The sequence below is a fragment of the Kitasatospora sp. NPDC089913 genome, from assembly GCF_044748625.1.
Lineage (GTDB): Bacteria > Actinomycetota > Actinomycetes > Streptomycetales > Streptomycetaceae > Kitasatospora.
In genome coordinates this window covers 56,980-113,524 of the sequence record NZ_JBIVGI010000001.1, presented here as the reverse complement: position 1 = coordinate 113,524, position 56,545 = coordinate 56,980, and the positions used below count along the sequence as shown (strand labels likewise).

General features: G+C 72.3%; 50 protein-coding genes and 3 tRNA genes (1 of these 53 cut by a window edge). 8 read left to right on the top strand and 45 right to left on the bottom strand.

From position 1 onward, the window contains the following. From ACIPYS_RS00510 to ACIPYS_RS00480, 7 genes are all read right to left on the bottom strand, one after another. A protein-coding gene (locus ACIPYS_RS00510) for a helix-hairpin-helix domain-containing protein (RefSeq protein WP_400741458.1) crosses the window boundary here: on the bottom strand, nt 1–39 show its 5' portion. Its footprint begins 990 nt before the window's first position; only the first 39 of its 1,029 coding nucleotides appear in the window; it begins with the start codon at nt 37–39; its stop codon lies beyond the left edge, outside the window. 167 nt (nt 40–206) lie between these two features. Beyond that, on the bottom strand, nt 207–1,052 hold the full coding sequence (locus tag ACIPYS_RS00505; protein ID WP_093862085.1) for a DegV family protein: 846 nt from the start codon (nt 1,050–1,052) through the stop codon (nt 207–209). A 50-nt stretch (nt 1,053–1,102) separates the two neighbouring features. Next, nucleotides 1,103–1,951 carry a hypothetical protein gene (locus ACIPYS_RS00500; RefSeq protein ID WP_400741455.1) on the bottom strand — a complete coding sequence of 283 codons (849 nt, stop codon included), beginning with the start codon at nt 1,949–1,951 and terminating at the stop codon, nt 1,103–1,105. A gap of 318 nt (nt 1,952–2,269) precedes the next feature. Next, entirely contained in the window at nt 2,270–5,164 is a 2,895-nt protein-coding gene (leuS, locus tag ACIPYS_RS00495; protein WP_400741452.1) for a leucine--tRNA ligase, read from the bottom strand. 279 nt (nt 5,165–5,443) lie between these two features. Further along, nucleotides 5,444–6,940, bottom strand: coding sequence for a hypothetical protein (locus ACIPYS_RS00490; protein ID WP_400741450.1), 1,497 nt, complete (start codon nt 6,938–6,940; stop codon nt 5,444–5,446). 216 nt (nt 6,941–7,156) lie between these two features. Beyond that, nucleotides 7,157–7,229 (bottom strand) — tRNA-Ala (locus tag ACIPYS_RS00485). Between the two features lie 184 nt (nt 7,230–7,413). Then, nucleotides 7,414–8,970: an MFS transporter gene (locus ACIPYS_RS00480; RefSeq protein WP_400741447.1), complete on the bottom strand. Its 1,557-nt coding sequence runs from the start codon at nt 8,968–8,970 to the stop codon at nt 7,414–7,416. Between the two features lie 102 nt (nt 8,971–9,072). On the opposite strand from ACIPYS_RS00480, the gene ACIPYS_RS00475 reads away from it, so the two are divergent. Next, complete coding sequence (locus ACIPYS_RS00475; protein ID WP_093862080.1) at nt 9,073–10,035, top strand: helix-turn-helix transcriptional regulator; 963 nt, start codon at nt 9,073–9,075, stop codon at nt 10,033–10,035. Between the two features lie 106 nt (nt 10,036–10,141). Here ACIPYS_RS00475 and ACIPYS_RS00470 read toward each other — a convergent pair. The 8 genes from ACIPYS_RS00470 to ACIPYS_RS00435 form a co-directional block, all read right to left on the bottom strand. Next, nucleotides 10,142–10,214 (bottom strand) — tRNA-Ala (locus ACIPYS_RS00470). A 56-nt stretch (nt 10,215–10,270) separates the two neighbouring features. Further along, a tRNA-Ala gene (locus tag ACIPYS_RS00465) sits at nt 10,271–10,343 on the bottom strand. 247 nt (nt 10,344–10,590) lie between these two features. Continuing rightward, nucleotides 10,591–11,238 carry a histidine phosphatase family protein gene (locus ACIPYS_RS00460; RefSeq protein WP_093862079.1) on the bottom strand — a complete coding sequence of 216 codons (648 nt, stop codon included), beginning with the start codon at nt 11,236–11,238 and terminating at the stop codon, nt 10,591–10,593. Next, nucleotides 11,235–11,705: a ribosome silencing factor gene (gene rsfS / locus ACIPYS_RS00455; protein WP_030397436.1), complete on the bottom strand. Its 471-nt coding sequence runs from the start codon at nt 11,703–11,705 to the stop codon at nt 11,235–11,237. The genes ACIPYS_RS00460 and rsfS overlap by 4 nt, the downstream gene beginning before the upstream one ends. A 174-nt stretch (nt 11,706–11,879) precedes the next feature. After that, nucleotides 11,880–13,814, bottom strand: coding sequence for an LCP family protein (locus ACIPYS_RS00450; RefSeq protein WP_400741442.1), 1,935 nt, complete (start codon nt 13,812–13,814; stop codon nt 11,880–11,882). Between the two features lie 18 nt (nt 13,815–13,832). Beyond that, the gene (gene nadD, locus ACIPYS_RS00445) at nt 13,833–14,465 is read right to left on the bottom strand and encodes a nicotinate-nucleotide adenylyltransferase (protein WP_093862077.1); all 633 of its coding nucleotides are present in this window, start codon (nt 14,463–14,465) and stop codon (nt 13,833–13,835) included. 179 nt (nt 14,466–14,644) lie between these two features. Next, a complete protein-coding gene (locus tag ACIPYS_RS00440; RefSeq protein WP_173862125.1) occupies nt 14,645–14,803 on the bottom strand; it encodes a hypothetical protein in 159 nt (52 codons plus the stop codon). 163 nt (nt 14,804–14,966) lie between these two features. Beyond that, a complete protein-coding gene (locus ACIPYS_RS00435) occupies nt 14,967–15,113 on the bottom strand; it encodes a hypothetical protein (RefSeq protein ID WP_173862123.1) in 147 nt (48 codons plus the stop codon). A 358-nt stretch (nt 15,114–15,471) separates the two neighbouring features. On the opposite strand from ACIPYS_RS00435, the gene ACIPYS_RS00430 reads away from it, so the two are divergent. After that, entirely contained in the window at nt 15,472–16,590 is a 1,119-nt protein-coding gene (locus tag ACIPYS_RS00430; protein ID WP_400741437.1) for a M48 family metallopeptidase, read from the top strand. Between the two features lie 111 nt (nt 16,591–16,701). Here ACIPYS_RS00430 and ACIPYS_RS00425 read toward each other — a convergent pair whose 3' ends face one another. The 10 genes from ACIPYS_RS00425 to ACIPYS_RS00380 form a co-directional block, all read right to left on the bottom strand. Then, the gene (locus tag ACIPYS_RS00425; RefSeq protein ID WP_400741434.1) at nt 16,702–17,766 is read right to left on the bottom strand and encodes a hypothetical protein; all 1,065 of its coding nucleotides are present in this window, start codon (nt 17,764–17,766) and stop codon (nt 16,702–16,704) included. 125 nt (nt 17,767–17,891) lie between these two features. Beyond that, the gene (locus tag ACIPYS_RS00420) at nt 17,892–18,479 is read right to left on the bottom strand and encodes a hypothetical protein (protein ID WP_400741431.1); all 588 of its coding nucleotides are present in this window, start codon (nt 18,477–18,479) and stop codon (nt 17,892–17,894) included. Nucleotides 18,480–18,580: 101 nt separating this feature from the next. Further along, nucleotides 18,581–19,903, bottom strand: coding sequence for a glutamate-5-semialdehyde dehydrogenase (locus ACIPYS_RS00415; RefSeq protein WP_400741429.1), 1,323 nt, complete (start codon nt 19,901–19,903; stop codon nt 18,581–18,583). 138 nt (nt 19,904–20,041) lie between these two features. Next, a complete protein-coding gene (locus ACIPYS_RS00410; protein ID WP_400741426.1) occupies nt 20,042–20,563 on the bottom strand; it encodes a hypothetical protein in 522 nt (173 codons plus the stop codon). 142 nt (nt 20,564–20,705) lie between these two features. Then, nucleotides 20,706–21,842, bottom strand: coding sequence for a glutamate 5-kinase (gene proB, locus ACIPYS_RS00405; protein WP_400741424.1), 1,137 nt, complete (start codon nt 21,840–21,842; stop codon nt 20,706–20,708). 231 nt (nt 21,843–22,073) lie between these two features. Then, on the bottom strand, nt 22,074–23,552 hold the full coding sequence (obgE, locus tag ACIPYS_RS00400; RefSeq protein ID WP_093862070.1) for a GTPase ObgE: 1,479 nt from the start codon (nt 23,550–23,552) through the stop codon (nt 22,074–22,076). A gap of 102 nt (nt 23,553–23,654) precedes the next feature. Next, the gene (rpmA, locus tag ACIPYS_RS00395) at nt 23,655–23,912 is read right to left on the bottom strand and encodes a 50S ribosomal protein L27 (RefSeq protein WP_030397425.1); all 258 of its coding nucleotides are present in this window, start codon (nt 23,910–23,912) and stop codon (nt 23,655–23,657) included. A gap of 14 nt (nt 23,913–23,926) precedes the next feature. Then, nucleotides 23,927–24,244 (bottom strand): 50S ribosomal protein L21, encoded by a 318-nt coding sequence (rplU, locus tag ACIPYS_RS00390; protein WP_030397424.1) that lies wholly within the window; start codon nt 24,242–24,244, stop codon nt 23,927–23,929. 235 nt (nt 24,245–24,479) lie between these two features. Beyond that, nucleotides 24,480–28,202: a ribonuclease E/G gene (locus ACIPYS_RS00385; protein ID WP_400741419.1), complete on the bottom strand. Its 3,723-nt coding sequence runs from the start codon at nt 28,200–28,202 to the stop codon at nt 24,480–24,482. Nucleotides 28,203–28,598: 396 nt separating this feature from the next. Next, nucleotides 28,599–29,399 carry a TIGR03936 family radical SAM-associated protein gene (locus ACIPYS_RS00380; RefSeq protein WP_093862068.1) on the bottom strand — a complete coding sequence of 267 codons (801 nt, stop codon included), beginning with the start codon at nt 29,397–29,399 and terminating at the stop codon, nt 28,599–28,601. A 339-nt stretch (nt 29,400–29,738) separates the two neighbouring features. Between ACIPYS_RS00380 and ACIPYS_RS00375 the strand changes: the two genes are divergently transcribed. Further along, the gene (locus ACIPYS_RS00375) at nt 29,739–31,352 is read left to right on the top strand and encodes a recombinase family protein (protein ID WP_400741415.1); all 1,614 of its coding nucleotides are present in this window, start codon (nt 29,739–29,741) and stop codon (nt 31,350–31,352) included. 196 nt (nt 31,353–31,548) lie between these two features. On the opposite strand, the gene ACIPYS_RS00370 is transcribed toward ACIPYS_RS00375, so the two are convergent. The 5 genes from ACIPYS_RS00370 to ACIPYS_RS00350 form a co-directional block, all read right to left on the bottom strand. Continuing rightward, entirely contained in the window at nt 31,549–32,985 is a 1,437-nt protein-coding gene (locus ACIPYS_RS00370; RefSeq protein WP_400741412.1) for a replication initiator, read from the bottom strand. Nucleotides 32,986–33,142: 157 nt separating this feature from the next. Next, nucleotides 33,143–33,334: a hypothetical protein gene (locus ACIPYS_RS00365; RefSeq protein ID WP_400741409.1), complete on the bottom strand. Its 192-nt coding sequence runs from the start codon at nt 33,332–33,334 to the stop codon at nt 33,143–33,145. Beyond that, a complete protein-coding gene (locus ACIPYS_RS00360; RefSeq protein WP_400741406.1) occupies nt 33,334–34,641 on the bottom strand; it encodes an FtsK/SpoIIIE domain-containing protein in 1,308 nt (435 codons plus the stop codon). Before ACIPYS_RS00360 ends, ACIPYS_RS00365 begins: the two co-directional genes overlap by 1 nt. Next, the gene (locus tag ACIPYS_RS00355; protein ID WP_400741403.1) at nt 34,638–34,844 is read right to left on the bottom strand and encodes a hypothetical protein; all 207 of its coding nucleotides are present in this window, start codon (nt 34,842–34,844) and stop codon (nt 34,638–34,640) included. Before ACIPYS_RS00355 ends, ACIPYS_RS00360 begins: the two co-directional genes overlap by 4 nt. Continuing rightward, nucleotides 34,844–35,197, bottom strand: coding sequence for a hypothetical protein (locus ACIPYS_RS00350; protein ID WP_400741400.1), 354 nt, complete (start codon nt 35,195–35,197; stop codon nt 34,844–34,846). Before ACIPYS_RS00350 ends, ACIPYS_RS00355 begins: the two co-directional genes overlap by 1 nt. A 251-nt stretch (nt 35,198–35,448) precedes the next feature. On the opposite strand from ACIPYS_RS00350, the gene ACIPYS_RS00345 reads away from it, so the two are divergent. Then, complete coding sequence (locus ACIPYS_RS00345) at nt 35,449–36,225, top strand: GntR family transcriptional regulator (RefSeq protein WP_400741397.1); 777 nt, start codon at nt 35,449–35,451, stop codon at nt 36,223–36,225. Nucleotides 36,226–36,580: 355 nt separating this feature from the next. Here ACIPYS_RS00345 and ACIPYS_RS00340 read toward each other — a convergent pair whose 3' ends face one another. The 6 genes from ACIPYS_RS00340 to ACIPYS_RS00315 all read right to left on the bottom strand — a co-directional run bounded on the left by ACIPYS_RS00340 (nt 36,581) and on the right by ACIPYS_RS00315 (nt 40,075). After that, nucleotides 36,581–37,165, bottom strand: coding sequence for a hypothetical protein (locus ACIPYS_RS00340; protein ID WP_400741394.1), 585 nt, complete (start codon nt 37,163–37,165; stop codon nt 36,581–36,583). 34 nt (nt 37,166–37,199) lie between these two features. Then, on the bottom strand, nt 37,200–38,051 hold the full coding sequence (locus ACIPYS_RS00335) for a hypothetical protein (protein ID WP_400741392.1): 852 nt from the start codon (nt 38,049–38,051) through the stop codon (nt 37,200–37,202). A gap of 347 nt (nt 38,052–38,398) precedes the next feature. Continuing rightward, the gene (locus ACIPYS_RS00330) at nt 38,399–38,692 is read right to left on the bottom strand and encodes a hypothetical protein (protein ID WP_400741389.1); all 294 of its coding nucleotides are present in this window, start codon (nt 38,690–38,692) and stop codon (nt 38,399–38,401) included. Nucleotides 38,693–38,854: 162 nt separating this feature from the next. Next, nucleotides 38,855–39,142 (bottom strand): hypothetical protein, encoded by a 288-nt coding sequence (locus ACIPYS_RS00325; RefSeq protein ID WP_400741386.1) that lies wholly within the window; start codon nt 39,140–39,142, stop codon nt 38,855–38,857. Then, nucleotides 39,139–39,465: a hypothetical protein gene (locus ACIPYS_RS00320; protein ID WP_400741383.1), complete on the bottom strand. Its 327-nt coding sequence runs from the start codon at nt 39,463–39,465 to the stop codon at nt 39,139–39,141. The genes ACIPYS_RS00325 and ACIPYS_RS00320 overlap by 4 nt, the downstream gene beginning before the upstream one ends. A 145-nt stretch (nt 39,466–39,610) precedes the next feature. Further along, complete coding sequence (locus tag ACIPYS_RS00315) at nt 39,611–40,075, bottom strand: ATP-binding protein (protein ID WP_400741381.1); 465 nt, start codon at nt 40,073–40,075, stop codon at nt 39,611–39,613. A gap of 174 nt (nt 40,076–40,249) precedes the next feature. Here ACIPYS_RS00315 and ACIPYS_RS00310 point away from each other — a divergent pair, with 174 nt between their 5' ends. From ACIPYS_RS00310 to ACIPYS_RS00300, 3 genes are all read left to right on the top strand, one after another. After that, nucleotides 40,250–41,521 (top strand): hypothetical protein, encoded by a 1,272-nt coding sequence (locus ACIPYS_RS00310; RefSeq protein WP_400741379.1) that lies wholly within the window; start codon nt 40,250–40,252, stop codon nt 41,519–41,521. A 25-nt stretch (nt 41,522–41,546) separates the two neighbouring features. Further along, nucleotides 41,547–42,260 (top strand): creatininase family protein, encoded by a 714-nt coding sequence (locus ACIPYS_RS00305; RefSeq protein WP_400741376.1) that lies wholly within the window; start codon nt 41,547–41,549, stop codon nt 42,258–42,260. An 890-nt stretch (nt 42,261–43,150) separates the two neighbouring features. Next, a complete protein-coding gene (locus ACIPYS_RS00300) occupies nt 43,151–43,405 on the top strand; it encodes a hypothetical protein (protein ID WP_400741374.1) in 255 nt (84 codons plus the stop codon). A gap of 406 nt (nt 43,406–43,811) precedes the next feature. On the opposite strand, the gene ACIPYS_RS00295 is transcribed toward ACIPYS_RS00300, so the two are convergent. Next, nucleotides 43,812–45,755, bottom strand: coding sequence for a TIGR03960 family B12-binding radical SAM protein (locus ACIPYS_RS00295; RefSeq protein ID WP_400741371.1), 1,944 nt, complete (start codon nt 45,753–45,755; stop codon nt 43,812–43,814). Between the two features lie 403 nt (nt 45,756–46,158). Here ACIPYS_RS00295 and ACIPYS_RS00290 point away from each other — a divergent pair, with 403 nt between their 5' ends. Further along, nucleotides 46,159–47,445: a M14 family zinc carboxypeptidase gene (locus ACIPYS_RS00290; RefSeq protein WP_400741368.1), complete on the top strand. Its 1,287-nt coding sequence runs from the start codon at nt 46,159–46,161 to the stop codon at nt 47,443–47,445. A 90-nt stretch (nt 47,446–47,535) separates the two neighbouring features. Here the strand turns inward: ACIPYS_RS00290 and rodA are convergent, their stop codons facing one another. From rodA to ACIPYS_RS00250, 8 genes are all read right to left on the bottom strand, one after another. After that, nucleotides 47,536–48,735 (bottom strand): rod shape-determining protein RodA, encoded by a 1,200-nt coding sequence (gene rodA / locus ACIPYS_RS00285; RefSeq protein ID WP_093862065.1) that lies wholly within the window; start codon nt 48,733–48,735, stop codon nt 47,536–47,538. After that, the gene (gene mrdA, locus ACIPYS_RS00280) at nt 48,732–50,996 is read right to left on the bottom strand and encodes a penicillin-binding protein 2 (RefSeq protein ID WP_093862064.1); all 2,265 of its coding nucleotides are present in this window, start codon (nt 50,994–50,996) and stop codon (nt 48,732–48,734) included. Before mrdA ends, rodA begins: the two co-directional genes overlap by 4 nt. A gap of 52 nt (nt 50,997–51,048) precedes the next feature. Further along, nucleotides 51,049–51,687, bottom strand: coding sequence for a rod shape-determining protein MreD (mreD, locus tag ACIPYS_RS00275; protein WP_093862063.1), 639 nt, complete (start codon nt 51,685–51,687; stop codon nt 51,049–51,051). Nucleotides 51,688–51,690: 3 nt separating this feature from the next. Further along, nucleotides 51,691–52,650 (bottom strand): rod shape-determining protein MreC, encoded by a 960-nt coding sequence (gene mreC / locus ACIPYS_RS00270; protein WP_400741363.1) that lies wholly within the window; start codon nt 52,648–52,650, stop codon nt 51,691–51,693. Nucleotides 52,651–52,743: 93 nt separating this feature from the next. Further along, the gene (locus tag ACIPYS_RS00265) at nt 52,744–53,769 is read right to left on the bottom strand and encodes a rod shape-determining protein (RefSeq protein WP_030309693.1); all 1,026 of its coding nucleotides are present in this window, start codon (nt 53,767–53,769) and stop codon (nt 52,744–52,746) included. 307 nt (nt 53,770–54,076) lie between these two features. Beyond that, nucleotides 54,077–54,490, bottom strand: coding sequence for a nucleoside-diphosphate kinase (gene ndk, locus ACIPYS_RS00260; RefSeq protein ID WP_030397400.1), 414 nt, complete (start codon nt 54,488–54,490; stop codon nt 54,077–54,079). A gap of 168 nt (nt 54,491–54,658) precedes the next feature. Next, nucleotides 54,659–54,997: a DUF4233 domain-containing protein gene (locus ACIPYS_RS00255; RefSeq protein WP_030397399.1), complete on the bottom strand. Its 339-nt coding sequence runs from the start codon at nt 54,995–54,997 to the stop codon at nt 54,659–54,661. Between the two features lie 2 nt (nt 54,998–54,999). Beyond that, on the bottom strand, nt 55,000–56,391 hold the full coding sequence (locus ACIPYS_RS00250) for a bifunctional folylpolyglutamate synthase/dihydrofolate synthase (RefSeq protein WP_400741358.1): 1,392 nt from the start codon (nt 56,389–56,391) through the stop codon (nt 55,000–55,002). Between the last annotated feature and the right edge of the window lie 154 nt (nt 56,392–56,545).

Sequence of the window (56,545 nt, the reverse complement as noted above, 5' to 3'; positions counted from 1 at the left end):
CTCGTGGCGCTTGCGTGCGCCGATGCGCAGGTTCGTCATGCGGAGCACGGTAGGAAGCGGCCGAGAAGCGCGCGGATTTTACGGAAAGCCTGTGGAAAACCCGGGGGTTGTGGACAGCCGAGCACACCCTCAGGAGTGAGAAGGGCCGACCGGCGTTGACATGCGGGCCGCCGCAGCCACCGCAGCCGCCCCGGCCCCGGCCGGACTCACCGGGGCGAGACCACCACCGCCAGCAGCCCCGGCCCGACATGCGCGCCGATCACCGCGCCCACCTCGGCCACGTACAGTTCGCGCAGCCCCGGAATCCGCCCGCGCAGCCGCTCCGCCAGCGGCTCGGCCCGGTCCTCCGCCGCCAGGTGGTGGACGGCGATGTCGACCTCCCGTTCCCCCGCCCGCTCGACCGCGATCTCCTCCAGCCGGGCGATCGCCCGGGCCGACGTGCGCACCTTCTCCAGCGGCTCGATCCGCCCTCCGGCCAGGTGCAGCAGCGGCTTCACCGCCAGCGCCGAACCCAGCAGTGCCCGCGCGGCGCCGATCCGACCGCCCCGGCGCAGGTACTCCAGCGTGTCGACGTAGAAGAAACCGCCGGTCCCGGCGGTCCGGCGCACGACGGCCGCCGCCGCCTCGTCGAGCTCCTGCCCGGCCTCGATCGCCTCGGCCGCCGCCAGCACCCCGTACCCGAGCGCCATGCCGACCAGCCGGCTGTCCACCACCCGCACCGGGACGGGCGACTCGGCGGCCGCCAGCCGGGCGGCCTCCACCGTCCCGGACAGCTCGCCGGAGATGTGGACCGAGACGATGCCGCGCGCGCCGCTCTCGGCGGCCGCCCGGTAGGCGGCCGAGAAGGCTTCCGGGTTGGGTCGCGAGGTGGTCACCCGGTGCTTGCCGCGCAGTGCCTCGGCCACGTCCTTCGGGGAGATCTCGACGCCCTCCGCGCGCACCTCGTCGCCGACCGCGACGCTCAGCGGGACGATGGTGATCCGGTGCCGGTCGACGGCCTGCTGCGGCAGGTAGGCGGTGGAGTCGGTGACAAGTGCGAGGTCGGCGGGCATGAGGCGGAGGTTACTCCCAGCTCGGGCCGGTCGGCAGCATCCGGAGGCGCTCAGCCGGCCGAGGGGCCGGTGGTCGGCTTCCGCAGCCGCTGCGCCAGCTTGGTCACCGGATCGGTGAGGCCGAGGAGCTCCTCGGCGCTGGGCCGGCCGCCCCGTCCGTCCGTGAGCCCACGGCGGGCGCCGCCCGTCTCCCGTGCCGCCCCCGGAGCCCCCGCGGCGGCCGCGCCGACACCCGGGTCGCCCGGGACCGAAGCCGAAGCCGAAACCCCCGAACCCGAAACCCCCGAAGCAGAAACCCCCGAAGCAGAAGCCGACGCGGCGGACCCCGCCCCCGCACCCCCCGGCACGGTGTCCCAGTGCCGCAGCGCCCCCGCCTCGTCCTCGCACTCCCGGCTCAGCCGCCCCAGCTCGTCGGCCGCGAACCGGTGCATCCGGTCCTGCGCCGCCCACCGCATGGTCTCCGCCGAGTGCGTGATCCGCTCCGCCCGCTCGCGCAGCTCGGGCAGCTTCGCCGCGACCCGTCCGGTGTCCGGTTCGCGCTCCAGCATCCGCAGTTCGCCGTCCAGCTCCGCCGCGTGGGCGTCCAGACGGCCCAGCAGCGCGAGCGCCTCGCCGAGCTGGCCGTCCTGGCCGACGGCGCCCTCGAGGACCCGCCGGGTGCCGTCCAGCGAGGTCCGCAGGCCCAGCCGGACGGCGGAGATCTGCCCCTGCGGACCGGTCTGGGTGTAGGACTTCGCCTTGAGCGTGACGTTCTCCACGGCCCGTCGGGCCTTGGCCTCCTGGCGTTCCACCTTCTCGCCGACCGCCCGGGCCGCCTTGATCAGGCCGATGACGACGAGCACCACCACCCCGAGCCCGAGGAGCAGGGCGACTCCGAGCAACACGCCGAGAATCTCCATCACACGCCGCCTTCCACCAGCCGAACCGGCCCCCACCGGGCCCAACGCGGGCCGGCCCACCGAGGGTTCCACCGTAGCCCCGGGACCGGCCGGGCGGGCCACCGTTCGGGGGTGCAGGGCCCGAGTTCAGGGAAAGGTTCAGGGACGCATCGGGGGGAACCCCGACGTCCACCGGACCCCGGAAGCCCCGCCGCACCCCGGAAACCAAGCCACACCCCCGGAGCCCCCGCCGAACCCCCACCACCCCTGGAACGCCGCGGGGCGGGCGCCCCCGAAGGAACGCCCGCCCCGCCGGACGGATCAGCCTCAGCCTCAGCCTCAGCCGGTGACGATGTTGACCAGCTTCGGCGCCCGCGCGATCACCTTGCGCACCTCGGCCCCGCCGATCGCCGCGACGACCGCCGGATCGGCCAGCGCCAGCGCCTCCAGCTCGGCGTCCGAGATCGACGGAGCGACCTCCAGCCGCGCCTTGACCTTGCCCTTGATCTGGACGACGCAGGTCACCGACTCGTCGACGACGTACGCCGGGTCGGCCACCGGGTAGTCGGTGTGCGCCAGCGAGTCGCCGTGACCCAGTCGGCGCCACAGCTCCTCGGCGATGTGCGGGGCCAGCGGCGCGACCATCAGGACCACCTGCTCGGCCACCGAACGCGGCGTGGAGCCACGCTTGACCAGGTAGTTGTTCAGCTCGATCGCCTTGGCCACCGCGGTGTTGAAGCGCAGCCCGGCCATGTCGGCGCGGACGCCGTCGACGGCCTTGTGCAGGGCGCGCAGCGTCGCCTCGTCCGGCTCCTCGTCCGTCACGACCAGCTCGCCGCTCGTCTCGGAGACGATGTTGCGCCACAGCCGCTGCAGGAAGCGGTAGGAGCCGACGACGGCGCGGGTGTCCCACGGACGGGAGACGTCCAGCGGGCCCATCGACATCTCGTACAGGCGCAGCGTGTCGGCACCGTACTCGTCGGCGATCTCGTCGGGGGCGACGGCGTTCTTCAGGGACTTGCCCATCTTGCCGGCCTCGCGCTTGACCGGCTCGCCCTGCCAGAAGTACTGGCCGTCGCGCTCCTCGATCTCGGCGGCGGGCACCGGGAAGCCGCGCTCGTCGCGGTAGACGTCGGCGGTGATCATGCCCTGGTTGAACAGCTTGTGGAACGGCTCGACGGAGGAGACGTGCCCCAGGTCGTGCAGCACCTTGTGCCAGAAGCGGGCGTACAGCAGGTGCAGGACGGCGTGCTCGGCACCGCCGACGTACAGGTCGGCGCCGCCGCCGGGCTTCTGCTCGGTGGGGCCCAGCCAGTACTGCTCGTTGGCGGGGTCGACGACCCGCTCGCGGTTGGACGGGTCGATGTAGCGCAGCTCGTACCAGCAGGAGCCGGCCCAGTTGGGCATGGTGTTGGTCTCGCGGCGGTACGTCTTCACGCCGTCGCCCAGGTCCAGTTCGACGTTGACCCAGTCCTCGTTGCGGGACAGCGGGGTCTTCGGCGTGGAGGTGGAGTCGAACGGGTCGTAGGTGTGCGGCGAGTAGTCGTCGACCTGCGGGACCTCGACGGGCAGCATCGACTCGGGCAGCGCGTGCATGACGCCGTCCTCGTCGTAGACGATCGGGAAGGGCTCGCCCCAGTACCGCTGGCGGCTGAACAGCCAGTCGCGCAGGCGATAGTTGACGGTGCCCTCGCCGATGCCGCGGGCGGTCAGCCAGGCGGTGACGGCGGCCTTGGCGTCGACGACGCTCAGGCCGTTCAGCGAGATGCCGTCCTCGGTGCCCTCGGTGTGGGCCGAGTTGACGATGACGGAGTCGTAGGTGTCGAAGGCGTCGTCCCAGCCGGCCGGGTTCTCGTCGCGCCCGTCGGTGGGCTCGACGACGCAGCGCATCGGCAGTCCGAAGGCGCGCGCGAAGGCGAAGTCGCGGTGGTCGTGGGCGGGGACGGCCATGATGGCGCCGGTGCCGTAGCCCATCAGGACGTAGTCGGCGATGAAGACCGGGACGGGCTCGCCGCTGACGGGGTTGACGGCGTGGGCGCCGGTGAAGACACCGGTCTTGACCTTCGCCTCGACCTGGCGCTCGACGTCGGACTTGGCGGCCGCGGCGGCACGGTAGGCGGTGACGGCCTCGGCGGGGGTGGCGGCGCCACCGGTCCAGGCCTCGGGGGTGCCCTCGGGCCAGGCGGCGGGCACGATCGTGTCGACCAGGTCGTGCTCGGGGGCCAGCACCATGTAGGTGGCGCCGAACAGGGTGTCGGGGCGGGTGGTGAAGACGGTGATCTTCCGCTCGCCGACGGCGAAGTCGACCCGGGCGCCCTCGGAGCGGCCGATCCAGTTGCGCTGCTGCAGCTTGATCGCCTCGGGCCAGTCCAGCAGGTCCAGGTCGGAGATCAGCCGGTCGGAGTAGGCGGTGATCCGCATCATCCACTGGCGCAGGTTGGACTTGAAGACGGGGAAGTTGCCGCGCTCGGAGCGACCGTCGGCGGTGACCTCCTCGTTGGACAGCACGGTGCCCAGGCCGGGGCACCAGTTGACCGGCACCTCCTTGGCGTAGGCCAGCCGGTACTCGCCCAGCACCTCCTCGCGCTCGGCGCCGCTCAGCGCGGCCCAGTCGCGGCCGCCGGGGACCTCACGGGTGCCGTCGGCGAACGCGGCGACCAGCTCGGCGATCGGGCGGGCCCGGTGGGCCTGCTCGTCGTACCAGGAGTTGAAGATCTGCAGGAAGATCCACTGCGTCCAGCGGTAGTACTCCGGGTCGATCGTGGCGATCGAACGGCGCGGGTCGTGGCCCAGGCCCAGCCGCCGCAGCTGGTGGCGCATGTTGGCGATGTTCGCCTCGGTGGACACCCGCGGGTGGGTGCCGGTCTGCACGGCGTACTGCTCGGCGGGCAGGCCGAACGAGTCGTAGCCCAGGGTGTGCAGCACGTTGAAGCCGTTCATCCGCTGGTAGCGGGCGAACACGTCGGTGGCGATGTAGCCCAGCGGGTGGCCGACGTGCAGGCCCGCACCCGACGGGTACGGGAACATGTCCATGATGAAGCTGTGCGGCTTCGCGGCGACGTCGGCGGCGGCGGGATCAGCCAGGTCGCCGGCCGGGTTGGGGGCGTGGAACGTGCCCTCCTTCTCCCAGATGTCCTGCCAGCGGGACTCGATCTCCGCCGCCAGGGCGGCGCTGTACCGGAACGGCGCGGTCGCGGTGTCGGCCGCGCCGGACGCAGGGGTCGTCTCGCTCATGGTCCTTAAAGCTCCATCGATGTCAGTTGGCGAACCGGCGTTCTGGGCCGGCGACGGGGCGGGGTGTCCGGACCGGGGCCCGGACGGTGCCGGGCGGTGAGCCGGGCGGAAAACAAAAAAGCCCCTCGCAGGAGGGGGTGCCACGCCGACTCCGGCTCCGCCCTGGGGCGCGGCCGGTCCTGGTCAGCGCGGCCGACTAAGGAGCAGGCGCGCGGTTCGCATGGGCTCAGGGTACCGCAAGGGGTCGGGCGCCTCCGGGGGAGACCACGGGCTCGCCCGTCAGGCTCCGGTCCCCGCGGGCACCTCCACCGCGGCGCCCGCGGAGCCGGCACCCTCCGCCCCGGCAGCCCCCGGTCCGGCCACCGCCGCCACGACCACGGCCGGGCCCGCCGGCTCCCCCACCGACTCCCCCGCCGCCGACACCGCCGACACCGACTCCCACACCGCCGCCGACTCCGCCGACTCCGACTCCGACTCCGACTCCGCCGAGCGGAACGCCGCGTCGATCCCGCGCAGCGCCCGCGCCACCCGCTCCGACTGCATCCCGGCGGCGAGCGCCCGCGCCCGGTCCGCCGTCCGCACCGCCTCGGCCGCGGCGCCGGCCAGCCGCTGCGACTCGGCCAGCCGCACCATCAGCAGCGCCCGCGCCCTGGCCCGCCCCGGGCCGAGCCCCGCCACCGCCTCCGCCAGCAGCTCCTGGGCCCGCCGGTGCCCGCCGAGGAAGAGATGCCCCTCCCCCACCATCCCGGCGAGATCCGCCCGTGCCTCCGCGGCCGCGCCGCCGGGGACCTCCCCGTCCAGCTCCGCGAACGCCCGCCCGGCCGCCTCCGCCAGCCCGGCGGCGTCCCCGAGCCGCCCGTGCGCGCGGGCGATCCGGCCGAGCTGCAGTGCCCGGTCGGCCGGGCCGAGCGCGTCGCCGGCCGCCTCCACCGCCTCGGCCAGCACCGTCACGGCGTCCAGCCCCCGCCCGCCCGCGCTCCCGGTGGCCAGCACGACGAGGCCGCCGAGCACGGCCACCCCGGCCCGCCGCTCGCCACTGAGGTGTGCGGCGCGCAGCGCCGCCGCGAACGCCCGCTGGGCGGTGGCGTCGTGGCCGAGGTCGTACGCGGCCCAGGCGGCGAGGCAGGCGAGACGGCCGGCCGCGCCGTACAGCGCCCGGCCGAGCGGTTCGTCGTACGCGCCGAGCTCCAACAACTTGGTGGCCATGGCCAGTTCGGCACGGGCGGGGCCGAGGACGAGTCCGCCGCCGCAGGACCGTTCCAGCCGCTGCTTGCTGCGGTGGGCGGCGGCGAGCTCACCGACCAGTGCGGGGTCGACGCGCAGTGCGCCGTCGCCGCCGAGGGCCGGCGGCGGGGTGGTGAGCCGACGGGCGGCCTCGGCGAGGTCGGCGCCGCGGAAGAGGTCGGTGAGGCGGACCGGTCCGGCGTCCGCGGCGGTCTCGCGCAGCGCGGTCTGGGCGGTGTCGGCCGTCCACGGGTCGGTCAGCAGACGCGGAGAGAGGATCTTGGCACCGCGGTGGCCGCCCATCCGACCCCAGAGCTGCTCGTAGGTGACGGCGATGCCGAGGGTGCGGCTGAACACCTCGCAGACGGCCTGGTCGTGGGGGCTGCGCGGGACCATGCCCCGGTCGCGCCACTTGTAGGGGGCGGTGGAGCTGATCCCGAGCCGGGCCGGGAGGGTGAGGTTGACCTCGCGGGCGAGCCGCTCCGGGCTCCAGCCGAGCTGGTGGAGTATCCGGGCGAGTTCCTCGTTGCGTCTGCGCTCCAGATCGGCCATGGCTCCGACGGTAGCGGTCCGCCCGGGGGCGTCGTCAGGAGGTCGCCGAAACCGGTCGCCGCACCGGCCCTCGCACCGGCCCTCGCACCGGTCGCCGCAACGCTCCACAGGTGGCGAACGGGCGCCGGGCCCCGACGGCACAGCCGAGGCCCCGGCGGGTGCTCCGGGAACGCCGAAGGCCGCCCCCCGTTTCCGGGAGACGGCCTTCGATTCCTGTGGAGCTACGGGGAATTGAACCCCGGACCTCTTGCATGCCATGCAAGCGCTCTACCAACTGAGCTACAGCCCCTCGACCTGCGATGTCACCGGGGGTTTCGTTCCGTTTCCCTCGGCGACATCACTTACTTTACACGGTCCGGGGGGTGCTCCACGAATCCGTTCCCGCGGGCCCGCGCGGACGCCCCCGCGAGCGCGGACCGAGCCCCGCGCGGACGCCCCCCGAGCACGACCCGAGCCCCGCGCGGACGCCCGCCCTACTCCGCCTCCCCCACCGCCCTCGTCCCCTCCGGCTCCCGCTCGGCCTCGCGCCTCTCCTGCCGCTCGGCCTCGCGCCTCTCCTGCCGCCCGGCCCGGGCGGCGAAGCCGGCCGCGAGCGCGACGACCCCGCCGATGGCGAGCGTGGTCACCAGCAGCGCGTGCCCGGACCCCCGGGCGGACGTCGGCAGGTCGACCGCGCCGAGGAACACCGAGCCGAGCAGCGCGATCCCGATCACCTGCCCGAGCTGGACGGCGGTGACCACCAGCCCGCTCGCGTCCGCCGCGTCGGCGGGGGCCACCCGGGCGAGCGCCCGGCCGAACAGCGGCGCGTAGGCGCAGCCCGCGAGCAGCCCGAGGACGGCGGTCAGCAGCAGCGGCGCCGCGCCGATCCCGGCCCCGTCGCCCAGCATCCGGCCGAGCACCAGGTAGCCGACGGCGAGCAGTCCGGTGCCGAGGGTGGGCAGGACGCCGTGCAGGCGCCGGGGCAGCCGCTGCCAGTACAGGCTGGCGGCGCCGAAGCCGACCGCGATCGGCGCGGAGCAGAGCCCGGCCCGCAGGGCGCTCGCGCCGAGCCCGGCCTGCTGGTGCAGGGCGAAGGAGAACATGAAACCCGCGAAGGCCAGCATGATCATGAGCAGCGCGCCGACGGCCGGCAGCAGACCGGCCGCACCGAGGACGCGTCCGTTGACCAGCGGCTGTCCGCCGCGCCGCGCGACCCGCCGCTCGACGACCGCGAACAGGGCGAACATCGCCGCGCTCGCGCCGAGCAGCACCCAGCCCCAGAGCGGCCAGCCGAGTTCGTGACCGAGCACCAGCGGGACCACCAGCAGGCCGAGGGCGGCGCCGAGCACCAGCAGTCCGGGCAGGTCGAAGCCGCGCTCCCGGTCGCCGGGCAGGTCGGGCAGCAGCCTGGCCCCGGCGGCGAGCAGCACCAGGCCGATCGGCAGGTTCACCAGGAACACCGGGCGCCAGCCGGAGCCGAACAGGTCCGCGCTGACCAGCAGACCGCCGAGCACCTGGCCGGCGGCGATACCGCCGGCCAGCACGGCCGAGTAGAGCCCGAGCGCCCGGAGCCGGGCCCGGCCGGTGAAGGTCCGCTGGATGATGCTCATCACCTGGGGGACCATCAGGGCCGCCCCGGCGCCCTGGAGCAGCCGGAAGCCGATCAGCCAGCCGGTGGCGGGGGCGAGCCCGCAGGCCAGCGAGGCAGCGGTGAAGACGGCCAGGCCGGACTGGAAGAGCCGACTGTAGCCGTACCGGGCACCGAGCCGGGCACCTGTGATGAGCAGCACCGCGTAGGCGATGGTGTAGCCGGCCACCACGAACTGGAGGGCCGCGCCGGAGGCGTGCAGGTCGGTGCGTACGGTCGGCACGGCGACATTGACGATGGCGGTGTCGAGCACGGCCATGAACTGGCCGCCGAGGACGAGCGCGAGCAGCAGTCCGGGCCTGGCGACAGGGATCGGGGCAGGGGCGGGGACGGTCCCGGCACCGGCCGCGCCGGTCGGCGCAGCGGTCCGGACCGGGCCGCGTCGGGTCTGGAGATCGGTCATGGATCGAGCCTCGCCGGATCCTGGTACCAGTGGTTAGAGCCTGCGGATCCTGGTACTGGCAGCACCTGTTGCGCCCCACCGGGCTGCGGCACCATGGCGGGTATGACCGTCGTGGACACAGCCGGCACCGTCCCGTCCGCCCCCGCCACCCCCGCCCGACCCGACGGGCGCGACCAGCGTGACGGGCGCGACCGGCGCCGCACCGAGCTGGCCGAGTACCTGCGCGCCTGCCGCGCCCGGGTCTCCCCCGAGGACGTCGGCCTGCCGCCCGGCCTGCGCCGCCGCACGCCCGGGCTGCGCCGCGAGGAGGTCGCCCAGCTCGCCGGTGTCGGGGTGACCTGGTACACCTGGCTCGAGCAGGGGCGTCCGATCAACGCCAGCGCGCAGGTGCTGACGGCGGTGGCCCGGGTGCTGCTGCTGGACGCGACCGGGCGCGAGCACCTGTTCCGGCTGGCCGGGGTGGCGGTCCGCCCGTCGGCGCACCCGGACCCGCCGGTGCTGGACCCGTCGACCCAGGTGATCCTGGACGCGCTGGCGCCGCTGCCGGCCGCCGTCTCCAACAGCCGGTTCGACGTCCTGGCCTGGAACTCCGCCTACGAGGCGCTGTTCGCCACCAGTCGGCCCCGCACGGGCGACGGCTGGTTCAACAGCCTCTGGTGCACGGTCACCAGCCCGGAGTGCTGCAATCCCTTCCTGAACCGGGCCGAGCAGCTGCCGCAGATGGTCGCGGTGCTGCGCGGCGCGTACGGCAAGCACGTCGGGGAGCCGCTCTGGGAGGAGTACGTGCGGTCACTGCTGCGGGCGAGCGCCGAGTTCCGGGAGCTGTGGGCGAGGCAGGAGGTGTCGACGCGGCGGACGGCCCTGAAGGTGTTCCGGCATCCGCAGGTGGGGGTGATGCGGCTGAACGCGACGTACCTGACGATCCCGGGGGTGCCGGAGGCGTACGTGGCGGTCTACACGCCGGAGGGTCCCCAGGACCGGGACCGGGTCGAGCGGCTGTCGACGCTGCCTCCGGGCGGCTGGACCGCCCCGTGCGGCCACCGGTTCACCGGGCCCGTCGGCTGAACCGGACGCGGTGACTGGACCGGGCCCGTCGGCTGAACCGCACCTGGACCGCCCCCGGGAACGACCGAAGGCCGCCACCCGGGGGTGACGGCCTTCCGTTCGTCTGTGGAGCTACGGGGAATTGAACCCCGGACCTCTTGCATGCCATGCAAGCGCTCTACCAACTGAGCTACAGCCCCGCGACACACAGTGCTCCGAGAGGAAACGATCTCCTGAGGGGACTCCGGGTGCGGAGTGGAGCTACGGGGAATTGAACCCCGGACCTCTTGCATGCCATGCAAGCGCTCTACCAACTGAGCTACAGCCCCTCGTCGTCCGGATCTCCCGCTTCCCTTCCGGGCCGCGTTCCCTCCGTGCGAACGAGGAAAACTCTAACCGGTCGGACCCGGAACTGCGAAATCCGCCCTTCCCGGCTCCGCCCCGCACCCGCTCCGCACCCTCGTTCGCACCCTCACCGGACACACCGCTGCGGACACCGCTGCGGACATCGCCCGGACACCGTCCCGACCGTGCCCGGGCACCACCCGGACACCGTCCGGACGGTGTCCGGACCGCTCAGGTGTCGTCGCCGATGACCGGCTGCGGCAGCGTGCCGGCATTGTGCTCCAGCAGCCGCCAGCCCCGCGCGCCGAGGCCCAGCACGGACCAGCAGCAGTTCGACAGCCCGCCGAAGCACTCCCACAGCTGCGGCTCCAGGCCGAGCATCCGCCCCAGCACGGTGCGGATGGTCCCGCCGTGGCTGACCACCACCAGGGTGCCGTTCTCGGGCAGCTTGCCGACCGCGTCGAGCACCACCGGCACCGCGCGGTCCGCGACCTCGGTCGCGAGCTCGCCGCCGCCGCGCCGGACGGGTTCGCCCTGCGTCCAGGCCGCGAACTCCTCCGGGAACCGCTCGCGGATCTCCGCGTTGGTCAGCCCCTGCCAGGAACCGGCATAGGTCTCGCGCAGGCCCTCGTGGTGCTGCACGTCCAGGCCGGTCACCTCGGCCAGCTCGTCGGCGGTGCGGCGGGCGCGCGAGAGGTCGGAGGAGACCAGCAGGTCCGGACGCAGGCCGGAGAGCAGCCGGGCGGCCCGCCGCGCCTGCAGCACGCCCTCCTCGGTCAGCTCGATGTCCGTGGTGCCCTGGAAGCGCGATTCGAGGTTCCAGGAGGTCTGGCCGTGCCGCCAGAAGACGATGCGCGGACCTCGCGCCTCCCGGCTCAGCTGTAGTCCTCGGCGCCGAAGTCGTCCGCCGGGGCCTGCTCGGCCGGGGCCAGGGCGTTGCCGGCCGCGTCGGTGTGGGCGTCGGGGCGGTTGCGGGAGGCGATGGCGTCCTCCGGCAGCGGCAGCTCGGGGCAGTCCTTCCAGAGGCGGTCCAGCGAGTAGAAGGAGCGCTCCTCGGAGTGCTGGACGTGCACGACGATGTCGAGGTAGTCGAGCAGGACCCAGCGGCCCTCGCGCTCGCCCTCGCGGCGCACCGGCTTGATGTCCAGCTTCTCGCGCAGCTGGTCCTCGATCTCCTCGGCGATCGAACGGACCTGGCGGTCGTTGCTCGCGGAGGCGATCAGGAAGGCGTCGGTGATCGACAGCACCTCGCTGACGTCGAACGCGACGATGTTGTGGGCCAGCTTGTCGGCCGCCGCCTGGGCGGCGACGTTGATGAGTTCCTGGCTGTGCTCAGTGGCGGTCACGATGTACTTCCGGCTCGGCTGCTTGGGGTCGCCCGGCGCGCGGGGCGCGGGGATCGCCTTCCAGGATCTCACGCCGCCCCGGCGGCCCCGGAACGGTTTTCCGGGACCGCCCGGCCGGGGGCCGACGGGGCGCGGGCCGCACAGCCGTGCGGGCGCCCCGTCCGACGGCCGGGGCTACGGTGCCTTCGGCGGCGCGTAGTCCTTGCCGAGCACCACGACCAGGTCGGCGTTCTGGGCGTCGGCGACCTTCTTCACCGCCGTCTCCGGCAGGTTGAGGCTGGTCGCCAGGGACTTCGCGGCGGCCTGCCGGGCGTCGTCGGTGTAGCGGATCTCACTGGTGGCCTGCGGCGCGCTCTTGGCCCCGCCGGGGACGAAGGTGAGGCCCGCGTTGACCACCTGGACCTGGGCGGCGGGCGCCGCCAGGTCGTTGCCGGAGGCGTCCTGGACCGAGACCCGGGCGGGCGCGTCGGCGTTGGTCGCGGACTTCACGGTGCCGCCGAGCACGTCCTTGACCTGCTTGCCGGCGGTGGCCTCGTCCAGCGAGCCGTCCGGCTTGACGGTCAGCGTGGCGGTGCCGAACTGCCCGTCCTTCGACTGCTGGGCGAGCTGGGCGAGCACCCCGGCGAGCGCGTCCTCGGGCAGGGAGGGGTCGAGCACGGCGTTCATCCGGTGCACGTCGTCCTTGGCGTCCTTGAACACGACCGGCATCGTGCGCACCACCGCGTCCATCACCTGGCCGAAGCGGGCGAGCTGGGCGTCGCGGCTCTCGCCGGCGTTCTGGAGGGTGGCGTAGCCGACCGCGGCCTTCCCGCCGAGCAGGGTGTTCTTGCCCGCGGCGGCGAGCACCTTGCCGTCGGGCCGGCCGCCCTCGTGGACCTCGGCGTCGGTGTCCACCCGGACACCGCCGAGCTGGGTGACCAGCAGTTCCAGGTAGGGGGTGTCGAGGCGCCAGGTGCCGGCGACGGGGGCGCCGAGCACGGTGGTCAGGCCGTCCCGGGTGCCGGAGGCGCCGAGGGAGTCCATGGCCTGGCCGACGGTGGTGACCGGCGGGTCGCCGGGGCCGGGCAGTCGCAGGGTGTCCGGCAGGAGCAGCACGGTGCCCTTCTTGCCGGCGCTGTCGTTGACCAGCAGCGCGCTGGAGACCTTGCCCTGGAGGTCGCGCAGGTGGACGACGTTGACCTGGCGCGGCCCGGCGGCGGCGGTGGCGGAGCCGCCCTTGTCCCGGGTGAACCAGAGGTAGCCGCCGGCTCCGGCGCCGGCCACCGCGGCCACGGCGACGAGGCCGATCAGCCGGTTGCGGAGCCTGCGGCGGCGCTCGGCGCGCACCTCGCTGCGGGACTCGGCGAACTTGAGCCAGTCGATGACGTCCTCGGACTCCGCCTCCTCCTCGTCGACGAAGGTGAACTCGCCGGTGGCGTAGTCGTCCTCGGAGCCGCCCGAGGTCCTGGACCGGGTCGCGCGGGAGCCGCCGACCTGCTCGGACGGCGGTTCGGGGCGGGCGGCCGCGGCCGGCTCGGCGGCCGCGGCGGGACGCGGCACCCGGCCGCGCGGGGTCACCGGGGCGGCGGGCGCGGTCGCGGCCGGCTCCGGCGCGGCGACGACCGGCATCGCGGCGGTCGTGTACGCCTGCGCCGGGGACTGCGACCGGTCCGGGCCCTGGACCGGGGACTGCGGCTGCGCGGGCGCCTGCGGCTGCTCGTAGGGCTGGTAGCCCTGCTGCTGGTACTGGTCCTGGTAGCCGTACCCGCCCTGCTGCTGGTACCCCTGGGCGGGCTGCTGCCCGTACTGGCCGGGCTGCTCCGGCGGCTGTTCGTAGCCCTGCTCGTAGCCCTGGCCGTAACCCTGCTGGTAGCCCTGCTGCTGGTACTGGTCCTGGTAGCCGTAGCCGCCCTGCTGCTGGTACCCCTGGGCGGGCTGCTGCCCGTACTGGTCGTACTGCTGGTGCTGCTCGTACTGCCCCGACGGCTCGTAGATCCCGGGCTGCTGCTCGTACTGGTCGTACTGCTGCTGCTCGTAGCCGCCCTGCTGCTGGTACGGCGGGTACTGCCCGGTCGGCCAGTCGTCCGGCTGCCCGGGCTGCTGCCCCTGCGGTCCCCTGCGCTCGCTCATCCGTCGGCCCCTCCGGGATCAGGTCCGGTGCGGCGCGTAGAGCGCCCGCTTGTCGATGTAGCGGACCACGCCGTCCGGGACGAGGTACCAGACCGGCTCGCCCTTGGCGACCCGGTCGCGGCAGTCCGTGGAGGAGATGGCCAGCGCCGGGACCTCGACCAGGGAGACCCCGCCCACCGGAAGCCCGGCGTCCGTCAGAGTGTGCCCCGGCCGGGTGCAGCCGATGAAGTGGGCGAGCGAGAAGAGTTCCTCGGAGTCGCGCCAGGAGAGGATCTGGGCGAGCGCGTCGGCGCCGGTGATGAAGAAGAGGTCGGCGTCCGGGTGCAGCGCCCGCAGGTCGCGCAGGGTGTCGACGGTGTAGGTCGGTCCCTCGCGGTCGATGTCGATCCGGCTGACCGAGAACTGCGGGTTCTCCGCGGTGGCGATGACCGTCATCAGGTAGCGGTCCTCGGCCGGGGTGACCTCGCGGTCGCTCTTCTGCCAGGGCTGCCCGGTCGGAACGAAGATCACCTCGTCCAGGTGGAACGCGCTGGCGACCTCACTGGCCGCGACCAGGTGCCCGTGGTGGATCGGGTCGAAGGTGCCGCCCATGACGCCGAGACGACGCTTCGCCGGCGCCGGTACACCGGGACTCCCGGTCTGCTCTCCCATGGCGCCACACCTTACGCGACGCCCGTTACGGTGCGGGAACGGCCGGGTGCCGGGCGTCCCGGGGGCAGTCGCGCACCCCGGGCCACCGTCGGCCGGCCACCGTCGTTCGGGTCACCGTCGTGCGGGCCGGCACCGCCCGGGTCGGCGCCTCGGCACCGCTCGGGTCGGCGCCGCCCGGGTCAGCGGTCCCGGTTGAAGCGGGTGGTGATGAAGAGCAGCAGCAGAAGGACGAAGAACGCGGCGCCACCCGTGAGGTACGGGTTGAGGCTGTCGTGGTTGCCCCCCTCGCCCTCGCTGGCGAGAAGGTTCAGGACAGGGAGTGCGGCGGCAGTGCTCATGGTCGGCGGGACCTTCTCGGCTCGGATGACGGACAGGGGTATCGTGCGGGCCGGTGAGAGCCCACCCGTCATCGTACGGGGGGTTACGAGGCAACCGCTCGGCGGCCCACCACGTCTGAACCGGCGTGAGCCCTCGGTCGGCGACGCCCCGCCGCGGGGTCGGTCAGTTGTTGCGGCCGGCCCGCAGCAGGATCCAGGCGAGCAGGCCGACGCCGACGAAGGAGGCGATCAGGATGATCCGCAGGAAGAGCCCGGGGCCGTCCTCCCCGGAGATCGGGGCGGCCAGGCTGACAAGGGCGGCGGTGGACATCGGCGGGCTCCTCGGACTGCTCGGTGCCGCGGCCGGAGGTGGCCCGGCTTTCCCCGGGCATTCAGGGTAAACCGCCCTCACACCGGGGCCGCCCACCGCCCCCGCGGACACCGTCCGCGCCGCACCGACGGCCACCCGGACAGGCTCCCGGGCGGCTCGACCCACCCACCGGGTCGCCGGGACAGGCTCCCCTCCGGGGGCTCCCGGGGCGGCCCCGGACGGGGCTCCCGGCGACACGTAGGGTGGCCGCGGGGACGAGTACGCAACCACGGACGTTGCACAGACAGTCGTTACAGGCGAAGGACCAGCGGGGGCCGGCCGGGTGCCGGGGCCGCCGTCGACAGGAGGTACTCACACCATGACCGACCCGATCGCGAAGACCCCGAGCCGGCGCCGTCAGCGCTTCCCGGAGATCTCCACCCGGGCCTGGGAGCACCCGGCGGACCGTTCCGCGCTCGTCGCGCTGCGCAAGCTCACCGGCTTCGACGACGTCCTGAAGAAGCTCGCCGGCCTGGTCTCCGAGCGCTCGATCCGGCTGATGTTCCTGGCCACCGCCGTGAAGACCTCCGAGCGGCAGTTCCCCGAGCTGCACGGCATGGTGCGCGACGCCGCCTACGTACTCGACCTCGACAAGGTGCCGGACCTCTACGTCAGCCAGGACCCGACGGTCAACGCGTTCTGCATCGGCATCGACACGCCGGTGATCGTGGTCACCAGCGGCCTGGTCGAGCTGCTGGACGAGGAGGAGCTCCGCTCGGTGATCGGCCACGAGGTCGGTCACGCGATGTCCGGCCACGCGGTCTACCGGACCATGCTGATGATCCTCACCAACATCGCCGCCCGGATCGCCTGGGTGCCGCTCGGCAATCTGGCGATCATGGCGATCGTCACCGCGCTCAAGGAGTGGTTCCGCAAGGCCGAGCTCTCCAGCGACCGGGCCGGCCTGCTCGCCGGGCAGGACCTCCAGGCCTCGATGCGGGCGCTGATGAAGCTGGCCGGCGGTCACAACCTGGCCGAGATGAACGTGGACGCCTTCCTGGAGCAGGCCGAGGAGTACGAGAAGGCCGGCGACCTGCGCGACGGCGTGCTCAAGCTGCTGCAGGTGCTGCCGCAGAGCCACCCGTTCGCGGTGGTCCGGGTCGCCCAGCTGAAGAAGTGGGCCGAGAGCGACGACTACCGCTCCATCCTGGCCGGCGCCTACCCGCGCCGCACCGACGACCCGAACACCTCGGTCGGCGACCAGTGGCGGGCGGCGGCCGACCACTACACGACCTCGGTGAAGGAGAGCAAGGACCCGCTGATGGGCCTGATCCGCGATGTCGCGGGCGGTGCGGCGACGGTCGGCGGCAAGCTCCGCGACACGTTCACCGGCGCCCGCGCCGGCGGCAACGGCTCCAGCAACGGCAGCACCAACGGCAACGGCAGCGGCACCAACGGCAGCGACGGCGGCACCGACGGCGCGTCCGGGACGAACTGAGCCCCGCCCCGCCCCCGCGTCCCGCCCGCGGCGGCCCCCGGTCACCCCGACCGGGGGCCGCCGCGGGTTCCCGGGGCCACTGAGCCTCCCCAGGCCTCCCGGAAACCGCGCTCAGCCGCCCGCCAGCACCCCGCACACCTGCCAGGCCGGCCGGGCATGGTTGCCCGGGTCCACCGCCGCCGGCCCACTGGGCGGCGCGACGGGATCCGTCCCGGCCAGCACCGGCTGCACCGCCCCGGCCAGCGAACCGTCGCACGGCGTCGGCCCGGCCTGCAGCACCGAGTCGACCAGCCGCAGCTGCGCCGCCGCCAGGTCGATCCGGTCGAACTCGAAGGTCAGCTGCCGCCGCACGGTCTCCAGGGTGACCGGCGCCCCGGCGGGCGCCCCGGCGGCCTTCAGCGCGTAGACGAAGGTGTGGTCGGTGGTGATCCGCAGGGTGCCGCTGTCCGCCTCGTCGATCCGCATCGCCCCCGCCACCTTCACGGTGTCGGCGGCCAGCGCGACCTGCGCCGGGTCGAAGCGGACCAGCCAGCCGGTCAGCGCGTGGTGCCGGTCGTCGGTCGGCTGGAGCACGCTCGCGTCGAACTGGGCCTGCTCACCGGGCGTGACGAAGGCCCGCACCTCCGCGGTCGCCCCCTGCACCAGCACGGCGGGCGACAGCGAGGAGGCCACCAGGTAGCGCTGCACGGTGTCGAGGGCCTTGGTCACCTCGACCCGGGAGAAGTGGCCGCTGGCCGCCCCGGCGGGCGTCCCCAGCCCGACCGCGCCGTCGCTGTACCCCGGTGGCAGGGCCGTGAACGGGTTCGCCGGGTCGGCCACCGGACGGACCGACGAGGCCGGGCTCAGCGCCACCAGGCTCACGGTCAGCTGGCTGCCCTGGGGCCGGGCGGTGGGCCGGGTCGGCGAGGTGACACCGAAGTACACCGCGGCGCCGAAGGCCAGCAGGATCACCAGCAGCAGGGCCAGCGCCTGCCGGGGCACGCTGCCCAGCGGACCCAGCCGGACCTTGGGCCGGGTGGCGCGGGCGAAGGAGCCGGAGAGCCGCTCGCGCGCGGACAGCTCCTGGATCCGGGCAGCCCGGACGAACGATTCGTCGAACACGACGGACCGGTACTCGTCCTCGTTCCCCGAACCACCGTCGGGCGCACCCTCCGGAGGCTCGCGCGGGTCACCCATGACACCAGGGTAAGGCGCACCCCGGCTCCGCCACGAGGGTGCTGCGGCAGATCACCGGAAGCTCTCCGTGACCACCGGCAGCCGCCCCGGGGCGCGCCGGACCGGCCCGCCCGCCGGGCAGTGGCTCAGCCCGCCGGGCCGGTTACCACCAGCGACGGCTCGGCCGGCGGCGGCGCCGGGTCGACCCCGGCGCTGCTGCTGCCGGACCCGGGCCGCTGCGGGGCACCGCCGGCCCCGCCCACGCCCTGGTAGATCGCCGCGACGGCCACCGCGACCAGGCTCACGCCCATGATCACGGCCAGCACCCAGGCCACCGGCCGGTGCCAACGCTGCTGGGCGACGTACCGGCCGCGGCCGGCGCCGATCGGGTCGAATCCGCCCGGGCGCCAGCGCCGCGAACGCCGTCCGCTGGCCCGGCCGGGGCCGGACCACGGATCGGGATAGAGGTGGTCGTCGTCGAGCCGGCTCGGGTACGGGCGCAGCTCCAGTGGCAGTCCGTCCGGGGCCGGGGGTTCGAAGCCCCAGCCGGGTCCGGCCGCGTCCGGCTCGAGACGGGCCTCGGCGGCGGCGAGCTGCCGCTCCTTGGCCGTCGGCTCGTGCACGGCGGCGGACCGGACGAACGCCTCGTCGAAGACCACGGTGGCGAACTCGTCGTCCGCACCACCGTGGTCGGCACCGTCGGGGTACGGCAAGCCCCCCACATCGTCAGCCACGGATTCAGCGTATTACCGGGCGGGCGATTTGTCTGGGGCTCGGGCCAGTTGGTCCGTCACCCGTGTGACGGCGGCTTCGCCGGGCCCCGGGCGGGGCCGGTTCAGCCGGCGTCGCCGGCACCGCCCACGGTCTGCGTCGCCTCGCCCCGGACATGGCCGTCACCAGTGACGATGTACTTGGTGCTGGTCAGCTCGGGCAGGCCCATCGGGCCCCGGGCGTGCAGCTTCTGGGTGGAGATGCCGATCTCGGCGCCGAAGCCGAACTCACCGCCGTCGGTGAAGCGGGTCGAGGCGTTGACGGCGACCGTGGTCGAGTCGACGAGCTTGGTGAAGCGGCGGGCCGCGGTCTGCGAGCCGGTGACGATGGCCTCGGTGTGGCCGGAGGTCCAGCGGCGGATGTGCGCCACGGCGGCGTCCAGCGAGGGGACGACGGCGGCCGCGATGTCGTACGACAGGTACTCGGCCTCCCAGTCCTCGTCGGTGGCGGGCAGCACGGTGGCGCCGGTGCCCTCCGCGGCCTTGAGCACCGCCTCGTCGCCGTGCACGGTGACCCCGGCCCCGGCGAGCGCGGCGAGCGCGAGCGGCAGGAAGGCGTCGGCGATGTCCTGGTGGACGAGCAGGGTCTCGGCCGAGTTGCAGACGCTGACCCGCTGGGCCTTGGAGTTGAGCAGGATGCCGACGGCCATCGCGAGGTCGGCGTCGGCGTCCACGTAGACGTGGCAGTTGCCGGTGCCGGTCTCGATGACGGGCACGGTGGAGCCCTCGACGACGGTGCGGATCAGCGAGGCGCCGCCGCGCGGGATGAGCACGTCGACCAGGCCGCGGGCGCGCATCAGCTCCTGCACGGAGTCCCGGCTCTCGCCGGGGACGAGCTGGATCGCGTCGGCCGGCAGCCCGGCCCCGGCGACGGCGTCGCGCAGCACGGCGACCAGGGCGGTGTTGGAGCGGTAGGCGGACGCCGAGCCGCGCAGCAGCACGGCGTTGCCGGACTTCAGGCAGAGCGCGGCGGCGTCGGCGGTGACGTTGGGGCGGGCCTCGTAGATGATGCCGACCACACCGAGCGGCACCCGGACCTGACGGACGTCCAGGCCGTTCGGCAGGGTGTAGCCGCGGACGACCTCGCCGACCGGGTCGGGCAGGCCGGCCACGTCGCGGACGTCGGAGGCGATCGCGGCGATCCGCTCCTCGGTGAGGGTGAGCCGGTCGACCACCGACTCGGGGGTGCCGGCCGCGCGGGCCCGCTCGACGTCCTCGGCGTTGGCCGCGGTGATCTCGGCCGCGCGGGCGACCAGGGCGTCGGCGATCGCCCGCAGCGCGGCGTCCTTCGCGGCGCGCGGCAGCGGGGCGAGCGCGGCGGCGGCCTCCCTGGCTCGGCGCGCTACGGCGAGAACGGGGCTGTCGGCGGAGGCGGGGTCGCTGCTCATGCGCCCAGGGTAGTGGAGGCCGGCGCCGCTCCCCCGCCCCATTTCGCCCGGTGAGACGCCGTTCCGGGCCCCTCGGCGCCGGCCTGCCCCGCCCTCGCCCCGCCCCCGGCCCAACCCCCCGCCCCGACCACCCGGCCCTCAGTACGGGTGGACTCCGCCCAGCTGCGGGGGCGGACCGGCGAAGCCCTCGGCGACCCGCTTGTGGTAGGTCGCCCGGTCGACCACCTCCAGGCCGACGATCTCCCACGGCGGCAGCTTGGCCGTCGCCTTGTGCTCGCCCCACAGCCGCAGCGCGATCGCCGCCGCGTCGTGCAGGTCCCGCGCCTGCTCCCAGTAGCGGATCTCGGCGTGGTCGGCCGCGTAGCGGGCGGTCAGGAAGAACGAGTGGTCGTGCGCCAGCCGCTCGAGTCCGGTCCGCAGCTCGGTCAGCGGGGTGACCGGCCCGGCCACGCTGAGCACCACGTGCCAGAGCCGGGCCTGGTCGGGCGCGGCGGGCGGTTCGGCCGCGGTGCGCCGCTCCGTCGGGAGCCGGCTCACCGCGCCGGGGCCCTCCGGCGGACCGGCCGGTCCGGCGGGGCCCGGGGCCCCGCCGCCGTCGATGCTGGTCAGCCGTCGGCCCGCGGTTCCTCCGGTCAGCGCTGCCTCGCGCCTGCGTTCCACCGGCGGCCTCCTGTTCGGCGATGTCGTGTCGTCGTGCCCGCCGGCCCCGGCCGACGCGGATCCGACCGCGCCCCTCCTCGCCCGTGGCCGGGCGTGCTCCCCCGCGCGGAGCCGCCCCCGTCCCCGGCCGTCCGGCGGCGGGTCAGCCGCGCAGGACGACCAGGTCGTCGCGGTGGACGACCTCCCGCTCGTAGGCGGCGCCGAACTCCTGGGCCAGGTCCCGGGTGGACCGGCCGAGCAGGCGGGGCAACTCCCTCGCATCAAAGTTGACCAGTCCGCGCGCCACGATGTTGCCGTTTTCGGCAAGAAGGTCCACCGGATCGCCCGCGGCGAACTCGCCGTCGACCTTGGTGACCCCGGCGGGCAGCAGCGAGGCGCCGCCGGAGACCACGGCCTCGACGGCCCCGGCGTCCAGGTGCAGGGTGCCGCGCGGGCTGCTGGCGTGGGCGAGCCAGAGCATCCGGTCGGAGGACCGGCTGCCGGTGCGCAGGAACAGGGTGCCGGTGGGGCGGCCGGCGAGCGCGTCGGCGGCGTGGCTGGCGGCGGTGAGCACGACCGGGATGCCGGCGCCGGTGGCGATCCGGGCGGCCTCGACCTTGGTGACCATGCCGCCGGTGCCGACGCCCGCCTTCCCGGCGCTGCCGATCTCGACGCCGTCGAGGTCGTGCGGGCCGGTGACCCGGGCGATCCGGCTGCTGCCGGGGCGGCTGGGGTCGCCGTCGTAGAGGCCGTCGACGTCGGAGAGCAGGACGAGCAGATCGGCGCGGACGAGGTGGGCGACGAGCGCGGCCAGCCGGTCGTTGTCGCCGAACTTGATTTCGGCGGTGGCGACGGTGTCGTTCTCGTTGACGACCGGCATCGCGCCCATCGCCAGCAGCTGGTCCAGGGTGCGGTACGCGTTGCGGTAGTGGGCGCGCCGGCTGGCGTCCTCGGCGGTGAGCAGCACCTGGCCGACGCGCAGCCCGTAGCGGGCGAAGGAGGCGGTGTAGCGGGCGATCAGCAGGCCCTGGCCGACGCTGGCGGCGGCCTGCTGGCGGGCGAGGTCCTTGGGCCGCCGCTCCAGTCCGAGCGGGGAGAGGCCGGCGGCGATGGCGCCGGAGGAGACGAGCACCACCTCGGGGGCGTCGGGGCGGGCGCGGACCTTGGCGAGCGCGTCGACGAGGGCGTCCACCCGGTCGGCGTCGATGCCGCCGGCGGCGGTGGTGAGTGAGGAGGAGCCGACCTTGACGACGATGCGCCGGGCGGTCAGCACCTCCGCCCGCAGTTCGTCCTCGCTCATCTCGGGTCTCGCCCTTCCGGTGTGGTGCGTCGTCGGCGCGGGCGCGGGCCCGGCCGTATCCCCCGCAATCTACGCGATGGGGCCGGCCGGCCCGCACCGTGTTCCAGCCGCCGGACGGCGCGCGGGGCGGCGCACGGGACGGGCCCGCTCCGCCCGGCGCGCCGTCAACGCGCGAGCCCCCGCCGCCCGTTGACGGGGCGGCGGGGGCTCGCGGCAGGTCGCTGCGGGGACTCAGTGGTCCTCGTCGTCGCCCTCGATGGCGGCCTGACGGCCGCTGGAGAGCGCCTCGAAGGCGAGGTACTCGGCCTCGGCGGCGTCCCGGTTCTTCTGCTTCTCGCGCCGGCGGTCGACGGCCGGGCGCTGGGTCTCCATGCGGTGGTCCTCGCCGCGGCGGCCGAGCATCTCGGCGCCGGCGGCCATGGTCGGCTCCCAGTCGAAGACGACGGCGTTCTCCTCCTCGCCGATGATGACGGTGTCGCCCTCGTGCGCGCCGACCTTCCACAGCTTGTCCTCGACGCCGAGGCGGGCCAGCCGGTCGGCGAGGTAGCCGACGGCCTCGTCGTTGGAGAAGTCGGTCTGGCGGACCCAGCGCTCCGGCTTGACGCCGCGGATGCGGTAGGCGCCGTCCTCCTCGGTGATGGTGAAGCCCTCGTCGTCGACGGCCGTGGGCCGCAGCACGATCCGGGTGGACTCCTCCAGCGGCTTGGCCGCGCGGGCCTCGCCGACGATCTGCGCCATGGCGAAGCTGAGTTCGCGCAGGCCCTTGCGGGAGGCGGCCGACACCTCGAACACCCGGTAGCCGCGCTCCTCCAGCGAGGCGCGGGTCAGGTCGGCGATGTCCTGGCCGTCCGGTACGTCGATCTTGTTGAGGGCGACCAGCCGCGGGCGGTCGCCGAGGCCGCCGTACTCGGCGAGCTCGGCCTCGATCGTCTCCAGGTCGGTCAGCGGGTCGCGGCCGGGCTCCAGGGTGGCGCAGTCCAGCACGTGGACGAGCACGGAGCAGCGCTCGACGTGGCGCAGGAACTCCAGGCCGAGGCCGCGGCCCTGGCTGGCGCCGGGGATGAGGCCGGGGACGTCGGCGATGGTGTAGACGGTGTCGCCGGCGGTGACCACGCCGAGGTTGGGGATCAGGGTGGTGAAGGGGTAGTCGGCGATCTTCGGCTTCGCGGCGGAGAGCACGGAGATCAGCGAGGACTTGCCGGCGCTCGGGTAGCCGACCAGGGCGACGTCGGCGACGGACTTGAGCTCCATGACGATGTCACGGGCGTCGCCGGGCTCGCCGAGCAGCGCGAAGCCGGGCGCCTTGCGGCGGGCGGAGGCGAGCGCGGCGTTGCCGAGGCCGCCGCGGCCGCCCTGGGCGGCGACGAAGCTGGTGCCGTGGCCGACCAGGTCGGCGAGCACGTTGCCGGCCCGGTCCAGGACGACGGTGCCGTCCGGCACGAAGAGCACGAGGTCCTGGCCGAGGGCACCGGTGCGGTTGCCGCCGGCGCCGGGCTTACCGTTGGTGGCCTTGCGCTTGGGCGAGTGGTGGTACTCGAGCAGGGTGGTGACCTGCGCGTCGACGGTGAGGACGACACTGCCGCCGTCCCCGCCGTTACCGCCGTCCGGGCCGCCGAGCGGCTTGAACTTCTCGCGGTGCACGGAGGCGCAGCCGTGGCCCCCGTTGCCCGCGGCGACATGAAGTTCGACGCGGTCCACGAAGGTGGTCATGGGTGTGCCTCCACTACGAAGAAGTCGGTGTTCTACCTGCGTAAAGCATGAAGGGTGGACCGGAACATTCCGGCCCACCCTTCATTGTGAGTCTGGTGTGACTCAGGCCTCGACGGCCACGATGTTGACGACCTTGCGGCCGCGGCGGGTGCCGAACTGCACGGCACCGGCGGTCAGCGCGAACAGGGTGTCGTCGCCACCGCGGCCGACACCGGCACCCGGGTGGAAGTGGGTGCCGCGCTGGCGGACGATGATCTCGCCGGCGGAGACGACCTGGCCGCCGAAGCGCTTCACGCCGAGGCGCTGGGCGTTCGAGTCACGGCCGTTACGAGTAGAGCTTGCGCCCTTCTTGTGTGCCATTTTTCGCTATCCCCTTACTTGCTGACCGAGTCGATGCTGGTGATGCGCACCGCGGTGTGCTGCTGGCGGTGACCCTGACGGCGGCGGTAGCCGGTCTTGTTCTTGTAGCGCAGGATGACGATCTTGTCGCCCTTGGTCTGGTCGACCACCTCGGCGTGAGCCTTCACGCCGGCCAGCACCCACGGGTCGGAGGTGACGGCCTCACCGTCGACGACCAGGATGGTGGAGAGCTCCACCGAGTCACCCGGCTTGGCCTCGATACGGTCGATCTCCAGCACGTCGCCGACGGCGACCTTGTGCTGGCGGCCGCCTGCGCGAACGATCGCGTACATGCGGTACCTACTTTCCCAACTCGGTCGGAACTCTCGATGCCAGCCACCTGGGTACGGACACAGGGGCCTCCCCCGTCCCCCCTCGCGGGGAGTCGTCCTCTTGCGAGGACCGGGAGGTGATGTGCTCGGGAGCAAGGCGTAGACACGCCAGTGGTCAAGAATACGGGCCGGTCGCCGCTGGGGCAAACCGGCCCGTACGGGTCCCGGGCGGAGGGTCTCCGCCCGGGACCGGGCCCTACTCGGCCGCCGTATCACCCTCGGCGGCCGCCGCCTTCTTGGCCGCCGCGCTCGTCCGCTTGGTGGCGGTCTTGCGGGCGGTGGTCTTCTTCGCCGCCGTCGTCGTCTTCTTGGCGGCGGCGGTGGTCTTCTTGGCGGCGGTCTTGCGGGCCGCCCGCTTCTTCGGGGCCGGCGCCTCCTCGGCGGGCTCCTCGGTCGCGTCCGGACCGGCCTCGGTCACGGCGGCCTCGGCGGCCTCCGGGGCCTCGGCGGCGGCCGGCTCCGCCACCGCTTCCGCCGGTGCCTCCTCGACTGCGGCCGGCTCGGCCTGCGGCTCCTCGGCCGGGGTCTGCTCCGCCGGGGTCTGCTCCGCCGGGGCCTGGGCCGCCGGGGAGACGGCCGCCAGGGCCGACTCCAGGGCCGCCTCGGCCTTGGCCTGCAGCACCACGATCTCCGCCCCGCCCGGCGCACCGGCCGGAGCCGTCGCCTTGCGGACCGCCCGACGGCGGGGCCGTCCGGCGGGGGCGGCGGCCGGAGCCTCCACCGGGGCCGCGGCGACCGGCTCGGCGGCGGCCTGCTCGGCCACGACCGGCTCGGCCACTGCCTCGGCCTCGACCGGAACGTCGATCGCCAGCTGGCCCTCGATCTCCTCGCGGACCGGCACGGACTCGACGATCTCGACGATCTCGAAGTCCTCGGCGGACTCGGCGGACTCCTCGACCGAAGCGGCCTCGACCGCCTGCGAGTCCTCGCCACCGGCACCGCCCTTGCCCCGGCGACGGCGCTTGCCACCGCCCGCACCCGCCTCGACGGCGGCAGCGCCGCCACCGGTGTGGCTGTGGGAGTGGACGCTCGGCTGCTCCATGTGCACGATCACACCGCGGCCGTTGCAGTGCACGCAGGGCTCGGAGAAGGACTCCAGCAGACCCTGGCCGACCCGCTTGCGGGTCATCTGGACCAGGCCCAGCGAGGTGACCTCCGCCACCTGGTGCTTGGTCCGGTCCCGGCCCAGGCACTCCAGCAGACGGCGCAGCACCAGGTCGCGGTTGGACTCCAGGACCATGTCGATGAAGTCGATCACGATGATGCCGCCGAGGTCGCGCAGCCGCAGCTGGCGCACGATCTCCTCGGCCGCCTCGATGTTGTTCCGGGTGACCGTCTCCTCCAGGTTGCCGCCCTGGCCGACGAACTTCCCGGTGTTGACGTCGACGACGATCATCGCCTCGGTCCGGTCGATCACCAGCGAGCCGCCGCTGGGCAGCCAGACCTTGCGGTCCAGCGCCTTCATCAGCTGCTCGTCGATCCGGTAGGTGGCGAAGACGTCCACCTCGGAGGTCCACCGCTGAAGCCGCCCGGCGAGGTCCGGGGCCACGTTGGAGACGTAGTCGTGGATGGTGCTCCACGCCTCGGTGCCGGAGACGATGACCTTGGTGAAGTCCTCGTTGAAGATGTCGCGGACGACCCGGACGGTCATGTCCGGCTCGCCGTACAGCAGCGCCGGGGCGTTGCCGGTCGCGGCCTTCTTCCGGATGTCCTCCCACTGCTGCTGGAGGCGCTGGACGTCGCGGGTCAGCTCCTCCTCGGAGGCGCCCTCGGCGGCGGTGCGCACGATGACGCCCGCGTCGTCCGGGACGATCTTCTTGAGGATCTGCTTCAGACGCGCGCGCTCGTTCTCCGGCAGCTTGCGGGAGATGCCGGTCATCGAGCCCTCGGGCACGTAGACCAGGTAGCGGCCGGGCAGCGAGATCTGGCTGGTCAGACGGGCACCCTTGTGGCCGATCGGGTCCTTGGAGACCTGGACCAGCACGGACTGGCCGGACTTCAGCACCGACTCGATCCGGCGCGGGCCGCCGTGGCCGCCCAGCGCGCCGAAGTTGACCTCACCGGCGTACAGGACCGCGTTGCGGCCCTTGCCGATGTCGACGAACGCGGCCTCCATCGACGGCAGCACGTTCTGGACCTTGCCCAGGTAGACGTTGCCGACGTACGAGGTGGCCTGCTCCTTGTTGACGTAGTGCTCGACGAGCACGCCGTCCTCGAGGACGCCGATCTGGGTGCGCTGGCCGTTCTGGCGCACCACCATGACGCGCTCGACCGACTCGCGGCGGGCCAGGAACTCGGCCTCGGTGATGATCGGCACCCGGCGGCGGCCCAGCTCGCGGCCCTCGCGGCGGCGCTGCTTCTTGGCCTCCAGGCGGGTGGAGCCCTTGATGGACTGCACCTCGTCCGGGTCGAAGGACGGCTCGGTGGAACGGCGGCGCGGCTCGCGCACCTTCACCACCGTGCGGACGCCGTCCTCGGTGGTCTCGGCCACCTCGACGGCACCGGCCTCACCGCTGCGGCGGCGACGGCGACGGCGGCGGCGCGAGGAGGACAGGCCGGCGGCCAGGTCGTCGTCGTCCTCGTCGTCCTCGTCGGCGGCCGCGACGGCCGGCTCCTCGACGGCGGGCTGCTCGGTCTCGGGGGCCTCGGCCTCGCCCTCCTCGGCCTCACCGCGACGGCGGCGGCGGCCGCCCCGGCGGCGACGGCGCGACGGACGGCCGTCCTCCCACTCGTCCTCGGCCTCGGGGCCGGTGGCGGGGGCGGCGACGGCGGGAGCCTCCGCGGCGACGGGCGCCTCGGCCACGACGGGGGCCTTGACGGCGGCCGGAGCCTTGGCCGCGGGGGCCTGGGCCTTGGCGGCGGGGGCCTCGGCCGCCCGCTCCGCGGCGGCGCCGCGCTTGCCCCGGGCCGGGGTCTGCACCCGCACCGAGGTGCGGACGCGACGGCGGCGGCCGACACCGCTGTACTCGAACTCCTCCTCCTCGCGCTGCGGCGCGGCCGGGGCGGACTCCGCCTCGACGGCGGCCGGCTGCGCGGCGGCGGGGGCGGGGGCGGACTGGGCCGCGGGTGCCGCCGCGGCCGCCGGAGCGGTCGGGGCGACGAAGGGGGCGGGCTCCTGGAAGACCGGGGCCTGGAAGATCGCGGTGGACGGGCGGACCGCGCGGCGGCGGACCCGCTGCGGCGGCTCGGCGGCCTCGACGACCGGCGCCGGGGCGACCGGCTCCTCGACCGGGGCCTCCTCGACGGCGGGCTCCTCGGCGACCGGCTCCTCGGCCTCCTCGGCCACCGGCTCCTCGACCACCACGGGGGCGGCCTCGACCACCCGGCGGCGGCGCGGACGACGGGCCGGGGCGGCCGGCTCCTCCACGACGGCGGGGGCCTCGGCGGCCACCGGCTCGGCCGCGGCGACGGGCGCCTCGACCGCGGGGGCGGCCTCGGGCTCGGCCTTCTTGCGGGTCCGGCGGGCGCGCACGGGCTTCTCCGCCGGCTCCGTCTCCGTCTTCTCGGCCTTCTCCGTCTTCTCGGCCTTGGACGCCCTGGGGGCCTTCTCCGCCTTCGCGGCGACGACCGGGGCCGGCTCGGCCTCCGGCGCGGTGACCACGATCGAGGAGGCCTCGGGCGCTCCGGCGGGCGCCTCGGCCCGCTTGCGGGTACGGCGGGCCCGGACCGGCTTCTCCGCCGCCGGCTCGGCGGCGGCGGCCTCGGCGACCGGCGCCTCGACCGGCCGGGTGACCTCGGCCTCGGCCGGGACGACCGTCTCGGCGGTCTCGGCGGCGGCGCCCTGCGGCGCTCCGGCCGGGCGGGACACGGCGCGGCGGCGCCGGCGCGGCGGCGCGGCGGACGCGCTGTCGCCGCCGGTCGCGGCGGTGTCGTTCGGTTCCGTTGCCGCAGGCTGCTGCGGATCGGTGTTATCGAGCATGCGGGTGGATCTCCCGTCAGGCCCCCGGGCTCCGCATCCGGCCACGCCACGGCACCGGTGGCCGGCCGGCATCACGACGATGCTCGGCCCGGACCCTCTCACGGTGCCGCCGCGCGGACGCGAGGCCGCACAGGGGCTCGTAGTCTCGCTCGGCGCCCCGCCCTCGGCGGGGTGTCGAAAGTCTTCTGGTCTGACCAGTCTTCTGAGGTTTTCCCAAGCTGCGCCGTCCCCCAACCCCGGGTGGCTCCCGGACGGGGTCCTCGGGCCCACCGACCATCGGGGTCGGCGGGCCGCAAGAGGCCGGCCTGTGCTTCGACGACGCTCGCTCCCCTGGGGAGCAGCGGGGGCCTGGAGGACCAGCGGGCCCAGTGGGGAACTGGACCCGGCCTCCGCCCGCTAGGCGGACGCGGTTGCGCGCGGCTCGCCGGCCGCCAGAGGGCCGGCCTGGGCCGCGGCGCGGTCGAGCGCCAACGGGTCGGTCACCGTGCCGGTCCCCTCGTCGAGCGGCCCCTGCGCCAGCCTGGTCACCTCTGCGGGGACCGGCGGCGCCAGGTCGGCCGTCGCACGGAGACCGGACAACACGTCGTCGGGTCGTACGGCGGGTGTGGCGTGTCGTACTACCAGGCGCAGTATCGCACAGGGACGCCCGGTCCGAACATCGCGGGTCTCCTCGCCCGCCGTGTCCGCACCGCCGTCGACCTGCGACGGGAGGAGCTCAAGAGCCGCCACCGCCCCGCGCGCGTCGAAGACCCGCAGACCGTTCTTGGTGAGGCGTTCGACCTCGACCCGCTCCTCGGCGACGAAGAGGGCGACCGCGCGGGCCGCCTCCTGCGGCTCGACACCGTCGAGCCGCACCCGCCACTCGGAGGCCTCCAGGCGCTCCACGAAGTTGGGCGTCCGCACCTCGACCGCGTCGATCACGTCCAGTCCCTCGGGCAGCGACTCGTCCAGTTGGACGCGCAGCGCCTCCGGGTCACGGTGGGCCGCGAGGCCGATCTCCAGGTACTCCGCCTCGCTGGCCACACCGGTCGGCGCGGCATTGGCGTAGGACACCTTGGGGTGCGGGGTGAAGCCGGCCGAGTAGGCCATCGGCACCGCCGACCGGCGCAGGGCGCGCTCGAAGGCGCGCTGGAAGTCGCGGTGGCTGGTGAAGCGGAGCCGGCCGCGCTTGGTGTAGCGGAGACGGATCCGCTGCACCGTCGGCGCGGGCGGCGGACCGTCGGGCGTACGGCGTGCCAGGGTCGCTCAGTCCTTCGTCAGTGGTCCCCGTCCGCGGCGGCGGCGATTTCCCGCCACTGTCCGGACTCTTTCACCTCAAAGGGTACGCGCCCCCACCCACCCCTCGCTCCGCGCCCGCCCTCACCGAACGCCGGAAGCCCCCGCCGGACGGATCCGACGGGGGCGTTCTGGGACATGCCGCTACTTGTTCACCACGGTGAGCGGGAGCATCTTCTTGCCGGTGGGGCCGATCTGGATGCTCGTCTGCATCTGGGGCTATATGGAGGCGGTTCCAAAACCGTCGAAGGGGTCACCATCATGGCGAAGCGCACCCGTACCGCTCGTGCCGCGCACCAGAAGGCGTACACGGTCGAGGCCGAGTGGACCACCGCGGACCTGCTCCTGCTCGGGGAACTGCAGAGAGCCGAGGCCGCCCTCCCGTCGGACGCGCCCCGGGCCCTGATCTCGGTCCGGCTGTCCGTACTGACGGAGGACACCACCTCTCCCGTCCGCCAGGAGCTCGACCTCCGCCGTGAGGCCCTGAACCGCGGCTGCCGCGTGGTCGGCGTCGCCAGCGACCTCAATGTGTCCGCCACGAAGGTGCCGCCGTGGAAGCGCAAGCAGCTGGGCGACTGGCTGAACAACCGGGCGCCGGAGTTCGACGTGCTCCTGTTCTGGAAGCTCGACCGGTTCATCCGCCGGCTGTCCGACCTGAACACCATGATCGACTGGGCGCTGAAGTACGGGAAGAACCTGATCTCCAAGAACGACTCGATCGACCTGACCACCGTCGTCGGCAAGATCCTGGTCACGCTCATCGGCGGTATCGCGGAGATCGAGGCCAGCAACACGAGCACCCGGGTCGCGAGCCTCTGGGACTACGCCAAGACCCAGTCCGCCTGGCTGGTCGGGAAGCCGGCCTTCGGGTACACCACGGCCGAGGACGAGAACGGCAGTGTGGTCCTCGCTGTCGACCCCGACGCGCGGAAGGCCCTGCACTGGTGCCGTCGCATGGCCCGTCGAGGTATCTCCGCCACCCGCATGGTCAAGCTGCTGAAGCGCGCGGGCCTCGTCAGCGACGGCCTCACGGCCACGACCCTCCTGCGCCAGCTCCGTAACCCCGCCCTGATGGGCTACCGGGTGGAGGAGGAGAAGAAGGGCGGTGCCCGCCGGTCCAAGCTCGTCCTGGACAAGGCCGGGAAGCCGATCCGGGTCGCGGAGGCCGTCTTCGCCGAGGAGGAGTTCAACGAGCTCCAGGCGGATCTCGACAAGCGCAGCAAGAACCAGCCGGAGCGTCGGCCCGGTGGCGCCACGAAGTTCCTCGGGGTCTTCATCTGCGCCGACTGCAGGACGAACATGCTCGAACAGCGGAACCGCGTCAAGGACCGGACGTACGAGTACCTGCGGTGCCAGGGCTGCAAGGGCGGGGGCTTGGGCGCCACCAACCCCGACGCGATCAACGCCAAGCTCGTCGTCGACGTGCTGTCGGTCCTCGGCGATGAGCCCGTGCAGGTCCGCGAGTACGCACGGGGTGCGGAGGCACGCGCCCAGGTGGCGCAGCTCCAGGAGTCCATCGCCTACTACATGAAGGAACTGGAGCCCGGCGGCCGGTACTCCAAGACCCGGTTCACGCGCGAGCAGGCGGAGGAGACGCTGGACGGGCTGATCACCGAACTCGGAGAGATCGACCCCGAGACCACCGAGGACCGGTGGGTGAACGTGGCCAACGGGAAGACGTTCCGGCAGCAGTGGGAGGAAGGCGGAACCGAGGCCATGGCCGCAGACCTCCTGAGGGTGGGCGTCCGGTGCGAGGTCACCCGGACCAAGGTCAAGGGTCAGCGGGCTCCCGCGATCAAGCTGCGCCTCATGATCCCCAAGGACTACCGGGACCGGCTGATCGTCAAGGAGGACCACTTCGCGAGCAAGCTCTGACACGAGCGGCCGGTCATGCGGCAGCCCCCGGTCGTCAAGGCCGGGGGCTGGCGTCGTCAGTGCTTGGCGGGGTCGTAGGGCTCCTCATTGCCGTCGTCGTCGACGATGACGATCTCACTCCTGATGACCGGCACCTTCGTCTGCCCCGGAGTCCCGGCCCGCTCGACGGAGCCTCGGGGTACAGGTGCCGGGCCGTTCACCATGCCCCACCGGACCGGCCTGAACCTTCCGCGTCTTCGCGCACGACTACCCGGGTTGCGGCGAGGTCTTCGGCGATCCCGGCGGCGATGAGTGCTTCGGCCGGGGTGCGCCCGGTTCCCGCGAACCGCCATGCGCTCTCGACCACGGTCTCGCTGCCCCGGTCGGTGTACGGGCCGCGGGCGTACTCGGCGCGTGCGGCCCGGAGCTGCCCGTATGTAGCGGAGAAGGCCCTCGTCTTGGTGAGGCAGTGGCCCCGGTAGCCAAGCATGTGGGCCCAGGCCCGGAGGCGGAGGTGTTGCAGTTCGGGAAGGCTGCCGAGGCGCCAGGCGGTGGCGATGAGTGCCCGAACGTGCAGGCTGACGGGCAAGGCCCGGATCTCCGCCAGGGACTCCATCCGGCGGTCGACCGCTCCGGCGGCTTCCACGCTCTTGCTCGTGTACTTGGCGACGTAGGCGGCCACGGCGTCGTCCGTGAGTCGCAAGCCGTCCCCTTTCATCAGGGGGCGGGCGTCGAGCTGGGTACCGAAGCAGAGCCGTCCCCCGCTGTACGCCGCCGTGTCGGGAGGCGGGAGCGCGACGGCTGCAGCCGCCGAGCGGACGGTCTCCGTCAGAAGGCCCTCAGTCGCCCAGGAAGGAGGCGGAGCAGCGGGACCGTCCGGGCCGTCGAGTCGGACGATGGCGTGGAAGTGGACGGAACCGCGCTTCTGGTACTCGGCGACCTTGGCGGCGGAGACTCGAATCAGGGCGCGTACCGCCGACCGGCGGACACCCGCCCGGGTGGCGAGGTGGTGGTAGAGGTTGTCGCGGAACGCCTTCCAGAGCGCCGGAGCCATGGCGTTCCACAGGACGTGGCCGGGGTAGTCGTAGCAGTCCGCGCAGAGCGGCTGTCCGACGAGTGGGTCCGTGCCCAGGTGGAGTCGACCGCAGCCGTGCCGACCACCGTGTTCGCAGCGCCGTCGCCGGGCCCGGTGACACTCCCCCGCGCGGTGGACCGCGCCGAAGGAGGGGGCGGTCAGGGTGACGAACAGCCGTGGGTGCGTCCGGACCGTGTCGGGGACGCCCTTGCCCCCGGTGAGGCCGGAGCGGACCAAATGGAAGGTGTCGCCGCTGTGCTCGCGCGAGCAGGTGGCGCAGCGGGACGCCCGACGGTTCCGGCAGCGGACCGAGAGCCGGCCACCGGGTTCGGCTTCCGTCGAGTAGTGCCGCAGCACCTCTCCGGTCCCGGCCTCGAGGGTCGTGCTGTGCCCCATGAGGTGAACCGGTTCCGCGCAGCCACCGGTGGCGCGGACCTGATCCAGCCAGCGGTTCAGGTCGGGCAGCTCGCCGAGTCGGACGAAGTCCCTCTCGACATCGGACAGTTGGCGCAGCCGCGCCTCCCGGTCGAGGAAGGCGCGGCGTGCGGCGGGGTCGTTGTACGAGTTGGTGCGGATCATGGCGGGTGTCTCCAGGGCCAGGGTTCGCCGGGCCCCGGCCGAGCCAGTGCTGCGACGGTCCGACCGGGGGTGGCGTGGTGGTGGATGGAGCCGGTCCGGCGGTCGAGGGCAGGGCCGCCGGTGAAGGTTGGGTGGGGTGGCACGGTGATCACGCCTTTCAGGCGGTGTGGGTGAAGCCCTGGACGATCCAGGTGACGGCGCCGACGACGGGATCGGCCCAGCCGACGCGGTCGAGGTAGACGCCGAGGACGCCGACGAGCAGGACGTGCCAGAGGCGCAGCTCGCCGGAGCGGACCAGGAGGAAGGTGACGACGACGAGGAAGGCGACCAGCACGGCGGTGGTGTCCATCAGGCGTGCACCCCTTCGTTCGGGTCGTCCACCTGCTGGAGGCCCGGCCAGGCCGGCGCGAGCCGGGCGTACTTCGCGGCCGACCGGCGCGCCTGCTCGGGGGTGACGTGGGTGGAGCGGGCCCTGGTCCATCGGCCGTCGGTGTCTGCGGTGATGGCGACCCCTTGTTCGGCGAGGCTGATCCGCTGCGCGGCTTCGAGGGCGTCCTTGTCCAGGTCGCCGAGCGCCATCTCCGCCGTCCCCGGATCGCTCACCCGGTGACAGACGCGTCCCGCGAGCTGGGCACGCAAAGCGGTGACGCCGGGGCCGAGGTCCGAACCGACCCGCTGTCCGGCGATGACCAGGTGGACCCCGAGGGCCGCGCCGAGCTGGGCGAGCCGGAGCAGGTTGGTGGAGATCTCCCCGACCTCCGCCTTGTCGTCCCTGGTCGCGACCAGGTACAGCTCCGCGACCTCGTCCACGATCAGGACGACGGGCACCTTGCGGAGCTTGGCCGGCAGGTCCCAGACCGAGCGCGCCCCGACCGACCGGCACAACTGCATCCGGGCCTCCGTCTCGGCCACCAACGCGGCCAGGAGCTCCGAAGCCTCCGCCCGAGTGGACGCCAGCGCCGACAACCGGTCCTCGAAGAGCGACAGTTCCATGCCGCCCTTGAGGTCAATGCCGAAGAGGGCAACGCGCTGCGGGGCGAGCTCCTTCACCAATGAGGCGATCAGGGTCGACTTGCCGGAACGGGTCGCACCGACGATCAGCCAGTGCGGCGTCCGGCGGAGGTCGACCACCCAGGCCCGGCCGTCCTCCAACAGACCGACCACCGCCCGCAGCACACGCTGTTTCAGCTGGTAGGGCACGACGGGTGCACGGAGCGGGTCCCAGGCGAGCGCGGACAGGATCACGAACCCGCGCTCGTCCGACACGACCCGGACCGCATGGACCCGCCACGCGTGCGTGAGGGCATCCACGACGGAGACGAAGTGCTCCGGCACCTGCCCGGGGTGGAGCCGCACCGTGACGTCCAGGCCGCCCCGCCTCAGCTTCGGGATACCCAGGCGGGGCGGGACCGGCCGCAGCGGGTCACCGCGAACGACCATGTCCCCGATCAACGCCCGCCCCGCGCGCTTGGCGACCGCGAGGCCGAGGTTCGTGGTCAGACGACGCCACGTCACCCAGATCCGCACGACCGCGATCGGATAGCCGAGCAGGCACCACCACACGTAGGGATGGTGGCGCCGCAGGCCCGGAGCCGCGCTGAGCAGGATCAGCACCACCGCCAGCAGCGTCACCCAGAGGAGCTGGAGCACGATCACCGCCGTCCCCCGTTCTCCGCGGCCGTGTTGTGCGCCTCGGTCTCCAGGTCACGCGCCCGACCGGCGGCCTTGGCGGCGACGACCGCGATGTGGCCGAAGAGCGTGGCGCCCTCGTCGTCCCGGCCGAACGGGTCGACCTCTTCGGCGAGGTCACCGAGTTCGCGCAGGAGCCCGCGGAGCTTCACCCGCGTTCCGCTGCTCATCAGGCGTCGCCACCCTTGCGCGAAGCAGCGGGGGCCGCCACGGGAACAGGGGTGATGGCGTCGGCGCGGAAGGACAGGCCGTGCCGGTCCCCCATCGCCCACGAGAAGGCCGTCAGGCCGGTGACCTGTACCCGCACACCTTCGACCACCCCGACCGGCTCACCGGACACGCTGATCTCGATGATCGAGGCCCTCCGGCCGTCCTGCCGGACCGCGACCCCGACCGTGTAGACGGTCTGCCCCTCCCGGTCCTTCCGCACCTCCCCGGTCTCACGGTTCGCGATCCGCACCTCGGGGGCAACGATGCAGGTCATCGTGCCGAGCCGGGTTCCGTCCACGGGAATGGACTGCATGAGCACACACTCCTCTGCCACCAAAGGCCGCATGACGTAAGTCGTCAAACGTACTTACCTTTGATGTCGAGATGATGCCCTTCCTTGACGCCCCGACGCAAGCGATTCATGCTTACGTTTAACGGCTACCGACTGGCGACAGACCTAGACACGCGGCCCGAGCTGGGCAAACGACCACAGCCGAACTCTCGAAAACGACGCGACACGAGGCGGGCCCTCTACCGCAGGCGCTCGCACAAGGGGTCAACACCATGGCGATCATCCGCAACGAGGCACTGCACAAGCAGGTAGCGGCGGCGATGCGACAGTCCATCGCCGCCGGGGAGTGGCCGCCCGGCACGCAGCTGCCCACGGAGACCGACCTTGCCGAGAAGTACGGAGTCTCCCGACCGACCGTCAGGCTCGCCGTCGCCGCGCTCCGCAGCGAGGGCCAGTTGGATGTGAAGCAGGGCCGCGGAACCTTCGTCCGCCCCGCCATCCACGGCCCGGCCGGGAGCCTGGATCGCACCGTCACCAGCCGGGGCAACACCTACTCAACGCCCACCGATGCCTGGTTCGGCCACGCCGAGGAGCCCACCGTCTACCGGACCCGCACCGACGCGGTCACCGCGCCACTGCTGGAGATGGACCAGGACGAACTCATGCTCGGCTGCGACCGGCTGCTGACTGACCCCACTGGTAGCGGCCGTGCGCTCCACCGCCTGCTGCTCCCCATGGAGCGCATCGAGGCCACCCCGCTCGCCCAGCAGCCCGCCGCCACCCCGGCCCAGGCGTATGCAACCCTCGCCGCCGCCGGCCACGACATCGCCTGGCGCGAAAGGGTCACCGCCCGCATCCCCCAGCCCGACGAGCGCGAGGCCCTGAAGCTCTCCGAAGCGGCCGTCCTCCTGGTCACCCACCGCACCACTTACGACCGCGCGACCGGCCGCCCTCTCATCCTCGAAGAGACCCGCCTCGGCGCCGAAACCGCCGCTCTCACCTACGCCATCGAAGCCCAGCCCGCCGAGGCCGCCGAGGCCGCCCGCTGACCCTGTCGCAAACCTTCTCTACTTACTCAAGGGGGCGGCCCCAGCCGCCCCGGCCGGGCATGCGGCCTTGCGGCCGTTCCGGGCCGGGCGCCTGGCCCGCCCACGGAGAAGCACCCCCGCCCCGCCGGCTGCCGCGCGACGGCTGATGCCGGGCGGCTCCGCGGTTTTACCCACCTCTCAGGCCCGGGACCCGCGCCGAGCAAGACCGGGGGGCCACTCGGCCACACTGCGGTCAGGCCCAAGAGCCCTGACCGAGCCGCAGCAGCTTACGGCCCCCCGATCATGCTCGCCCCCAGACCTGACAGGACACCGGCCAAAACCGCTCCACCGCCCGCAGTGTCACGACTGCGCCGAACTATTCCTGACGCCACGGCGGCGACCATTGAGCCTCGCGGCACAGATCCGCCAGAGGATCGTCAACGCCCCGCAGTAGGTCATTCTCGTAAATGTCAGTGATCCTCATTCCAAGAAAGTCGGTCTGCCGAACGTCAGTCTCGGGATATCCCATATCCCGCCTGGCGGCCAGAACAAAGTCTGCATATAGCTTCATCAGGATCTTTGGCGGAGCCGAGTGGTAGGCCGCCTGCATAAAATGGTGAAACGCCCTCACGGCCTCATCGGATCCAAAGATGATGACCCACGTCGCGAAGTCGGAAATCTTACTGCGCGAATCCTCTTCCGTTATCTGACGCCGATCGAGCATATCCCTGATCAAGTTAATCATCGGCTTGTAGACCTCGTACTTCTTTTCCGAGATCCTGGCCTCTAGGTCGCGCGCATACTGGGCACTGATTTCACTCTTCTTCGCCAGGCGAGCCGACCGGGCTGCCACCAGGGCGGCAATTACCGCCGCGATGGCCGGGACTGCCGCGATCGCCAGCGATACCGACCACGGAGCCGCCTGTGATACCGAGGCTCCCGACAGAGAAACATTAGTCACAAATTCAGCCCTCGCATCCTTGGTGCACCCGTTTTCATCGAACCACAATCGCGCGTGTGGCCGGAGATCCTTGATCTCGCGAAAGATCAGAAGCCAAGCCCACCGGGTTGGAGATTCTGAAATCGGGGTCATAAATCAGAGCAATAATTCCCCGACAGTCGGGGTGGCGGGAATACCTGCCCCAGTCAATTAGCAGCTCCTCGCCAACCCTCCGATCCGTGAGGCCATCGCGGGTCATTTTTGTTTCCACGACTACGCCAGCCTCCCTGATGAGGAAATCAACCCTCGATCTGGCGCCGGCATGCTGTGCCGCATAGTCTTCCGGCCGCACATCGTCATAATGAAGCTTCAAAAGGGCATGAACGAGAGCCTGGAGATCTTTCTCATCTGAGATAACAGGAGCCACGACTCTGTCGCGCCCACTCAGGGAAAGAGTTCGCAAGTATTCGGGAATTCTGGAAAAATAAGTAGCGAGTTCATCCAGTACGGGAGCCACTTCGACCCTGCCATAGATTGCAGCCGCGAGGATTGACCTCTGGATCCCAATGCTCTCCGCGAATGACTTCTGGTAAGGATGGAGCCACTTGAATGACTCTGGGATATTCTCGCCAGCGGCCAGCAATTCATTCACCTGGAGCGGAGATGAGATGAATGCCCTAATCCTTTTGACGAATGATCCCCCTTCGTACATATTCCGAAACTGCTCGCTCTCCGCATCAGGAATCAGGTCGAGAGCTCGGTAATACCAGTGGACATATCTCTGCGCACCTGCTGTCAGGTCGTCAGCTGATAGCTCACCGGCGACTTGCCAGGCGGAGAAGTCACGCTCCATCTCATGGCTCTCAGAGATGAGCTCCTCGATCTTTGCTCGCCTATCGACTGTCACAGCACACCTTCCCTCACCTTGAGATGCCCCTCGCAAGCAAAGCAGGGCCCGCTGACAGCGAGGGTGGCTACGACTTCCCCAGTGAGCGCGACGATCAACCCCGGGAGGTGTAACGCCGGCGGAACGGCGGTTGTAGTCACCTTAGCGATCAAGCGCAAGGATCCAGACCTGAGTGTCTTACTGCGGTACAGCAGCCCCACACGCCCGCAGACGACCACGGACACGCAGCGACTGTTTGCGCAGCTCAGCGACAGTTGGATCCCCGGTCGAGGGCATGCCCAGGTTGGTTCGGGACGAAGCAGCCAACCGGTTGGGTCTGGTGGGAGTTCTGCGATCACCAGACCCAGTCAGTGCGCCCCTCGGCGGACAGCCGCAGCCAGACACAAGAGCTCTTCAAGGCTGAGCCATCCCTCGGCAATGCCTTCAAGCCGGACCACCGGGCCACCGGTGGAGTCCGTGTCGGCGATGGCACGCAACTGCGTACGGGCCACGCCGCATGCGGCGAGCAGACTGTTCAGCTCGTCTGCGGTCTGCCTCGCCACCCGCCAGCCGGCCGCGTAGTCCACGCCCGGCAGCCACACCCACGAGTCAGGGTCGAGGCTCGCCGCCAACTCCGCACCGAAGTCGTCGTCCCCGTCCAACTGTTCTTCAACTCCCCTGGTCAAGAACCGAACCGGGCCATCCGTGCACTGACATGCCGAGGAGCCCGATACCATCGGCATCGGGTTCCGACCCACCGGACCACCCCTCTCCCGCCAAGGTTCCGGGGTGGTCCGGCACGTGTTCGGTTGTTCCTGATCAGGTCATGAGCGGTCCCGTCCCGGGTCGTCGCAGGCGAAGATCCGCCGGAAGAGTTCCGCCTCGGTCAGGCCGAGCAGCGGATCGTCAGCGCCAGTCCTCTCGCGCCGGATCCGCCACATCAGGAGGGCTCGCTGGACGTCGGCGAAGCCGGGCTCGTCGCACCACGCCATGACGTCGCGATGCGCGGCTCGGCGCCCGGGTGAGACTGCCCGAACGGGCCAGGAGAACTGGCCGTCGAGCAGCCACCACGTCGAAGCCCGGTCCCGCCAGGCCCGCAGGTACCGGATCACCGTGGAGCCCCAGGACCGGCGGGGTACAGCCGGACCAGGGTCGGGGTCAGGTCGAGGAAGGCCAGGGCCCGCACCTCTCCCTGCGTCGCGAGCCGCTGCCCGACCGCCTGCGCCTCCGACGGTCCGAGCAACTCGGCGAAGTAGCCGTGCTGGTCCGGACTCAGCGGAAGCACAGCGAGCGTCCGCAGCAGCGCGGCCATCGCGTCCGTCAGCTTGCTGAAGCACGCGGGCGCGGTGATGCCCCGGACTTCCGCGATCACTGGGAACAGGTACAGGGAGCCCGCTTCCTGCCCCGCTCCACCGAGCTCTTCAGGCGCAGTCATCTCCCCGCCACCTCCCCCGCACGGCGCGGGTGCCACCGGTGAACACCGACCGTCCGGCCGTTGACCACGATGGTTCGGGTCAGCGCCTTCCCCAGCCCCGCGCCGCAGTAGAAGCACCGCGCCGGTGCCCCGGGCTCTCGCCTGCTCATTCCGCACCGCCCTTCGGGCTCACCAGAGCCCAGACGATCTTTCCGACGCCTTCCGGCCGGGGTCCGTAACCCCATTCGAGGGACAGGGCCTCGACCAGGTACAGCCCACGTCCCGAAGGGTCCTCCGGGTCGGCGGTGCGCCGGATCGCGGGCTTCTCGCTGCTCGCGTCATGGACCTCGATCCGCAGGTGGCCGCACAGCACCTCGAACCGGACGGCGATCTCACGGCCGGGCGAGACCTGCGCGTGCACCACCGCGTTGGCCACCAGTTCACCGAGCACCAGCTGACCGTCCCCGACGAGGGAGCGGCCGCCCGGGACTCTGCGCAGGAACTCGCGCAGGTGGCTCCTGGCGACCTGCGCGGATCGCCTGTGCCGCGTGAGCCTCGCCTCGAACGCGGCTATGCCGTCGGCCGGCCCGTAGGGTTCGGGGCCGTCTTGGGGGTCTCCCGAGCTGATCACGTACACCGCCTCCCGATGTCCCAATGGACGGCCCGAACCTGGACGTTCCGGCCCTTGACCCCAGGTTGCCGAGCGGGAGTGCGGACTTCGTACCCAAGCTGATTACCCAGTGTGGGTAAACTCACAGGCAATCAACTTGCTTGCGGTGGCTGATGATCGACAGCGGGGGCAGTGGTGACCGAGGCTCGCGTACCGGACCGGCTACCCGCAGGTCTGCTCTCCCACCCCGAGATGATCGCCGCCTGTCGAAGACGCGACTTCTCCTCCGTCTTCCGGCTGCTCAAGCTGGCGGGGATCTACCCGTCACTCATTGCTCGCGCCTGTGACATGACACCGAGCCGAGTCGGTGAAGTCATTTCCGGGAAACGCAAGATCGAGAAAATCGATCTCATCGAGCGGATCGCCGACGGACTCCACATCCCGGGGCGCATGCTCGGGCTGTCCGATCAGCCGTGGGAGCAGGCGGGACCGGTCCCGCAGCCTCGGCGGCGCCCGCCGGAGTCTTCCACCGGCGCGCGGAGCCTCAACGCCCCGATCGACCCCGACCTCTTCGTCAGCCATCTGCGCTGCGCGATGCCCGGCCACTACAAGGCCGCGAACCTGCTCGGCTCCCGCCACGCGCTCGACGCGGTCACGCGGCACGTCCGACTGCTCGACCGTCTCCAGCAGGACGCCGAGGGCCGCGCCCGGGACGAACTCCTCACCATCGGCGCCCGCACCGCGGAGTTCCTGGGCTGGCTGAACCAGGATCTCGGGGACTTCGACCAGGCCCTGTACTGGTCGGACCGCGCCATGGAGTGGGCCCAGGAGGCCGGCGACGACGTGATGGCCGCCTACGTACTCTTCCGGAAGAGCAACCAGGCCACCGCCCAGCGCAATGCCCAGAAGGCCGTCAGTCTTGCCCGCGCGGCCCAACGGTCGGTCGGAGCTACGCACCGGATCCGGGCCCTGGCTGCGCAGCAGGAGGCCCAGGGGCACGCGCTCATGGGCAACCCACGCTTCGCCCAGGAGAAGTTCGACGAGGCCCACCAGGTCGCCGCCTCACCGGACGACTCGCACGCCGACGATGCTCTTGATCTCGCGTACTGCACACCGACCTACATCGAGATGCAGCGGGCGAACTGCCTGATCGAACTCGGCGACCCGCACACGGCCGTGGGCATGTTCGAGGCAGAGCTCCGAATCCTCCCGGCGGTCTACCGCAACGACCAGGGCGTCTACCTCTCCCGGCTGGCGCGCGCCTACGCGGTCTCCGGTGAACCCGAGCAGGCCGCCGCCGCGGCCGACCGCGCGCTGTCGATCGCCGTCGACACCGAGTCGGCCCGCGCGATGTCCGAACTGTCCGCCGCAGGCAGAGCCCTACAGCGGTGGAGCGCCGTACCTGAAGTGGCCACGTTCACGAGCCGCTTGACCCTGATGAGCGGCGGGAGCCCTCTCGACCGCTGACGGCCCGATGGGAGAGGCTGGGCCCATGGACGCACTGATCACGGCCGCCACCTCCGCAGACGAACGCCGGCGCGGCGCCAGGATCGCCGTACTGCCGGTCGGCAGTTTCGAGCAGCACGGCGACCACCTTCCCCTGACCACGGACACCGTCGTCGCCAGCCTGATCGCCCAGCGGATCGCCGCCGACCACGACCTGTTCCTCCTGCCGCCCATCACGCTGTCCTGCTCCCACGAGCACGCGCACATGCCCGGCACCGTCAGCATCAGCGCCGCCACGCTCTACGCCGTGATCAACGACATCTGGAAGTCCCTCCGGGCGTCCGGCGTACCCGGCCTGCTGATCGTGAACGGGCACGGCGGGAACTACGTCCTCTCCAACGTGGTCCAGGAGGCCAACACCGAGGGCCCGCGCGTCGCCCTCTTCCCGGTCCGCGAGGACTGGCACCGGGCCCGCGAGGCCGCCGGACTGGAGAGCAGCGGCGCCGAGGACATGCACGGCGGCGAGCTGGAGGTCTCCCTGCTGCTCCACGGCGCCCCGGAACTCGTCCGGGACGGCGTCGAAGGCGACGACCACGACGCCCCGGAGCGCCCGCACCTCCTCACCCTGGGCATGGCGGGGTACACCCGGAACGGCATCATCGGCCGCCCGTCGCTCGGGACGGCCGAGAAGGGCAAGGCGCTCCTGGACAGCCTGTCCGGGTCGGCCACTGCTCACCTGTCACTCGTAGGAGGTAGCTGACTTTCGCCGATCGCCACCCGAAAGCGGCACAACCTCATCAGGAGCGAGGCTCACAGCACTGATCCACCACCCGAGCCGGCAGAGGCACAGGCTCACACGACTGTTCTGCCCTGTTCGCGAATTCGAGGCTCACATGCCCTAGCCTGAGGGATGTGCCTCGGAGTGAGCCGCCCCATGTCCTGATCGGCCCTAGCCTCAGGGGCAGTTGGCCTGTCAGCCCACTGCTTGTCGTCAGAGCCCGAAATGGGAGCGGGAAGGCGGAAGCCGCCCGCTGGCTGGCTCAGGTGCACATCGCAGCCCATCAGGCCGAACTGAGCCGTGTTGAACCTCTGGTTGCCACAACGGCTGCGTCCTCCGGGTCCGCCCAGGAGATCGAAGACCTGTTCGGCTGCCTCCATCGGCTCGTCAAAGCACATCGCTCGGTGACCGGTGAGGGAGCGGCCCGCACGTACGAGCTTCCAGCGCTCCTCTCGCAGGAGGGGATGGCTACGGCTCGCAGGCAAGGTGTCTTTGCCATCGCCCGTTCCTACGTGAGCGCCCTTCACGGACAGCTTTCGGTGCCTGCCCTCTCGTCGAATCGGGAGCGCAACCTGACCAGCCTCGACCTCGCGGTTCTTGCGCATCGGGGATGGCTCCACCGACAGATGGAACGCCTGGCCTTGGACCTGCTGCTCCTGGTGGTCTGGGAGAGCATCCCAGCGCCCCAGAGCGCCCCTCTTGTCGAGGAACCGCGGAACTGGTCCTGCGTGTGCGGTTCGGATCGGCTGGCGGCACCCCTGGTGCCACGAGGACCTGAGCAAAGGCCCCTGCCGGCCGCCAGTCAGCAGGGGCACCGTTCCGGTTGGAGTCTGGCCGCCTAGCCGAGGGTGCCCCCTTCTCGGGGAATCTCCATGCCGCAGATCACCTTGCCCGACGACACCCCGTGGTGGGTCGTCGGGCTGCTCGCCTTCCTCCTGGTGTCGGCGGTCGCCGTCGGGATTGTGGCCAGGGCCACACTGCCGGGGCAGTCCAGCGACCGACTCACCTGGTGGTCCCGTTTCTGGGATCACCGGGTGGCCATGAAGACGATCAAGCGCGAAGCGCCTGCCTCCGTGGCCGCGCCCGACGAGGACGACTCCCCTCCCCCGCCGGCGCAACAGCCGTAGGCGGGATCGTCGCCTCCAGGCGGCACCCGGCACGCCGACGGTCAGCCCCGACAGCGCTGGGGCCCCTGCCGATCAGCGTGAAAGCCAGGGCAGGCCCCAGAGCCCGGCCTGACCTTCTGGCGCCAGAACGCGATTGGCCTCTCCCCTGCGATGAAGGGAGAGGCCAATTCGCTCTACGGCCGCTCAAGCGGTCAGACCCACTCGATCGAGGTCTCGATGCCCGGGGCACTCCGGGCGGCGGGCAGAGGGGTCCTCTGGCCGCCCTGCCGGGCCTTCCCGGAGGGCGGGGCGGGCTCGTCCTGGGCGCGCGTCACGAAGAGCGCGCCCAGGACGAGCTTCCGCTCATCCTCCGAAAGAGTGTGAAGTAAGTCACACAGCTCGCCGACCGTGCCACCCACTCCGCCACCTACTTCTGCTGGCCAGGGCCGCCGACGACCGTCAGCGGGAGCATCTTCTTGCCCGTGGGGCCGATTTGTATGGCCGTGTCCATCTGGGGGCACACGCCGCAGTCGAAGCACGGGGTCCAGCGGCAGTCGTCGACCTCGACCTCCTCCAGGGCGTCCTGCCAGTCCTCCCAGAGCCAGTCCTTGTCGAGGCCGCTGTCCAGGTGGTCCCAGGGCAGGACCTCCTCGTAGCCGCGCTCGCGGGTGGTGTACCAGTCGACGTCGACGCCGGTGCCGGCCAGGCCCTTCTCGGCGGAGGCCATCCAGCGGTCGTAGGAGAAGTGCTCGCGCCAGCCGTCGAAGCGGCCGCCGTCCTCGTAGACCGCCCGGATGACCGCGCCGACCCGGCGGTCGCCGCGCGAGAGCAGGCCCTCGACGATGCCGGGCTTGCCGTCGTGGTAGCGGTAGCCGATGTTCTTGCCGTACTTGCGGTCGCCGCGGATCGAGTCGCGCAGCTTGGCCAGGCGGGCGTCGGTGGCCTCGGCGGACAGCTGCGGGGCCCACTGGAACGGGGTGTGCGGCTTGGGCACGAAACCGCCGATGGAGACGGTGCAGCGGATGTCGTTCTGGCCGGTGACCTCGCGGCCCTTCTGGATGACGTTCTTCGCCATCTCGCCGATCTGGAGCACGTCCTCGTCGGTCTCGGTGGGCAGGCCGCACATGAAGTACAGCTTCACCTGGCGCCAGCCGTTGCCGTACGCGGTGGCGACGGTGCGGATGAGGTCCTCCTCCGACACCATCTTGTTGATCACCTTGCGCATCCGCTCGCTGCCGCCCTCGGGGGCGAAGGTGAGGCCGGAGCGGCGGCCGTTGCGGCTGAGCTCGTTGGCGAGGTCGATGTTGAAGGCGTCCACGCGGGTGGACGGCAGGGAGAGGCCGATCTTGTCCTCGGCGTAGCGGTCGGCCAGGCCCTTGGCGACGTCCGCGATCTCGGTGTGGTCGGCCGAGGACAGCGACAGCAGGCCGACCTCCTCGAAGCCGGTGGCCTTGAGCCCGCGCTCCACCATCTCGCCGATGCCGGTGATGCTTCGCTCCCGCACGGGGCGCGTGATCATGCCGGCCTGGCAGAAGCGGCAGCCGCGGGTGCAGCCGCGGAAGATCTCCACGGACATCCGCTCGTGCACGGTCTCCGCGAGCGGGACGAGCGGCTGCTTGGGGTAGGGCCATTCGTCGAGGTCCATCACGGTGTGCTTGGAGACCCGCCACGGCACGCCGGGGGCGTTGGGCACGACCCGGCCGATCCGGCCGTCCGGCAGGTACTCGACGTCGTAGAACCGCGGCACGTACACGCCGCCGGTGCGGGCCAGCCGCAGCAGCAGCTCGTCGCGGCCGCCCGGGCGGCCCCCGGCCTTCCACTCCCGGACGATCCTGGTGATGTCGAGCACGGCCTGCTCGCCGTCACCGATCACCGCGCAGTCGATGAAGTCCGCGATCGGCTCGGGGTTGAACGCGGCGTGACCGCCGGCCAGCACCACCGGGTCGTCCTCGGTGCGGTCGCGGGCCTCCAGCGGGATGCCGGCCAGTTCGAGCGCGGCCATCATGTTGGTGTAACCGAGCTCGGTGGAGAAGGAGAGCCCGAACACGTCGAACGCCTTGACCGGCCGGTGGGCGTCCACGGTGAACTGGGGCACGCCGTGCTCGCGCATCAGCGCCTCGAGGTCCGGCCACACGCTGTAGGTGCGCTCGGCGAGCACGCCCTCCTGCTCGTTGAGCACCTCGTAGAGGATCATGACGCCCTGGTTGGGCAGGCCCACCTCGTAAGCGTCGGGGTACATGAGCGCCCAGCGGACGTCGCAGGCGTCCCAGTCCTTGACGGTCGAGTTGAGCTCGCCGCCGACGTACTGGATCGGCTTCTGGACGTGCGGGAGGAGAGCCTCCAGGCGTGGGAAGACCGATTCGACAGTCATGAGTACCAGGAACCCTTACGACGTTCGGAACCGCCGCGCTCGGCACGGCGACGGCTGGGAGGGGTGACCCTCAAGGGTAGCCGAACCGCCGTGTTCGCCGGGCCCGGGCGCGGTCGCCCCGGGACCGGCCGCGGGCGGCGCGACCGTCCGTGCCGAGGGGTGTACGGACAGGTCCCGGCACGTGAACGCGGCCCCACCGCGGGGCCCCGGCGACTGTTGACACGCTCCGAGGCCGCGTGCGGTACTGGCAAGGCTCCACCGGAAGGTCCTGTGCGCCCCCGGGACAAGGGAGTTGGCCGCGCGCGCACCGGCCGTGCCGGGCGGCCCGGCGCGACGCCGCGCCGGACTCCCGGCCCAGGCCCCCGACCGCGCCGACCCGCCCGCCCCCGAGGACAGGAGAGCCATGACCGACACGGGCCGGCGGACGCGCCGGATCGACAGCCCGTGCAACGAGACCGAGAGCTACCCGACCGTGGCCCGGGCGATCGCCGCGGCCCGCGGGCTGGCCCGCCGCCACCCCGGCCGCTGCCGGGTGCGCGAGGTGGGCCGTTCCCGCGCCGGACGCCCGCTGGTGCTGCTCTCGGTGGACGACGGCGAGCACACCGTCCTGGTGGTCGGCGGCCCGCACCCGAACGAGCCGGTCGGCCTGGCCGCCGCCCTCCGGCTGGCCGAGGAGGCGCTGGCGCAGCCGCCCCGCCCCGGGGTCGGCTGGCACGTCCTGCTCTGTCTGGACCCGGACGGCGCCGCGCTGAACGAGGGCTGGCTGAACGGGCCGCTCACCGCGGCCCGGCACTACGAGCACTTCTTCCGGCCGGCCTTCCACGAGCAGCCCGAGCTGCTGCCGCACCCGGACGGTCCGCTCACCGCGATGCCGGAGAGCCGGGTGCTGACCGGGCTGATCGACGAGCTGCGGCCGGTGCTCCAGTGCTCGCTGCACGGCGTGGACTTCGGCGGCGCCTTCGTGCAGCTCACCCGGCCGCTGCCGGCCCTGGCCGGGCGCTTCGCCCGTTCGGCGGCCCGCGGCGGCATCCCGCTGGACGTCGACTCCTACGACGCGCTCGGCTGGGCCAGCCCGGCCCCCGGCACCTATCTGATGCCGCCGCCGGGCCGGAGCCGGCAGCCGCTGCCGGACCGCCCCGAGCTGTCCACCTGGGCGTACGCGGGGCGCCACGGCGGGACCACGGCCGTGCTGGAGGTCCCGATGTGGGCGGTCGACGCGGTCGGCGACCACCGTCCGGCCCCGGACGTGGCCGCCACCATGGCGACCTGCGCGGACCGGCTGCGGTCCCGGGCGGCGGAGCTGACCGCCCTGCTGCCGCAGGTGCCGACGCACGCGGGGGTGGCGTACGGGCCGCTGCTGCGCTCGGTCGAGTTCAATCTGGCGGTCTGCCCGCCGGTGGTGGAGGACTGGCTGGCGAACTGGTCGGCGGCCGCGCTGTCGGTGTCCCGGGTGACCACGGCCCGGATCGTCGCCGAGCGGCTGCCGCTGCGGATCGCCGCGATGCTGCTGCGGCTGCTCGCGGACAGCGGCGGTCCGGCGGCGGACGCGGCCCGGGCACGGGCGCGGGGGGTGGCCGCGGCGAGTCTGGAGGGTCTGCAGCGCCTCGGCACCCGGTGGGTCCCGGTCGGGACACAGGTGGCCCACCAGTCCCGGGCGGTGCTCGCCGCCGCCGACCTGCTACTGCCGTAGCCACGGCTCGACACCGCCCGACACCGCTCGACACGGCGGAGGGCCGGTCCGGGGGTCCCCGGACCGGCCCTCCGCCGTGCGCGCGACCGCTCAGGCCGCTATCGGCCGTTGACTCTGCACCGCCTGGAGCAGTCCGATCGCCACCCAGGTGGAGAACATCGACGATCCTCCGTAGGAGACGAACGGCAGCGGGATGCCGGCCACCGGCATGATGCCCAGGCACATCCCTATGTTCTCGAAGCCCTGGAAGGCGAACCAGGCGACCACCCCGGCCGCCACGATGGTGCCGTACAGGTCGGTGGCCTGGCGGGCGATCCGGCAGCCCCGCCAGAGCACCACGCCCAGCAGCACGATGATCGCCATCGCCCCGAGGAAGCCCAGCTCCTCCCCGGCGACCGTGAAGACGAAGTCGGTCTGCTGCTCCGGCACGAACTGGCCGGTGGTCTGGGTGCCGTGGAACAGGCCCTTGCCGGTCAGTCCGCCGGAGCCGATCGCGATCCGGGCCTGGGCGGTGTTGTAGCCGACGCCGGACGGGTCGAGCGCCGGGTTGGCGAAGGCCGCGAAGCGGTCGATCTGGTACTTGCTCAGCACGCCGAGCTTCCAGATCGCGACGCAGCCGCCGACGCCGGCCAGGATCAGTCCGAACACCCAGCGGTTGGCCGCGCCGGAGGCGAGCAGGATGCCCAGCACGATGACGGCCATCACCATCACCGAGCCGGCGTCCGGCATCAGCATCACGATCGCCATCGGCAGGGTGGCCCAGACCAGCGCCCGGAACACCGCCTTGTTCGCCGGGAACTCGCGCTCGCCGGCGTCCACCTGGTCGGACATCACCAGGGCCATGGACAGCACGATCGCGAGCTTGGCGAACTCGGCCGGCTGCACGGAGAAGCCGCCGCCCAGCTGGATCCAGGAGTGCTGGCCGTTGATGGTCGAGCCGAGCGGGCTCAGGGTGGCCACCAGCAGCAGGATCACACCGGCGTACAGGAAGGGCACCACGGTGCGGAACCGCCGGCTCCCTATCGTTATCACCACCGCGCACAGCACCGCCCCGACCATGACGTTGGTCAGGTGCCGGAACAGGAAGTACTGCGGGTCGCCGTGGGTGAGGGAGTCGCGTCCCCGGGTGGCCGACCAGACCAGCAGCGAGCTGCCCAGTGACAGCACGGCCGCGGCCAGCAGCAGTATCCAGTCGATCCGCCACAGCGGGGAGTCCTTGGCCAGCGCCTTGGGCACCCCGCCGCGCTGCGGGGCGAGCCGGAGCTGGCGGTAGGAACCGTAGGAGGTCATGCCCGGCCCCTTCCGGTGCTGGAGCGGGTGGGTTCGACGGCGGCCGCGACCGCGGCGGCCACGGGCACCGGGGTGCCGCCGGAGCGGTCCGGGTCCAGGAAGACCCGCGGCGAGCCGCCGGCCACCCCGGGGTCGCCGGCCCCGGTGGCGAAGGACACCGGCTTGATGATCGCGGTGCCGTCCGGGTTGAACTTCGGCAGCTCGGCCTGCGGCTTGGGCAGCAGCGCCTTGCCCTGGTCGATGTTGCCCTTGTCGTCGACGCCGTACAGGGACTGGTAGATCCGCCGGATCGCGTCGCCGGAGCCGCCGGAGCCGGTGCCGCCCTGGCTTATCGTCATCACGACCGCGTAGTCGCGGCTGTAGGTGGTCAGCCACGAGGTGGTCTGCTTGCCCTCGACCTCGGCGGTGCCGGTCTTGGCGTGCAGCTCGATCTTGCCCTGGGGCCAGCCCGCGCCGGTGAACTTCCAGGCGGCGGTGCCGCTGGTGATGACGCCCGCGGTGGCCTGGTCGATGTAGCCGAGCAGCTTCTGGTCTCCGGGCAGCCGGCCGTCCTCGTGCGGGGCGATCTCGCGGACGAGATCCCCGCCCGGGCTTATCACGGCCTTGGCGACGGTGGGCCGGTAGAAGGTGCCGCCGTTGGCGAGCGCCGAGTAGATCCGGGCCATCTGGACCGGGGTGACCAGGGTGTCGCCCTGGCCGATCGCGAAGTTGACGGCGTCACCGGCGCGCATCTGGTAGCCGTCGACGCAGTTCTCCCGGGCGATCTGGTCGGAGAAGGTGTTGCCGCCCTTCTCCGCCTGCTTGCACCAGGCGTCCTTGTTGTTGTCGTAGAAGGACTGCTTCCACTGCCGGTCGGGGACCCGGCCGGGGACCTCGCTGGGCAGGTCGATGCCGGTCTTGGCGCCGAGGCCGAACTGGTGGGCGGTCTTGAAGAACCAGTCGCCCGGGTCCTTCTTCGGCTTGATGCCGCCGTCCTTCATCCACTGGTCGTACGCCAGGCCGTAGAAGACGGTGTCGCAGGAGACCTCCAGCGCGCGCTCCAGGGAGATCGCCCCGAAGCTCTCGCTCTCGAAGTTCTTGAACTCGCGGCCGCCGATGGTCATGGCCTTCGGGCAGTCGTAGCGGCCGTCGAGCGAGTAGCCGGCCTGGACGGCGGCGGTGGTGGAGATGACCTTGAAGGTCGAGCCGGGGGCGGACTGACCCTGTATGGCCCGGTTGAGCAGCGGGAAGTTGGACTCCTTGCTGGTCAGCGCCTGGTAGTCCTTGCCGCTGATGCCGCCCTGCCACAGGTTGGGGTCGTAGGTGGGGGCGCTGGCCATCGCGACGATCCGCCCGGTGTGCACGTCCATCACGACGGCGGCGCCGGAGTCGGCCTCGTAGTTGCGGTTGGTGACCTTGTCGAAGGTCTTGCGGGCGTCGCCCATGGCCTGCGCCAGGTTGTCCTCGACGACCTTCTGCACCTTGGCGTCGATGCTGGTCACCAGGTTGTTGCCGGTCTGCGGGGCGGCCTGGTCGGCGGTGCCGATGACCCGGCCGAGGTTGTCCACCTCGAGCTTGGTGATGCCGGCGGTGCCGCGCAGGTCGCGGTCGTAGACGGACTCCAGGCCGGCCCGGCCGATCTGGTCGGCCGGCAGGTAGCGGTCGAGGCCGGCCTTGTCGGCGGTCTTGGAGACCTCGTCGTCGGTGACCGGCGAGAGGTAGCCGAGCACCTGGGCGAGGTTGGCGCCCTCGGCGCCGGTGTAGTGGCGCACGGCGGTGGGCTGGGCGGTGATCCCGGGGAAGTCCTCGCGGCGTTCCATTATCTGCATCGCCTGCTGGGTGGTCGCCTCCTTGGTGACCGGGATCGGCTGGTAAGGAGAACCGTTCCAGCAGGGCTGCTGCGTCTTGGCGTCGCAGAGCCGGACCTTCTCCTGGACGTCCTTGGCGGGCATCCCGAGCACCTCGGCGAGCCGGGTCAGCACCGCCTTGCCGGCGTCCTTCTGCTGGAGCAGCGAGGTGCGGCTGACCGAGACGACGAGTTTGGTCTCGTTGCCGGCGAGGATGCGGCCGGAGGCGTCCAGGATCTCGCCGCGGACGGCCGGTTCGACGACCTCGCGGATGTGGTTGCCGGTCGCCTTGGCGGTGTAGACGCTGGCGTTGCGGATCTGCAGGTACCAGAGCCGTCCGCCGAGGGTGGCGAGCAGCGAGACCACCAGGATCTGCAGCACCACCAGACGGATCGTCACCCGCCGGGTTCGGCCGGTCTCGGGGATGTTGCTCACGTCTCGTGCGCTCCAAAACTGAACAGGGCGGGCGGGCTTGGTCGGGGCCGGGCTACGGGCGCTTTCCCGCGCCGAGCAGGCGCTTCTTGCGGTAGGCCGGGCCGGCCGTGGCCTCGCGGGTGGTGCGGTAGCGGCTGAGGCTGCCGAGGCCGGGGCCGCCCTCGTCGTCCTCGGCGACCGACAGCGGGTCCTTGCCGAAGCGGCGGGCGACCAGCATCACGGCGGGCACCACGAAGGGTGCGAGGAGCAGGTCGTAGAGCAGGGCGGTGACGACGAGCTGGCCGAGTCCGACGTGCCGGGCGGCGGTGTCGCCGACGAGGGCGCCGACCATCGCGTACAGCAGGGTGGAGGCGATCGCGGCGCCGGCGACCACGAGCAGCGCGCTGGAGACCGAGCGCTGGCGGCCGTGCTCGGGGCGCAGCAGTCCGGCGGCGTAGCCCATCAGGCAGAGCACCAGGGCGTAGCGGCCGATGGCGTGGTCCGAGGGCGGGGCGAGGTCGGCCAGCAGGCCGGCCGCGAAGCCGACCAGGCAGCCGCCGGTGGGTCCGTAGACGAGGGCGAGGCCGACGACCACGAGCAGCAGTATGTCCGGGGTCGCTCCGGGCAGTTGCAGCCGGCCGAAGACGCTGACCTGGAGCAGCAGCCCGAACAGGATCAGGATCGCGGAGACGGGGATGCGGGCGAGGCGCATGGCTCAGTTCCCCCCAGTGGGCTTGGCGGGCGGGGCGGCGGCCGGCGCGGCGGGCACCGCGGGGGCGGCGGGCGCGGCCGGGGCCGCCTGGCCCTGGGCGGCCGGCGCGGGCGGCAGGACGGCGTCGCGCGGGTCGGTGCGGGGCGGGACGACGACGACGCCGACCAGGTCCAGCCGGGTGAACTGGACGAAGGGCTCGACCAGGACGGTCTTGGTGAGCTGTCCGGGGGTGGCCTCGACCTGGACGACCCGGCCGACCGGGACGCCGGGGACGAACGGGCGGCCGCTCTGCGAGCCGAAGGTGACCAGCCGGTCGCCCTCCTTGACCTGGGCCTTGCCGTTGAGCAGGGAGACCTTCATGGCGCTGGTGCCGCCGCCGGCGGCGAAGCCGATCTCCCCGGTGCCCTCCAGCCGGGTGCCGGCGGTGAAGCCGGGGTCGGAGGCGAGCAGCACGGTGGCGGTGGTGGGGGCGACGGTGGTGATCCGGCCGACCAGGCCCTGGCCGTTGACGACGGTCATGTCGCGGGTGAGGCCGTCGTCGCTGCCGGCGTCGATGGTGATGGTCCAGGAGAAGCCCTGGGCCGGGCCGATCGCGATGGTCTGGGCGGCCTTGACGGTGTAGCCGCCGGCGCCGGCGGTGCGCAGCAGGTCGTCGAGCTGCTTGGTGCGTGCGCCCGCCATGTCGGAGGAGGCCAGCTTCTGCCGCAGTTCGGTGTTCTCGCGGGCGAGCTGGTCGGTGCGGCCGCTGTTGGAGGCGGCGTCGCGGAAGGCGCGGACGGTGTCGGCGACCGGGTCGACCGCGCTGGCGGCACCGCGTTCGACCGGGCCGAGGACGGTGGCGGCGGCGCGCCGGGCGCCGCCGAGCGGGGAGCTCTCGCCGCCCTTGATGTCGACGGTGATCAGTGCGAACGCGACGGCCACCAGCAGGATGAGCAGCAGCCGGCTCTCTCGTGTGTCCCTCACGGTGCTGGTACTGCCCCTTCGTGCCCCTGGTCCGCCGGCCCGGGCTGTGGACCCGGGCGGGGACCCGTCGGTTCGGCTGGTGTTCCGGTTCTGCTAACGGCGCGGTGCGGCGTCGAGTACCTGCTGGAGTGCCTCGAACTCCTCGACGCACTTGCCGGAGCCGAGCGCGACGGAGTCGAGCGGGTTCTCGGCGATGTGGATCGGCATGCCGGTCTCCCGGCGCAGCCGCTCGTCCAGGCCGCGGAGCAGGGCGCCGCCGCCGGTGAGGACGATGCCCCGGTCCATGACGTCGCCGGCCAGCTCGGGCGGGCACTGGTCGAGGGTGGTCTTGACCGCGTCGATGATCGAGTTGACCGGCTCGTCGATGGCCTCGCGGACCTCGGCGGCGGAGATGACGACGGTCTTGGGCAGGCCGCTGACGAGGTCGCGGCCGCGGATCTCGGCGTGCTCGTCCTTCTCGCCCTCCAGGCCGAAGGCGGAGCCGATGCTCATCTTGATCTGTTCGGCGCTGCGCTCGCCCAGGAGCAGCGAGTACTCCTTCTTGATGTGCTGGACGATGGCGTTGTCGAGTTCGTCGCCGGCGACCCGGATGGACTGGGCGGTGACGATGCCGCCGAGCGAGATGACGGCGACCTCGGTGGTGCCGCCGCCGATGTCGACGACCATGTTGCCGGTGGGCTCGTGGACCGGGAGGCCGGCGCCGATCGCGGCGGCCATCGGCTCCTCGATGATGTGCACCTGGCGGCAGCCGGCCTGGAGGGAGGCCTCGATGACCGCGCGGCGCTCGACGCCGGTGATGCCGGAGGGGACGCAGACGACGACCCGGGGGCGGGCGAGGAAGCGGCGGCGGTGCACCTTGAGGATGAAGTAGCGCAGCATCCGCTCGGTGATCTCGAAGTCGGCGATGACGCCGTCCTTGAGCGGGCGGATGGCCACGATGTTGCCGGGGGTGCGCCCGATCATCTTCTTGGCCTCGGAGCCGACGGCGAGGATGCCGCCGGTGTTGGTGTTGACCGCGACGACGGACGGCTCGTTGAGAACGATGCCCTTGCCCCTGACGTACACCAGCGTGTTGGCAGTTCCGAGGTCGATCGCCAGGTCGCGGCCGATGAACGACAGGTTGCTCGCCATGGGGTGTGGGTGCCTTCCCGGGCTCGGAGTCATGTGGGGTGGACGGTGTGCGCCCGCAGACGGGCGGCGACCAGCTGAGCTGCCTTACCGGGCCCTTGAGTCGCGTCCATCGTAGTCACGCCGTTCGGCACGGACGTCGACCCGGGGCACGCCGTCCATTGTCCGGGGCGTGATCGCTTCTCAGGGCATTGGGACGCCGTGTCGGAGGGCCTGGTTCCCTATTTCCCGATAAGAATGCCCCGGCCGGGCCAATGGTCCCGGCCGGGGCGTCCCGAAGGTCCCGGTGCCCGCGCGGTCAGGCGTGGGCGGGGAAGAAGATCTTGATTTCGCGCTCGGCCGACTCGACCGAGTCGGAGGCGTGGATCAGGTTCTCGCGGGTGATGGTCGCGTAGTCGCCGCGGATGGTGCCGGCCCCGGCCTCCAGCGGGTTGGTGGCGCCGGCCAGCATGCGGATGCCGGCGACGACCTCCTCGCCCTCGACGATCAGGGCGATCGACGGGCCGGAGGTCATGAACTCCAGCAGCGGCTCGTAGAACGGGCGGCCGACGTGCTCCGCGTAGTGCTGCTCCAGCGTCGCCCGCTCGAAGGTGCGCAGCTCGGCGGCGGCGAGCCGCCAGCCGGCCTTGCGCTCGATCCGGCTGATGATCTCGCCGGCCAGGCCGCGCTTGACGGCGTCGGGCTTGAGCAGGACGAGAGTGCGCTGGGACACGGGGCGTCTCCTGGGGAAATCGGGTTTCGGCGCGGACACGGGAATCGGCGCACGCACGGATCGGCACGCACGCGGACCGGCACGCACGTGCTGTTCCGCGTGCGCCGTGCGACTACCGCAGAGGTTACCTTGCGTGAGCGAACGCCCAGGACCCGGTCCGGAGGCGTCTCAGGCGGCCGCGGCGGCGGTGCGGGCGGCCTTGATCTCGTCGATCCGCCGGCCGTAGTGCACCGAGCACCACCAGAGGCCGGCGAAGATCACGCCGAGCACGAACATGGTCGGCACCACGAAGCCGCTGGCGATCAGCCCGAGCTGCAGCGCCCAGCCGACGGCCACCGCGCCGGGGCGGGTGATCATGCCGCAGAGCAGCACGCACAGCACCATGGCGATGCCGCTGACCGTCCACAGGGCGCCGTGGGAGACGTCCGTGAGCTGCATCGCGACCAGGGCCGCGAAGAGCACCACGAGGGCCTCGCCGATCAGCGTCGAGGAGCAGAGCGTCCTCATCGTCACTTCCTCCCGAGCAGCAGGCGGGCCTCGCCCACCGTGATGACCGATCCGGTGACCAGCACCCCGGCGCCGCCGAGGTCGCCCTCCTCCTCGGCCAGGGTGACGGCGGCGGCGATGGCGTCGTCGAGCCTGGGCTCGACCTGGACCCGGTCCTCGCCGAAGACCTCGACCGCCAGGGCTGCGAGCTCGTCGACGTCCATGGCGCGGTGGGTGGAGTTCTGGGTGATCACGACCTCGGCGAGGAGCGGCTCGAAGGCCTCCAGCAGGCCGGCCACGTCCTTGTCGCCGCTGGTGCCGATCACGCCGACCAGCCGGGTGAAGCCGAAGGACTCGCCGATGGCGGTGACGGTGGCGCGGGCGCCGTGCGGGTTGTGGGCGGCGTCCAGCAGGATGGTGGGGCTGCGCCGGACGACCTCCAGCCGGCCCGGGGAGCTGACGCCGGAGAAGCCCTGGCGGACCTTGTCGACGTCGAGCTGTCCGCCGCGGGCGCCGCCGACGCCGAAGAACGCCTCGACGGCGGCCAGCGCCAGGGCCGCGTTCTGGGCCTGGTGCTCGCCGTGCAGCGGCAGGAAGACGTCCTCGTACTCCTCGCCGCCGATCCCGCGCAGCGTCACCAGCTGGCCGCCGATCGCGAGTTCGCGGCGGACGACGCCGAACTCCATGCCCTCGCGGGCGACCGTGGCGTCGACCTCGACCGCGCGCCGGAGGATGGTCCGGGCGGCGTCGAGCTGCTGCTGGGCGACGATCGCGACGGCGTCGGACTTGATGATCCCGGACTTCTCGACCGCGATCTCGCCGGTGGTCCCGCCGAGCTTGTCGGTGTGGTCGAGGCCGATCGGGGTGATCACGGCGACCCCGGCGTCGATGACGTTGGTGGCGTCCCAGGAGCCGCCCATGCCGACCTCGACCACGGCGACGTCCACCGGCGCGTCGGCGAAGGCCGCGTAGGCCATGCCGGTGAGCACCTCGAAGAAGGACATCGCGACCGGCTCGCGCTCGTCGACCATCCGCACGTAGGGCTCGATGTCGCGGTAGACCTCGACGAACCGCTCGGGGGTGATCGGGGCGCCGTCCAGGCTGATCCGCTCGGTGACGCTCTCCACGTGCGGGCTGGTGTAGCGGCCGGTGCGCAGCTCGAAGACGCTGAACAGCTGCTCGATCATCCGGGCGGTGGAGGTCTTGCCGTTGGTGCCGGTGATGTGGATGGAGGGGAAGGACCGCTGGGGCTGGCCCAGGATGTCCATCAGCGCCTCGATCCGGTCGAGCGAGGGCTCCAGCTTGTTCTCCGGCCAGCGCTCGGAGAGTTCCACCTCGACCTCGCGCAGGGCGTCGGCGGGGCTGCCGTCGGCGGGGCGGAGGGTGTACGGGTTCGGGTCGGCCTTGTCGCTCACGTCCACAGTCTACGGAGCGCGCGGCGCCGCTCCCGACGGGGTGAGAACCACCACTTTGCCCGAGTTGGCCGTTTTCTGCGTTTACTATCGTTTTGGCGATATCAGACCGCAATGAAGCATTGATTCGCATCCCAGGGAGACAAATCGCCTTTGA

What these genes read in the sequence shown, in the direction of transcription:
- ACIPYS_RS00505 (WP_093862085.1), bottom strand. Translation starts at nt 1,052, where the DNA reads ATGCCCGCCGACCTCGCACTTGTCACCGACTCCACCGCCTACCTGCCG.
- ACIPYS_RS00500 (WP_400741455.1), bottom strand. Translation starts at nt 1,951, where the DNA reads ATGGAGATTCTCGGCGTGTTGCTCGGAGTCGCCCTGCTCCTCGGGCTC.
- leuS (WP_400741452.1), bottom strand. Translation starts at nt 5,164, where the DNA reads ATGAGCGAGACGACCCCTGCGTCCGGCGCGGCCGACACCGCGACCGCG.
- ACIPYS_RS00490 (WP_400741450.1), bottom strand. Translation starts at nt 6,940, where the DNA reads ATGGCCGATCTGGAGCGCAGACGCAACGAGGAACTCGCCCGGATACTC.
- ACIPYS_RS00480 (WP_400741447.1), bottom strand. Translation starts at nt 8,970, where the DNA reads ATGACCGATCTCCAGACCCGACGCGGCCCGGTCCGGACCGCTGCGCCG.
- ACIPYS_RS00475 (WP_093862080.1), top strand. Translation starts at nt 9,073, where the DNA reads ATGACCGTCGTGGACACAGCCGGCACCGTCCCGTCCGCCCCCGCCACC.
- ACIPYS_RS00450 (WP_400741442.1), bottom strand. Translation starts at nt 13,814, where the DNA reads ATGAGCGAGCGCAGGGGACCGCAGGGGCAGCAGCCCGGGCAGCCGGAC.
- nadD (WP_093862077.1), bottom strand. Translation starts at nt 14,465, where the DNA reads ATGGGAGAGCAGACCGGGAGTCCCGGTGTACCGGCGCCGGCGAAGCGT.
- ACIPYS_RS00440 (WP_173862125.1), bottom strand. Translation starts at nt 14,803, where the DNA reads ATGAGCACTGCCGCCGCACTCCCTGTCCTGAACCTTCTCGCCAGCGAG.
- ACIPYS_RS00435 (WP_173862123.1), bottom strand. Translation starts at nt 15,113, where the DNA reads ATGTCCACCGCCGCCCTTGTCAGCCTGGCCGCCCCGATCTCCGGGGAG.
- ACIPYS_RS00430 (WP_400741437.1), top strand. Translation starts at nt 15,472, where the DNA reads ATGACCGACCCGATCGCGAAGACCCCGAGCCGGCGCCGTCAGCGCTTC.
- ACIPYS_RS00425 (WP_400741434.1), bottom strand. Translation starts at nt 17,766, where the DNA reads ATGGGTGACCCGCGCGAGCCTCCGGAGGGTGCGCCCGACGGTGGTTCG.
- ACIPYS_RS00415 (WP_400741429.1), bottom strand. Translation starts at nt 19,903, where the DNA reads ATGAGCAGCGACCCCGCCTCCGCCGACAGCCCCGTTCTCGCCGTAGCG.
- proB (WP_400741424.1), bottom strand. Translation starts at nt 21,842, where the DNA reads ATGAGCGAGGACGAACTGCGGGCGGAGGTGCTGACCGCCCGGCGCATC.
- obgE (WP_093862070.1), bottom strand. Translation starts at nt 23,552, where the DNA reads ATGACCACCTTCGTGGACCGCGTCGAACTTCATGTCGCCGCGGGCAAC.
- rpmA (WP_030397425.1), bottom strand. Translation starts at nt 23,912, where the DNA reads ATGGCACACAAGAAGGGCGCAAGCTCTACTCGTAACGGCCGTGACTCG.
- rplU (WP_030397424.1), bottom strand. Translation starts at nt 24,244, where the DNA reads ATGTACGCGATCGTTCGCGCAGGCGGCCGCCAGCACAAGGTCGCCGTC.
- ACIPYS_RS00385 (WP_400741419.1), bottom strand. Translation starts at nt 28,202, where the DNA reads ATGCTCGATAACACCGATCCGCAGCAGCCTGCGGCAACGGAACCGAAC.
- ACIPYS_RS00375 (WP_400741415.1), top strand. Translation starts at nt 29,739, where the DNA reads ATGGCGAAGCGCACCCGTACCGCTCGTGCCGCGCACCAGAAGGCGTAC.
- ACIPYS_RS00370 (WP_400741412.1), bottom strand. Translation starts at nt 32,985, where the DNA reads ATGATCCGCACCAACTCGTACAACGACCCCGCCGCACGCCGCGCCTTC.
- ACIPYS_RS00365 (WP_400741409.1), bottom strand. Translation starts at nt 33,334, where the DNA reads ATGGACACCACCGCCGTGCTGGTCGCCTTCCTCGTCGTCGTCACCTTC.
- ACIPYS_RS00355 (WP_400741403.1), bottom strand. Translation starts at nt 34,844, where the DNA reads ATGAGCAGCGGAACGCGGGTGAAGCTCCGCGGGCTCCTGCGCGAACTC.
- ACIPYS_RS00350 (WP_400741400.1), bottom strand. Translation starts at nt 35,197, where the DNA reads ATGCAGTCCATTCCCGTGGACGGAACCCGGCTCGGCACGATGACCTGC.
- ACIPYS_RS00345 (WP_400741397.1), top strand. Translation starts at nt 35,449, where the DNA reads ATGGCGATCATCCGCAACGAGGCACTGCACAAGCAGGTAGCGGCGGCG.
- ACIPYS_RS00320 (WP_400741383.1), bottom strand. Translation starts at nt 39,465, where the DNA reads ATGACTGCGCCTGAAGAGCTCGGTGGAGCGGGGCAGGAAGCGGGCTCC.
- ACIPYS_RS00305 (WP_400741376.1), top strand. Translation starts at nt 41,547, where the DNA reads ATGGACGCACTGATCACGGCCGCCACCTCCGCAGACGAACGCCGGCGC.
- ACIPYS_RS00300 (WP_400741374.1), top strand. Translation starts at nt 43,151, where the DNA reads ATGCCGCAGATCACCTTGCCCGACGACACCCCGTGGTGGGTCGTCGGG.
- ACIPYS_RS00295 (WP_400741371.1), bottom strand. Translation starts at nt 45,755, where the DNA reads ATGACTGTCGAATCGGTCTTCCCACGCCTGGAGGCTCTCCTCCCGCAC.
- ACIPYS_RS00290 (WP_400741368.1), top strand. Translation starts at nt 46,159, where the DNA reads ATGACCGACACGGGCCGGCGGACGCGCCGGATCGACAGCCCGTGCAAC.
- rodA (WP_093862065.1), bottom strand. Translation starts at nt 48,735, where the DNA reads ATGACCTCCTACGGTTCCTACCGCCAGCTCCGGCTCGCCCCGCAGCGC.
- mreD (WP_093862063.1), bottom strand. Translation starts at nt 51,687, where the DNA reads ATGCGCCTCGCCCGCATCCCCGTCTCCGCGATCCTGATCCTGTTCGGG.
- ACIPYS_RS00255 (WP_030397399.1), bottom strand. Translation starts at nt 54,997, where the DNA reads ATGAGGACGCTCTGCTCCTCGACGCTGATCGGCGAGGCCCTCGTGGTG.